At 71.4% G+C, this 56,066-nt stretch carries 51 protein-coding genes and 1 pseudogene (1 of these 52 running past the window's edge); 23 read left to right on the forward strand and 29 right to left on the reverse strand.

What is annotated here, in order from left to right:
• The 9 genes from ABZS61_RS10890 to ABZS61_RS10930 all read right to left on the reverse strand — a co-directional run.
• Positions 1-1,141 (reverse strand): beta-galactosidase (locus ABZS61_RS10890; protein WP_356417850.1); only part of this gene is annotated, 1,141 nt, incomplete at its 3' end.
• The gene (locus ABZS61_RS10895) at positions 1,141-2,034 is read right to left on the reverse strand and encodes a carbohydrate ABC transporter permease (RefSeq protein WP_356417851.1); all 894 of its coding nucleotides are present in this window, start codon (positions 2,032-2,034) and stop codon (positions 1,141-1,143) included. The genes ABZS61_RS10890 and ABZS61_RS10895, both read right to left, overlap by 1 nt.
• Positions 2,031-2,942 (reverse strand): sugar ABC transporter permease, encoded by a 912-nt coding sequence (locus ABZS61_RS10900; RefSeq protein WP_356417852.1) that lies wholly within the window; start codon positions 2,940-2,942, stop codon positions 2,031-2,033. Before ABZS61_RS10900 ends, ABZS61_RS10895 begins: the two co-directional genes overlap by 4 nt.
• Positions 2,943-3,004: 62 nt before the next feature.
• Positions 3,005-4,384, reverse strand: coding sequence for an extracellular solute-binding protein (locus tag ABZS61_RS10905; RefSeq protein WP_356417853.1), 1,380 nt, complete (start codon positions 4,382-4,384; stop codon positions 3,005-3,007).
• Between the two features lie 349 nt (positions 4,385-4,733).
• Positions 4,734-5,726: a LacI family DNA-binding transcriptional regulator gene (locus ABZS61_RS10910; protein ID WP_356417854.1), complete on the reverse strand. Its 993-nt coding sequence runs from the start codon at positions 5,724-5,726 to the stop codon at positions 4,734-4,736.
• A gap of 56 nt (positions 5,727-5,782) precedes the next feature.
• The gene (locus ABZS61_RS10915) at positions 5,783-6,292 is read right to left on the reverse strand and encodes a hypothetical protein (RefSeq protein ID WP_356417855.1); all 510 of its coding nucleotides are present in this window, start codon (positions 6,290-6,292) and stop codon (positions 5,783-5,785) included.
• A 74-nt stretch (positions 6,293-6,366) separates the two neighbouring features.
• The gene (locus ABZS61_RS10920) at positions 6,367-7,017 is read right to left on the reverse strand and encodes a class F sortase (protein WP_356417856.1); all 651 of its coding nucleotides are present in this window, start codon (positions 7,015-7,017) and stop codon (positions 6,367-6,369) included.
• Entirely contained in the window at positions 7,010-7,852 is an 843-nt protein-coding gene (locus ABZS61_RS10925) for a DUF4397 domain-containing protein (RefSeq protein WP_356417857.1), read from the reverse strand. Before ABZS61_RS10925 ends, ABZS61_RS10920 begins: the two co-directional genes overlap by 8 nt.
• Positions 7,853-7,952: 100 nt before the next feature.
• Entirely contained in the window at positions 7,953-8,561 is a 609-nt protein-coding gene (locus ABZS61_RS10930) for a sigma-70 family RNA polymerase sigma factor (RefSeq protein ID WP_356417858.1), read from the reverse strand.
• Between the two features lie 161 nt (positions 8,562-8,722).
• Between ABZS61_RS10930 and ABZS61_RS10935 the strand changes: the two genes are divergently transcribed.
• On the forward strand, positions 8,723-9,718 hold the full coding sequence (locus ABZS61_RS10935) for a MerR family transcriptional regulator (protein WP_356417859.1): 996 nt from the start codon (positions 8,723-8,725) through the stop codon (positions 9,716-9,718).
• Between the two features lie 117 nt (positions 9,719-9,835).
• A pseudogene (locus tag ABZS61_RS10940) lies at positions 9,836-9,919 on the forward strand (FAD-dependent oxidoreductase); the annotation flags it as partial.
• 282 nt (positions 9,920-10,201) lie between these two features.
• Here ABZS61_RS10940 and ABZS61_RS10945 read toward each other — a convergent pair.
• Entirely contained in the window at positions 10,202-10,555 is a 354-nt protein-coding gene (locus ABZS61_RS10945) for a DUF6204 family protein (protein WP_356417860.1), read from the reverse strand.
• A gap of 65 nt (positions 10,556-10,620) precedes the next feature.
• On the opposite strand from ABZS61_RS10945, the gene ABZS61_RS10950 reads away from it, so the two are divergent.
• The gene (locus ABZS61_RS10950; RefSeq protein ID WP_356417861.1) at positions 10,621-11,517 is read left to right on the forward strand and encodes an arginase family protein; all 897 of its coding nucleotides are present in this window, start codon (positions 10,621-10,623) and stop codon (positions 11,515-11,517) included.
• Positions 11,518-11,612: 95 nt separating this feature from the next.
• Positions 11,613-13,583, forward strand: coding sequence for a DUF5107 domain-containing protein (locus tag ABZS61_RS10955; RefSeq protein WP_356417862.1), 1,971 nt, complete (start codon positions 11,613-11,615; stop codon positions 13,581-13,583).
• 136 nt (positions 13,584-13,719) lie between these two features.
• Here ABZS61_RS10955 and ABZS61_RS10960 read toward each other — a convergent pair whose 3' ends face one another.
• From ABZS61_RS10960 to ABZS61_RS10970, 3 genes are all read right to left on the reverse strand, one after another.
• Positions 13,720-14,073, reverse strand: a complete 354-nt coding sequence (locus ABZS61_RS10960; RefSeq protein WP_356417863.1) for a VOC family protein — start codon at positions 14,071-14,073, stop codon at positions 13,720-13,722.
• Positions 14,074-14,135: 62 nt separating this feature from the next.
• Positions 14,136-14,945 (reverse strand): methyltransferase domain-containing protein, encoded by an 810-nt coding sequence (locus ABZS61_RS10965; protein WP_356417864.1) that lies wholly within the window; start codon positions 14,943-14,945, stop codon positions 14,136-14,138.
• Positions 14,946-15,044: 99 nt separating this feature from the next.
• A complete protein-coding gene (locus ABZS61_RS10970) occupies positions 15,045-16,541 on the reverse strand; it encodes a phosphatase PAP2 family protein (RefSeq protein WP_356417865.1) in 1,497 nt (498 codons plus the stop codon).
• 215 nt (positions 16,542-16,756) lie between these two features.
• On the opposite strand from ABZS61_RS10970, the gene ABZS61_RS10975 reads away from it, so the two are divergent.
• The 4 genes from ABZS61_RS10975 to ABZS61_RS10990 all read left to right on the forward strand — a co-directional run bounded on the left by ABZS61_RS10975 (position 16,757) and on the right by ABZS61_RS10990 (position 20,813).
• Positions 16,757-17,530, forward strand: a complete 774-nt coding sequence (locus tag ABZS61_RS10975) for an IclR family transcriptional regulator (RefSeq protein WP_356417866.1) — start codon at positions 16,757-16,759, stop codon at positions 17,528-17,530.
• On the forward strand, positions 17,527-18,375 hold the full coding sequence (locus ABZS61_RS10980; RefSeq protein WP_356417867.1) for an SMP-30/gluconolactonase/LRE family protein: 849 nt from the start codon (positions 17,527-17,529) through the stop codon (positions 18,373-18,375). Before ABZS61_RS10975 ends, ABZS61_RS10980 begins: the two co-directional genes overlap by 4 nt.
• A 163-nt stretch (positions 18,376-18,538) precedes the next feature.
• Positions 18,539-19,777 carry an aminotransferase class I/II-fold pyridoxal phosphate-dependent enzyme gene (locus ABZS61_RS10985; protein ID WP_356417868.1) on the forward strand — a complete coding sequence of 413 codons (1,239 nt, stop codon included), beginning with the start codon at positions 18,539-18,541 and terminating at the stop codon, positions 19,775-19,777.
• Positions 19,778-19,790: 13 nt separating this feature from the next.
• The gene (locus ABZS61_RS10990; RefSeq protein WP_356417869.1) at positions 19,791-20,813 is read left to right on the forward strand and encodes an MBL fold metallo-hydrolase; all 1,023 of its coding nucleotides are present in this window, start codon (positions 19,791-19,793) and stop codon (positions 20,811-20,813) included.
• A gap of 10 nt (positions 20,814-20,823) precedes the next feature.
• Here ABZS61_RS10990 and ABZS61_RS10995 read toward each other — a convergent pair whose 3' ends face one another.
• Positions 20,824-21,444 carry a VTT domain-containing protein gene (locus ABZS61_RS10995; protein ID WP_356417870.1) on the reverse strand — a complete coding sequence of 207 codons (621 nt, stop codon included), beginning with the start codon at positions 21,442-21,444 and terminating at the stop codon, positions 20,824-20,826.
• Entirely contained in the window at positions 21,441-22,217 is a 777-nt protein-coding gene (locus ABZS61_RS11000) for an MBL fold metallo-hydrolase (protein ID WP_356417871.1), read from the reverse strand. Before ABZS61_RS11000 ends, ABZS61_RS10995 begins: the two co-directional genes overlap by 4 nt.
• A 194-nt stretch (positions 22,218-22,411) precedes the next feature.
• Here ABZS61_RS11000 and ABZS61_RS11005 point away from each other — a divergent pair, with 194 nt between their 5' ends.
• Both ABZS61_RS11005 and ABZS61_RS11010 read left to right on the forward strand, forming a co-directional pair.
• A complete protein-coding gene (locus ABZS61_RS11005) occupies positions 22,412-22,828 on the forward strand; it encodes a hypothetical protein (RefSeq protein WP_356417872.1) in 417 nt (138 codons plus the stop codon).
• Positions 22,829-22,950: 122 nt separating this feature from the next.
• Entirely contained in the window at positions 22,951-25,074 is a 2,124-nt protein-coding gene (locus tag ABZS61_RS11010) for a phage holin family protein (RefSeq protein ID WP_356417873.1), read from the forward strand.
• 31 nt (positions 25,075-25,105) lie between these two features.
• Here the strand turns inward: ABZS61_RS11010 and ABZS61_RS11015 are convergent, their stop codons facing one another.
• The 3 genes from ABZS61_RS11015 to ABZS61_RS11025 form a co-directional block, all read right to left on the reverse strand.
• The gene (locus tag ABZS61_RS11015; RefSeq protein ID WP_356417874.1) at positions 25,106-26,158 is read right to left on the reverse strand and encodes a LacI family DNA-binding transcriptional regulator; all 1,053 of its coding nucleotides are present in this window, start codon (positions 26,156-26,158) and stop codon (positions 25,106-25,108) included.
• A 51-nt stretch (positions 26,159-26,209) separates the two neighbouring features.
• Positions 26,210-26,809 carry a DUF305 domain-containing protein gene (locus ABZS61_RS11020; RefSeq protein WP_356417875.1) on the reverse strand — a complete coding sequence of 200 codons (600 nt, stop codon included), beginning with the start codon at positions 26,807-26,809 and terminating at the stop codon, positions 26,210-26,212.
• A gap of 103 nt (positions 26,810-26,912) precedes the next feature.
• A complete protein-coding gene (locus tag ABZS61_RS11025) occupies positions 26,913-27,845 on the reverse strand; it encodes a DUF1996 domain-containing protein (RefSeq protein ID WP_356417876.1) in 933 nt (310 codons plus the stop codon).
• Positions 27,846-28,073: 228 nt separating this feature from the next.
• On the opposite strand from ABZS61_RS11025, the gene ligA reads away from it, so the two are divergent.
• The 4 genes from ligA (at position 28,074) to ABZS61_RS11045 (ending at position 35,122) form a co-directional block, all read left to right on the forward strand.
• Positions 28,074-30,182: an NAD-dependent DNA ligase LigA gene (gene ligA / locus ABZS61_RS11030; RefSeq protein WP_356417877.1), complete on the forward strand. Its 2,109-nt coding sequence runs from the start codon at positions 28,074-28,076 to the stop codon at positions 30,180-30,182.
• A 148-nt stretch (positions 30,183-30,330) separates the two neighbouring features.
• Complete coding sequence (locus tag ABZS61_RS11035) at positions 30,331-31,170, forward strand: rod shape-determining protein (RefSeq protein ID WP_356417878.1); 840 nt, start codon at positions 30,331-30,333, stop codon at positions 31,168-31,170.
• Positions 31,171-31,866: 696 nt separating this feature from the next.
• Positions 31,867-34,173, forward strand: a complete 2,307-nt coding sequence (gene secD / locus ABZS61_RS11040; RefSeq protein ID WP_356417879.1) for a protein translocase subunit SecD — start codon at positions 31,867-31,869, stop codon at positions 34,171-34,173.
• A gap of 205 nt (positions 34,174-34,378) precedes the next feature.
• Positions 34,379-35,122 carry a YoaK family protein gene (locus ABZS61_RS11045; protein ID WP_356417880.1) on the forward strand — a complete coding sequence of 248 codons (744 nt, stop codon included), beginning with the start codon at positions 34,379-34,381 and terminating at the stop codon, positions 35,120-35,122.
• On the opposite strand, the gene ABZS61_RS11050 is transcribed toward ABZS61_RS11045, so the two are convergent.
• Positions 35,112-35,924 (reverse strand): helix-turn-helix transcriptional regulator, encoded by an 813-nt coding sequence (locus tag ABZS61_RS11050; RefSeq protein ID WP_356417881.1) that lies wholly within the window; start codon positions 35,922-35,924, stop codon positions 35,112-35,114. The two genes, ABZS61_RS11045 and ABZS61_RS11050, sit on opposite strands and share 11 nt — an antisense overlap.
• A gap of 59 nt (positions 35,925-35,983) precedes the next feature.
• Between ABZS61_RS11050 and ABZS61_RS11055 the strand changes: the two genes are divergently transcribed.
• Positions 35,984-36,289 carry a 4a-hydroxytetrahydrobiopterin dehydratase gene (locus tag ABZS61_RS11055; RefSeq protein ID WP_356417882.1) on the forward strand — a complete coding sequence of 102 codons (306 nt, stop codon included), beginning with the start codon at positions 35,984-35,986 and terminating at the stop codon, positions 36,287-36,289.
• Here the strand turns inward: ABZS61_RS11055 and ABZS61_RS11060 are convergent.
• Positions 36,222-37,259, reverse strand: coding sequence for a LysR family transcriptional regulator (locus ABZS61_RS11060; protein ID WP_356417883.1), 1,038 nt, complete (start codon positions 37,257-37,259; stop codon positions 36,222-36,224). The two genes, ABZS61_RS11055 and ABZS61_RS11060, sit on opposite strands and share 68 nt — an antisense overlap.
• Positions 37,260-37,349: 90 nt before the next feature.
• On the opposite strand from ABZS61_RS11060, the gene ABZS61_RS11065 reads away from it, so the two are divergent.
• Both ABZS61_RS11065 and ABZS61_RS11070 read left to right on the forward strand, forming a co-directional pair.
• Positions 37,350-38,093, forward strand: coding sequence for a class I SAM-dependent methyltransferase (locus tag ABZS61_RS11065; protein ID WP_356417884.1), 744 nt, complete (start codon positions 37,350-37,352; stop codon positions 38,091-38,093).
• A 212-nt stretch (positions 38,094-38,305) separates the two neighbouring features.
• Positions 38,306-39,232: a class I SAM-dependent methyltransferase gene (locus ABZS61_RS11070; protein ID WP_356417885.1), complete on the forward strand. Its 927-nt coding sequence runs from the start codon at positions 38,306-38,308 to the stop codon at positions 39,230-39,232.
• Between the two features lie 9 nt (positions 39,233-39,241).
• Here ABZS61_RS11070 and ABZS61_RS11075 read toward each other — a convergent pair whose 3' ends face one another.
• The 4 genes from ABZS61_RS11075 to ABZS61_RS11090 all read right to left on the reverse strand — a co-directional run bounded on the left by ABZS61_RS11075 (position 39,242) and on the right by ABZS61_RS11090 (position 43,748).
• Entirely contained in the window at positions 39,242-39,715 is a 474-nt protein-coding gene (locus ABZS61_RS11075) for an RICIN domain-containing protein (RefSeq protein ID WP_356417886.1), read from the reverse strand.
• A gap of 71 nt (positions 39,716-39,786) precedes the next feature.
• Complete coding sequence (locus tag ABZS61_RS11080) at positions 39,787-40,620, reverse strand: aldo/keto reductase (RefSeq protein WP_356417887.1); 834 nt, start codon at positions 40,618-40,620, stop codon at positions 39,787-39,789.
• Between the two features lie 206 nt (positions 40,621-40,826).
• Positions 40,827-42,626: a long-chain fatty acid--CoA ligase gene (locus ABZS61_RS11085; protein WP_356417888.1), complete on the reverse strand. Its 1,800-nt coding sequence runs from the start codon at positions 42,624-42,626 to the stop codon at positions 40,827-40,829.
• A 228-nt stretch (positions 42,627-42,854) separates the two neighbouring features.
• Positions 42,855-43,748, reverse strand: coding sequence for a LysR substrate-binding domain-containing protein (locus ABZS61_RS11090; RefSeq protein WP_356417889.1), 894 nt, complete (start codon positions 43,746-43,748; stop codon positions 42,855-42,857).
• 117 nt (positions 43,749-43,865) lie between these two features.
• Between ABZS61_RS11090 and ABZS61_RS11095 the strand changes: the two genes are divergently transcribed.
• Positions 43,866-44,897: a bile acid:sodium symporter family protein gene (locus ABZS61_RS11095; protein ID WP_356417890.1), complete on the forward strand. Its 1,032-nt coding sequence runs from the start codon at positions 43,866-43,868 to the stop codon at positions 44,895-44,897.
• A 30-nt stretch (positions 44,898-44,927) separates the two neighbouring features.
• Positions 44,928-45,143 carry a DNA-binding protein gene (locus ABZS61_RS11100; protein ID WP_356417891.1) on the forward strand — a complete coding sequence of 72 codons (216 nt, stop codon included), beginning with the start codon at positions 44,928-44,930 and terminating at the stop codon, positions 45,141-45,143.
• 134 nt (positions 45,144-45,277) lie between these two features.
• Here the strand turns inward: ABZS61_RS11100 and fdhD are convergent, their stop codons facing one another.
• The 5 genes from fdhD to ABZS61_RS11125 are packed head-to-tail and all read right to left on the reverse strand — an operon-like array spanning position 45,278 to position 51,951.
• The gene (gene fdhD / locus ABZS61_RS11105) at positions 45,278-46,126 is read right to left on the reverse strand and encodes a formate dehydrogenase accessory sulfurtransferase FdhD (RefSeq protein ID WP_356417892.1); all 849 of its coding nucleotides are present in this window, start codon (positions 46,124-46,126) and stop codon (positions 45,278-45,280) included.
• 5 nt (positions 46,127-46,131) lie between these two features.
• The gene (locus ABZS61_RS11110) at positions 46,132-46,992 is read right to left on the reverse strand and encodes a 2Fe-2S iron-sulfur cluster-binding protein (protein WP_356417893.1); all 861 of its coding nucleotides are present in this window, start codon (positions 46,990-46,992) and stop codon (positions 46,132-46,134) included.
• Positions 46,989-48,962, reverse strand: coding sequence for an NAD(P)H-dependent oxidoreductase subunit E (locus tag ABZS61_RS11115; RefSeq protein WP_356417894.1), 1,974 nt, complete (start codon positions 48,960-48,962; stop codon positions 46,989-46,991). The genes ABZS61_RS11110 and ABZS61_RS11115 overlap by 4 nt, the downstream gene beginning before the upstream one ends.
• Positions 48,953-50,908, reverse strand: a complete 1,956-nt coding sequence (locus ABZS61_RS11120; RefSeq protein WP_356417895.1) for a molybdopterin-dependent oxidoreductase — start codon at positions 50,906-50,908, stop codon at positions 48,953-48,955. The genes ABZS61_RS11115 and ABZS61_RS11120 overlap by 10 nt, the downstream gene beginning before the upstream one ends.
• The gene (locus ABZS61_RS11125) at positions 50,905-51,951 is read right to left on the reverse strand and encodes a 2-dehydropantoate 2-reductase (protein ID WP_356418429.1); all 1,047 of its coding nucleotides are present in this window, start codon (positions 51,949-51,951) and stop codon (positions 50,905-50,907) included. The genes ABZS61_RS11120 and ABZS61_RS11125 overlap by 4 nt, the downstream gene beginning before the upstream one ends.
• Positions 51,952-52,174: 223 nt before the next feature.
• Here ABZS61_RS11125 and ABZS61_RS11130 point away from each other — a divergent pair, with 223 nt between their 5' ends.
• The 4 genes from ABZS61_RS11130 to ABZS61_RS11145 form a co-directional block, all read left to right on the forward strand.
• Positions 52,175-53,125, forward strand: coding sequence for a beta-ketoacyl-ACP synthase III (locus ABZS61_RS11130; protein WP_356417896.1), 951 nt, complete (start codon positions 52,175-52,177; stop codon positions 53,123-53,125).
• A 65-nt stretch (positions 53,126-53,190) separates the two neighbouring features.
• The gene (locus tag ABZS61_RS11135) at positions 53,191-53,868 is read left to right on the forward strand and encodes a GntR family transcriptional regulator (protein WP_356417897.1); all 678 of its coding nucleotides are present in this window, start codon (positions 53,191-53,193) and stop codon (positions 53,866-53,868) included.
• A gap of 274 nt (positions 53,869-54,142) precedes the next feature.
• Positions 54,143-55,324 (forward strand): ROK family transcriptional regulator, encoded by a 1,182-nt coding sequence (locus ABZS61_RS11140; protein ID WP_356417898.1) that lies wholly within the window; start codon positions 54,143-54,145, stop codon positions 55,322-55,324.
• 201 nt (positions 55,325-55,525) lie between these two features.
• On the forward strand, positions 55,526-56,066 hold the 5' portion of the coding sequence (locus ABZS61_RS11145) for a sugar ABC transporter ATP-binding protein (RefSeq protein WP_356417899.1). It continues 986 nt past the right edge of the window; only the first 541 of its 1,527 coding nucleotides appear in the window; the start codon lies at positions 55,526-55,528; its stop codon lies off the right edge, out of view.

Below are 56,066 nucleotides of genomic sequence, written 5' to 3' on the forward strand. Positions count from 1 at the left end.
CGGTTCCGCCGTGCGGAAGCATCGCGGAGTGCCACTTCTCCGCACCGGCCCGGGACTGCCGCCACTGGAAGAACATGATGCCGTCGGCGCCGCGGGCCAGGTGGGTGAGGCTGTTGCGGCGCATCTCCCCGGGCGCCTTGGGTACGTTGACGGGCTGCCAGTTGACCGCGGACGTGGAGTGTTCCATGAGGAGCCAGGGGCGGCCGCGGGCCATGCCGCGGGCGAGGTCGGCGTTGAGCGCCAGGTCGACGTGGTTGCCGGGATCTGCCGCGACGAGGTAGTGGTCGATGGAGACGATGTCGGAGTGCCGGGCGAAGGCGTGCCCGTCGACCTTCTTCTCCAGGGTGCCCAGCAGGTTGGTCGTGATCGGGATGCCGGGGGCCAGGTCGCGCAGCAGCGCACTCTCCGCCCGGTGCCGGGTGAGCAGGGCGTCGGAGGAGAAGCGCCGGTAGTCGAGCTCCTGGCCCGGGTTGCGGAAGGCGGTGGTGTCACGCGGCGGGTCGATCTCTTCCCAGTCGCCGTACCGTTGGCCCCAGAAGTCGGTGCCCCAGACGTCGTTGACCCGTTCCAGGGTGGTGTACCGGTCGCGCAGCCAGTCGCGGAAGGCAGCGGCGCTGGTGTCGCAGTAGCAGAGGGCGTTGTGGTTGCCCCACTCGTTGTGCACGTGCCACATGACAACGGCGGGGTGGGCGGCGTACCGGGTCGCCAGCGCGGCGACGACGGCGTCGGCGGCCCGGGCGTAGTCCGGGCTGCTGGGGCAGAACGCCTGCCGGCTGCCGTGGGTGAGGCGGGTGCCGGACGCGTTCTGCGGGAGCGAGGTGGGGTGCGCCTTGCTGAACCAGGGCGGGGGAGCGGCGGTGGGGGTGGCGAGGTCGACGGCGATGCCGTTGTCGTGCAGCAGGTCGAGGACCGTGTCGAGCAGTGACCAGTCGTAGGAGCCCGCGCGGGGTTCGAGGCGGGACCAGGAGAACACCCCGAGGGTGACGAGGTTGACCCCCGCGTCGCGCATGAGGCGCACGTCCTCGTGCCAGACGTCCCCGGGCCACTGCTCGGGGTTGTAGTCACCCCCGTAGGCGATACCGCCGAGACGCTCGGCGAGTGCGTCCAACGGGTCGGCCGGAACACGGTGCGGATCGGTCACTACTTCACCGCCCCGGCGGCCAGGCCCGCACGCCAGTAGCGCTGGAGCAGGAGGAACGTGATCACGATCGGCACGACCGAGACGAGCGCGCCGACCAGGGTCAGCGTCTGGAGCTCGGGCATCCGGCTGGTCTGCGACTGCCAGGTGAACAGGCCCAGGGTGACCGGGTAGAGCCGCTCGTCCTGGAGCATGATCAGCGGCAGCAGGAAGTTGTTCCAGATGACGACGAACTGGAAGAGGAAGACGGTCACCAGGGCGGGCGACATCATGCGTAGCGCGATGCTGCGGAAGATGCGCCACTCGCCGGCGCCGTCGATGCGGGCAGCCTCGATGACCTCCTCGGGTATGGAGGCGGTGGCGAAGATCCGCGAGAGGTAGACGCCGAACGGGCTGACGACGCTGGGCAGGAACACCGACCAGAAGGTGTTCGTGGCGTCCGCCTCGGCGAAGAGCAGGAACAGGGGCAGCGCGAGTGCGGTGGCGGGCACCAGCACGCCGCCGAGGACCACCGAGAAGACCGCCTCACGGCCCTTGAACCGGTAGACGGCCAGTGCGTATCCGGCCATGGCGGCGAGCAGCGTGCCGACTGCCGCGCCGGCCCCGGCGTACGCGAGGCTGTTGACGAGCCAGCGCGCGTACACCCCGTCCTGCTGCGCGAAGAGCGAGCTGAGGTTCTCGCCCAGGTGCCAGTCGGCGGGGAGCAGACCGGGCGTGCTGACCAGGTCGCTCTGGCTCTTGGTGGCGGAGACGAGCAGCCAGTAGACCGGCAGCAGCATGTAACCGGCGACCAGTGCCATGAACACGAACACCGGCACGGTCGACAGGCCGGGGACGCGGCGCGGGCGCACGGGTGCGGGGGCGTGTGCACCGTCGGTACGGGTGAGGAGGGTCATCCCTGCCTCCTGGCAGTGAAACGGAGAAACAGGAAGGACAGCACGAAGGTGGCCACGGCGAGCAGCACCGACAGCGCGGCGGCCTCGCTGTAGCGGTCGCCCGCCGCGAGCGAGTACGCGGCCAGGTTCGGGGTGTACGTGCTGGTCACGCTGGTGGAGATGGCGCGGAACACCTGCGGTTCGGTGAAGAGCTGGAACGTGCCGATGAGGGAGAAGACTCCCGTCAGTACGAGCGCCGGCCGAATGACCGGCACCTTGATGCGGAGGGCGATCGTCCACGGCCCGGCCCCGTCCACCCGCGCGGCCTCGCCGAGGTCGGCGGGCACGGCCTGCAGCGCCGCGTACATGATCAGCATGTTGTAGCCGGTGTAGGTCCAGGTGACGACGTTGCCGATCGACCACAGGATGGCGTCGGGGCCCAGGAGGTCGACGTCGATGTGCGCCGAACGGAGCAGGTCGACGACGGGGGAGAGGCGCGGGTCGTAGAGGAATGCCCACATCAGGGCGGCCACGACGCCGGGAATGCCGTACGGGACGAAGTAGACGAGGCGGAAGAACCGCTTGAGACGGGCCACCGCCGAGTCGAGCAGCAGGGCGAGGGCGAGGGCGAGCGCGATCATCACGGGGATCTGCACCAGCGCGAAGAGCGCCACGCGCAGAAGGCTGTCCACGAAGAACGGCTCGGACAGGACGTCGCCGTACTGCTCGAACCCGGCGAACACCGTCTCGGTGCGGCCGAAGGTGCCACCCGTGCGCTCGGTCTTGTGCAGGCTCTGCCAGAACGCGTAGCCGACCGGCACGAGCGTGAAGAGCACGAAGGGAATCAGGAAAGGGGCGAGGAACGCGAGTGGTGCGAGGGTGTGGCGGTGGCGGCGGGGCGCCGCCACCGGGGTGCGGGTGGTCGTCACGGGTGACCTTCGGGTTGGGCCGTACCGGCGGAGCGGAGGCGGGAGATGACCGGCCGGAGGGGTCAGTCCGTCACATCCAGCGACTGCTTGCGCAGCGACTCGACGCTCTGGGAGTCGGTGTCCTTCAGTACGTCGGCGAGCGTGCTGCCGCCGCCGGTCGCCTTCGCGGTGCCGTCACTGAGGAAGCGGTAGGTGTCGGTCATCGTCGGACCCCAGGTGAATTCGGTGTCGACGTTCGCCGATGCCTCCGAGAAGACGTCGAAGATCTTCTGCTTGCCGTAGAAGTCGACCGGCTGCTGCAGTGCCGGCAGTTCCAGACCTGCGGTGGCCGCGGGGTAGAGGCCGCCCTCACGGTTGAGGATTTCCAGCGCCTTCGTGTCGGTGTTCAGCCACAGCGCGAACTTCGCCGCCTCGGCAGGGTGCTTGCTGCCCGCGAGGACGGCGGTGGTCGAACCACCCCAGTTGCCTGCCTGCTTCCGGCCCTTCTCCCACTGAGGCATGGGGGCGACGGCCCACGTGCCGGAGGTGGATTTCGCGTTGTCCCGAATGGTGCTGTAGCCCCAGGCGGCACTGATCCAGGTGACGACCTCACCGTCGTTCCACGACTTGTACAGAGCGGGTGAGAAGCCCTGGAGGTCGGTGGCGACGAGCTCGTCGTCGATGAGCTTCTGCCAGTAGTCGGCCACCTGGCGGCTCTCGGGCCGGTCCACGCTGACCTTCCACGTGTCGCCGTCGCGCTCGAACATGGGGGCCTTGTTCTGCCACAGCAGCCCGGTGAACCAGTTCGGGTCGGTCTGCGAGAAGTGGGTGATGTACTGCCCCTTCTTCGCCGCCTTGATCTTCCGGGCGGCGGCCTCGTACTCCTCCCAGGTCGTCGGCGCGGCCAGGCCGAGCTTGTCGAAGACGTCCTTGCGGTAGAAGAGCGCCATCGGACCGGTGTCCTGGGGCACCGCCCAGACGCCGTCCTTGCCGTCGGCTCCGAAGTCCACCTGCGACCAGGTCCAGTCGACGAACTTCGATCCGGCTTCCGTGACGCCGTCGCACTTCGCTATGTCCGTCAGTCCGCCCTTGAGGCGGAAGCTGGCGAGCGAGTCGTACTCGATCTGCCCGAGGTCGGGGGCCTTGTCGGCCTTGAGCGCGTTGGACAGGTTCTGGTACGTGCCCGCGTTGCCGGACGGCGTCGTCTTGAGCTTGACCTGGACATCGGGATTCTCGCTGTTCCAGAGGTCGACGGCCTTCTGCATGCCGGGCACCCAGGACCAGTAGTCGAGCGTGACCTTGCCCGAGGTGGGCTCACACGCGGAGCCGGCCGAGTCCGCCTTGTCGTCCGAGCCGCCGCCGCACGCGGTCAGCGCAGCGAGGGTGAGGGCCACGCCCCCGGCCAAGCAGCGACGGACGAGGGAGCCGCGACGGGTGGCCGGGCCGTGCTTAAGAACTGCCATGAGGGTGCTCTCCTTTGAGCCGGCGCTGTCACGCCTGAGTGAGGCAATGGCGGCTACCTTCACAACAGAGATCAACAGAAGTCAACAGGTACGGTGAATTTGGGTGCCCATCGCGACCGATTCGTAATGCGGCAGAGCGGAGCGAAGTTCGCTCCGAATGCACTTTGACCTGCGAATACGGTGATGGGAGCGATCCCGTGGGGCTCGCCGGAGAAGGTGACGTAATCGATTACGTCACGGCCGGTTCAGGGCGCTGGTCGCGCCGGCCGGTGGGGCGGGGGAGAGGGCTGCTCACCGCCGCCGGGGCCGCGAGCGGAGGGCAGGCCGACGGGTCGGGCGACGAGTCGGCTCAGACGGTCCCGCGCGAGACGAACTCCGCCTTGACGTGCACGGTCTTCCGGGCGACGCGTCCGTCGAGGCGCTCGATGAGAAGCCGCGCCGCGGCCCTGCCCACGTCGACGGCCGGATACCTGACCGTGGTCAGACGCGGACGCACCAGCGATGCGAACGACGCGTCGTCGTGGCCGATCAGCGCCACATCATCGGGGATACCGACGCCGAGTTCCTCCGCCTTGTCCATCGCGCCGATCGCCACCGCATCGTTCGCACAGAAGACCGCGTCCGGGCGGTGCTTCATGCGCATCAGGTGCCCGAAGCCCACCGCGCCGGCCTCCCGGGTGTGCTCACCGCGCACGACCAGGCGGCCGGGGAGCGTGGTGCCGAACTGCACGGCCAAGGACCGCAGCAGCTCCATCCGGGGGTCGCCGCCGGTGGCGTCCCGAGGGCCGGCGATCATGGCGATGCGCCGGCGTCCGGCGCCCGTCACCTCCGTCAGCGCCGCGCGCATGGCGGCCCGCGCGTCCGGCGTCACCAGGTCTGTCTCCCCGAAGGGCAGGTCGGCGCTGACGACCGCCGGGATGTCCGCCTCCGACAGCATCAGGAAGTCCTTCGCCACGAGCCGGAACGGGGTGATCACGACCCCGGCGAACCGCTGCTGTACCGCCTCCCGCAGGAACGCCCGCTCCTCGTCCCGGTCCGCCTTCGTGGCGCACACCATGACGTGCAGGCCGAGCACCCGCAGCTCCTCCTGGAGGGAGGCCGCGAGCTGGGCGTAGAAGGGGTTGGACAGATCGGGTACGACCAGCGCCACGATGCTCGAACGCCCGGTCCTCAGACTCCGCGCCACCGTGTTGACGGTGAAGCCCAGATCGGCGATGGCCGCTTCGACCACCCGCCGGGTCTCGTCCGCGACAGCTCGCTTGCCGGAGAGGACGTAGGACACGGTCGCCGTCGACACTCCGGCCGCACGGGCGACATCGGCCATGGTGACCCGAACTGCCAACGCACACGCTCCCTCTGTACGGCTCATCACCCTACTTCACGCTGCGACACCGCAGGTCACGTGCGCAGTCTCGGATGCCGGCGGGGTGTGCCGAACCGGACCGGTCCGGTGCCTGACCCTGACGGGGCAGGCACCGGATGCCAAGGGACGACTCCGCGCGCGGAGGTCAGGCCGATGTTCGCGGTGCGCCGGCCGATCCAGCCGATGACAACGGCTCCCGCGAGAAGGCCCAGCACGAGGTGTGCCGTTCGGATACGTGCCCCCACCGAGCGGCCGCTGCGGTGTTCCCCCGTGGGGAGCCGGTGACCCCCCACGGTCGGTACCGAGGCGCTCTCCCCGGTCCTGGACACCTCCTGCGTGATGCGTCGCCAGACCCGGTCCGGCGGCGCGGTCGTCAGATCCGACGCCTCGACGCCGCGTGCGGCGGTCACGACACGGGCTATCCGGTTCAACTCCTCCTGGCAGCTGACGCAGGTGACGATGTGCCGCAGGGCGGTGACGTCGTCGCTCGAGACGTCGTTGCCCAGTGCCAGTTCCACCAGGTGAGCGGGCTCGACGTGGGTCACCGTGCCCTCCAGTCCTTGTGTTCCGTCTCCAGTTCCCGCATCTGTACCGGAGCGGTCCGCGACACGGCGCGCTCTCACTGCCGGAGCGGCTCCGCTGTGACGACCAGGTTGGCCAGGTATCCGCCCTTCTCGGGGACGAACGGAGGTGCGCAGGTGATGAGCGTGAGAACCGGGGGTCCGGTCCGGCGGAAAGCGGACGGCGGAAGGTCGTCCTTCGGGACTGACGTACGTGCGACGACGCGATAGACCGCCGGCTCGGCGCCGTCCCGTCGTACGTCGACCGTGTCTCCGGGCCGTACGTCGTCGAGCGCGGCGAACTCACCGAGGGCACCGGTTTCGCTGTCCACATGTCCGGCGAGTACGGCCGATCCCCGGGAACTTCCGGGTGCGGGGCCGAAGCGGTACCACCCGGAAACGGTCGGGTCCGCAGGGACGGTCATGGCGCCCTGTTCCGTGACGCCCACCGGCCGTACCCGGGCGTCGAGACCTACGTCGCGTATCAGAATGCGCTGGGGCGGAGGTTCCTGGCGTGCGGTGCGTGGAGGCGGATCCGACCGTGATGCGTCGGCGACGGTGGGTCCTGCAGATGCGGCACCCGGTGCGGCGATTCCGAAGTCGGCCGGTGGCGAAGCCTGTTGCGACGGGACACCACCCAAGGTGAGGACCGCCGCCGAAGCAGCGGTCGCCACCGTGAAGCCGGTGAGCCGTCGAATGGTGTCATTCACGCCGTCCCGTGGCCCGGCGGGTCACCAGAACGCCCGTCAGCGTCACGACCCCGGCCACCGCGACCCATGCCATCCACTGGTCGGACGAGTTGGGGGTGACGGCGGCGGCGCCACTGCCCCCGGCGTGTACGGCGTTCGGTGCGGATTCCACGCCGCTGAGTGTCTGGGTCGCCAGCGCCAGGTTCTTGTCCTCGGCACTGCCCCAGGCGTAGACGATGTTGCTCGTACCCTCCTTGAGCTTCAGATCGGCGGGGCCGATGGCTACGGTGTCCGTACCGGCCAGCACGACATCGGCCGAGAGGGTGCCGGCGTCGACCGCGGTGGTGTCTTCCTCGGGATTCGTCAGATCCTTGAAGACGGGCTGGCCATCGGCCCGTACGTCAACAGCCGGCGCGGCAGCGACATGACGCACGGTCAGACGCGCCTCGCCCGACTTTGCTTCGGAGACGTTGTTGACGAAGGTCGTCAGTTGGGGCTTCCCCTCGGCGGAGAGGTGGGCGGCGATCGTGGCGTTGGCTCCCGCAGGTACCTTGACTTCCTTCTCGATGGCCGGTGTGCCGTCGGGGCCCTTGCCGGCTTCGAAGACCTGGATGTCGTACGTGCCGGCGTCGAGAGCCTGTGGGTCGGTCACGGTGCCTGGCTTGAAGTCGCCGAGGAGCTCGTCACCGTTTGCATAGACGTCGACGGTCAGCCCGGGAACTCCGTGGAAGACGGACACCATGGCCGGGTCGTCGGCGTCCGCGTCCGGGCTCGCCATGGCGGGCGCGGCGACGCCGAGGGCCAGTGCGCAGGCGCCGGCCGCGGCGGCGAGGGTGAGGGGGGTCCGGGAGGTCATGAGGATCATCCCTTCATAAGAGGTTCCGCCGTTCGCGGAGTCTCAACTCTGTTTCGTGTGTGGGTGCCACCTCGGATGCGCGTGACAGGGTCCTGTGTGGCTACGAGGCGGCTTCGTCGGTGAGCCCCTGTTCGAGCCCTTCGCGCAGTCGGTGCAGGCCGCGCCGGCTGTGGCTCTTCACGGTGCCGAGAGGCATTCCGGTGCGCTCGGCGATCTGGGCCTGGGACAGGTCGTCGTAGAAGGCCATGCACAGCACCTCCCGCTGAGGGCGCGGCAGCCGGGTGAGGGCGTCGACCACGAGTACCCGGTCCAGGACGTCGTCCGGCGTTCGCCCGTCGTGCGGGCGGGTGCCGGCGTCCCGTGCCACCGAGTCGATCAGTGTGAGGCGCCTCGTCCTGGCGGCCAGAGCGTCGACGATCTTCCGGCGTGTGATGCCGACCAGCCAGGCTCCGAGTGGTCCCCTGGCCGGACGGTAGCCGTCCCGTCCGCGCCAGGCGCCGATGAACACCTGCTGGGTCACGTCGTCGGCCTCGTCGGTGTCGCCGAGCGAGCGGGTGGCCATGGTGTGGACGAGTGAGCCCCAGCGTCGGTAGACGGCGGCGAAAACGACCTCGTCAGCGTCACTGAGGCCGCGGGCCAGATCCTCGTCACACAGGGTTTCCGCCGCGGGCGGGGAGCACACATCGGTGGATCGCGTGTTCGTGCTCATGACCCTGGTCCTCCTGGTGTGCGTTCCGGGCGGGCTGCGGAAGGCTGCCTGCTGAGCCGGATCGCCGGTCACGCAGCTGTCGCATCCGACCGTTTCGACCAGTTTCATGAATAAAAGCGACGCATTCAACATGCGTCGTTCATGCGTCGTAAAGTGGTGGTATGGGCAATAAACGGGACGACGGCGAAGAGGCCGACGCGCGACGTGGTGGCGGGCTGACCACAGGGGAGGTGGCGCGGCGTCTCGGCGTGGCGCCCACCACGATCCGTTCGTGGGACCACCGCTACGGTCTCGGCCCCGCCGCGCGCACCGGTGGCCGGCACCGCCGCTGGACCGCCGTGGACGTGGCGCGGCTGGAGCGCATGTGCGCCCTGACGGCGACCGGTTTGCCACCGGCGGAAGCCGCACGGCTGGCGCTCGACGAGGGAAGCACGGACGTGCCCCCGCTCCAGGCGGGTACCGCCCCCTCCCCCCGGCCGGTCCGAGGGCGCAGCCGGGCAGGCGCCGGCCTCCGGCTGGGTGACGCGCGCCAGGAGTGCAAGGGTGTCGCCCGTGCGGCCCTGCGCCTCGACGCCACCACTCTCGACGAGCTGCTGAGGGCCGCGATCGAAGAACACGGCTTGGTCTCCGCCTGGACGGAGGTGATCACGCCCACGCTTCAGGCGGTCGGCCGTAAGTGGGAGAGCTCCGGGGAGAGATACGTCGAGGTCGAGCATTTCCTGTCCTGGCACGTCTCCAGCGCACTGCGGCGCTACGCCCCGCCCGTCGTCGCCGACCGGCCCGGTGCCACCACCGTGCTGGCCTGTGTTCCTGCGGAGAACCACACATTGCCGTTGGAGGTGCTGGCCGCCGCGCTGGCCGAACGTGGCCTCGCGGTGCGCATGTTCGGTGGGGCGCTGCCTGTCGAGTCACTCGTATCCGCGGTGGGCAGGACCGGGCCGGCTGCGGTGGGACTGTGGGCGCAGTCCCGCGCCACGGCGAGCGGGCCGCTGGCGCAGTACGTGGCGGCGATGGAGTGGGGTGTGCGCGGCGCGCGCAGGCAGCCGGTCGTCCTGACGCTCGGGCCCGGCTGGGCCGGACAGACCGTGCCGGGGCTGCCGCATCCGCCGGGGCTTGCGGAGGCGGTCACCACGGTGGAATCGGTCGTGCTCAGGTGATGCTGTGTGGCCTGCCGGGTGCCTGATCGCAGTGGCGTCCGGCTTCGCCGGACGGAGCACGCTCGGGTGGACCGGCAACGTCCGGTCGTGTCTCCTCGCGCACGACGAACTGCGGAAAGCTACTTGGAGGCGTCCGACGGCGTGGGTGGCAGGATGCGTGCGGATCGGCGGGGCGGGTTCCTGCTGGACCGTGGATTCCGACCCCCGTCGGATTCCGGCCGCCCTATCCGCCGGCGGCCGGTTCACCCAAGAGAAGGCTGAGAAGTCGAGCCGCGGCGAAAGGCGTGCCGGGTGAGCCGACGTTTCGACGCTCCTACGAGACCTCCGATGTGGTCATGGCCGGCAACGGCGCTCCGTTCCCCTCCTCGCGGACCGGCTGACGGCGACCGGATCTCCCACCGTGATCGTGGTGGAGTTGCCGCGGCGACCGACGGCCCGACGTCGACACCACGTGCCCGCCACGTGTGCGACTCCCGCCCGCCGTCACGCCGGCCCCGGACCCCGCCGCCCCTTGTAGTTGATCTTCATCGTGTCCATGTCGGTCGCGGTGGAACGCAGCACCCCGTGACCGTGGCCCCGCTCCGCGAGCTGCATCTGCGCACGGTCCTCGGCGATCGCCACCGCCATCTCCTCGCCGTCCGCGGCATCCGAGACGACCGCGTAGCGGAAGCTGAAGTGCTTCAGGGCGGAGTCATAGGTGAGGGTGCCCTCCTCGGTGAACTGCATCCCCGTCAGACCGTGTTCCTCCGCCTCGGACAGCAACCGCTCCCGGTCCGTGTCCGTCAGCCCCTCCCAGGTGCCCCGTACGATCACCCGGTACGTGTGCTGCGTGTCCATCGTCCAGCCTGCCCTCTGCTCGAAAACCGTTGAGGACGAAGGCTACGGCGGTGAGGATGGAGCGCATGCGGAATATCGTGGTCCTCGACGCGCCCTCCAACCTGGGTCTCCGGCCCCCGGCGCCGGGCACCGTGCCCGGCTGCTACAAACTGGCCGGCGCGTTGCGTGAGCAGCGGATCGTGCAGCGGCTCGGGGCGTTCGAAGGCGGTGTCGTCGTACCGCCGCGCTACGACCTCGGCGACTGGCAGGAGGGCGACGGGGTCTTCAACGCGGCGGCCATCGCCCGCTACACCCGCACCCTCGCCGACCGTATCGAGGGCCATGTGAGAGCCGGTGAGTTCCCGCTCGTCCTCGGGGGCGACTGCTCCATCCAGCTCGGCGCGACCCTCGCATTGCGCCGCATCGGGCGGTACGGACTCGCCGCCGTCGACGGCTCCGCGGACTTCCGCCACCCGGGCAACAGCACCCGGATCGGCGCCGCGGCCGGGGAGGAGCTGGCGCTCGCCACCGGGCGCGGGCAGGCCGACCTCAGCGACCTGGAAGGGCTCGGTCCCTATCTCAGGGACGAGGACGTCCGGCTCTTCGGAATGCGCGACCACGACGAGGACCGGGCCGAGATGAACGCCCTGAAGATCTCCAACGCCACCGTCGGGGAGCTCCGGGAACGGGGCGTCGCCGAACTGGCGAACGGCGTGCTGCAGACCCTGGAGATCCCCCTCCTGGACGGCTTCTGGGTGCACCTCGACGCCGATGTGCTCGATCCGGGCGTGATGCCCGCCGTCGACAGTCCCGACGACGGCGGGCTGTTCCCCGACGAACTCCGGACGCTGCTCCGGGTCCTGGTGCGCTCGCCGCGTTGCGCCGGGCTCAACATCACCGTCTACGACCCGGATCTGGACCCCGACGCCACCGCGGGCGCCCTGCTCACCGACCTCGTCGTCGCCGCCTTTACCGAAGACTGACACCTCGACCCCCTGGCCGGGGCGCCGTCCAGCGTGTTCCATGGTCATCGGGGGGCGCCCGGACCTGTGGCTGCCCGCGAGGGAGCGAGGTTGTCTTGGCCACGACCGTACGACGTGCCGTACTGACCCTGCCCGCAGCACCGGCCGGGCCGGAGAACCCGCTGCCCGCGCTGCGGCCACTCGACGAGGTGCACGCCGTCGGGAGCCGCGAACGGGACGGTCTGCCCCGGGACATGGCGCGGCAGCTCGGGCACGAGCCGCTGCGCACCGTCCTCCCGGTCCGGATTCTCGACGGGTACGGCCGTGACCGCACGCACACCGCCCTGGACGCGATCGTCATCGAGAACGACCGGCTGCGCGCCACCGTCCTGCCAGGACTGGGGGGCCGCATCCACTCCCTCCACCACAAGCCGACCGGCCGCGAGCTCGTGTACCGCAACCCGGTCCTGCAGCCCGCGGACTTCGCGCTCAACGGCGCCTGGTTCTCCGGCGGCATCGAGTGGAACATCGGCGCGACCGGCCACACCACCCTGTCCTGCGCCCCCGTCCACGCCGCCCTCGTCACCGCCCCCGACGGCGGAGACATGCTCCGGCTCTGGGAGTGGGAACGCCTGCGCGACCTGCCCTACCAGGTGGACCTGTGGCTGCCCGAGGACTCCGACTTCCTGTACGTCGGCGTGCGTATACGCAACCCGCACGAGCATCCGGCGCCCGTCTACTGGTGGTCCAACACCGCCGTCCCCGAGGACGAGCACACCCGCGTCCTGGCCCCCGCCGACGAAGCCTGGCACTTCGGCTACGAGCACACCCTGACCCGGGTCCCCGTCCCGGAGACCGACGGCACCGACCGCACGTACCCCCTGCGCAGCGAATACCCCGCCGACTACTTCTACGAGGTCCCCGACGGTGCCCGGCGCTGGATCGCCTCTCTCGGCAGGGACGGCCACGGGCTCGTCCAGACCTCCACCGACGTCCTGCGCGGCCGGAAGCTCTTCCTCTGGGGCAGCGGCACCGGGGGACGCCGCTGGCAGCGGTGGCTGACCGAGCCCGGCACCGGCGGGTACGCCGAGATCCAGGCCGGGCTCGCCCGTACCCAGTTGGAGCACGTCCCCCTCGAAGCCGGCGCCGAGTTCAGCTGGCTGGAGGCATACGGTCCGCTGTCCGCGGATCCCGCCGCCGTACACGGCGACGACTGGGCGGCGGCCCGGGCCGAGACCGAGCTGCAACTCGCCCGTGCCCTGCCGCGCGCCGACGTGGACGGAGCGTACGAGGCGTGGCGCCGCTGCGCCGACACCGAACCGGGCGAGGTGCTCGCCACCGGCTCCGGCTGGGGCGCCCTGGAGGTCCGGCGCGCCGGCCACACACTTCCCGGTACGCCCTTCGACCGGTCGACTCTCGGTGAACAACAGGCACCTTGGCTGGAGTTGCTGGAGCAGGGCACCTTCCCGCAAGCACCCCGGGTGGCTCCGCCGGGACCGTCCCTCGTCTCCCCGCACTGGCGCGACATGCTGGAGACGGCCCCCGCCGAACCCCTCACCGAATACCACCTGGGCATCGCCCAGTGGCACGCCGACGACCGGGCCCAGGCGGTCCGCAGCTGGGAGCGCGGGCTCGCACTCGCGCCGTCCCGCTGGCCCCTGCTGCGCTGTCTCGCCGTGGCGGCCCGGGAGAGCGGCCAGAGCGAACGGGCCGCCGACCACTACACCGAAGCCTTCGACGACCTGCGTGCGGAGCGCCGCGACGACGGCGAGATCTGGACGGCGGCGACGTCCGCCCTCGGCCGGGAGGCGATCGAGGCACTGCTCACGGCCGGACGCCCAGCCGCCGCCCGTGCGGTGCTCGAAGGCCTGGGCCCGGAGATCCGGGTACGGGGCCGCTTCCGGCTGCTGGAGGCCCGGATCCTGCTGGCGGAAGGGGACACCGCGGCTGTGCGCGCGGTCTTCGACGCCGGCTTCGAGGTCGCCGACCTACGGGAAGGGGCCGAGGTCCTGGAGGAGATCTGGTGCTCCGTCACCGACGACCCGCTCCCGGACATCTACAACTTCAGGATGCGCCCGCTGCGTTGAGACTCGGGTCGGTGACGGTCGCCGGGGATCGATGAGGGTCGCCGGGGATCGCCGGGGGCTGCTGAGGACCGCACCGGATCGCGGCGGCCGCGCATGATCCGGCCGATGGCGCCACCGCGTCCTCGGCCGATCAGCGTCAGGCGGACACGTTCCGGTCCACGTACTCGAAGACCGAGCCGTCCGGGTGCAGGGCGATCAGATTGCGGCCGGCCGGGGTGGGGACCGGGCCCGCGACGATCCGCGCCCCCACCCGGGTCAGGGCCGCATGGGCTTCCTCGACGTCCTTGACGGCGATGGTCGCCGTCACCTTGCGCAGAATCTCCAGCTCCGACTCGGGGCCGCTCATCAGCAAGAAGCAGCCGATCGCGGCGACCGAGACCCCGCCACGCTCGAAGCGCAGCGCCGGAGTACTGGTGAGGCCCTCGTAGAAGGCCACCGAGGCCTCCAGGTCGTCGACGCAGATTCGCAGCGTGGTTCCCAGGATTTCCATGCCCACGAGGGTAGTCGGCGTCCGGACGGCATGTGATCGAATCCGCCCGGGAACGCCGGTGGTCAGGGCCGGCAGAGCACCTCGCCGTGCGGCACCATGAACCACCCGTCGGGCTCCTCGCCCCACGCGCGCCAGGCCTCCGCGACGGCCGTCAGCTGCCCGGCGTCGGCATGTCCGCCGTCCACTGCCAGTCTCGCGTACACCGATGCCGTCGTACGGTCCGCCCACAGGCCGCTCCACCAGGCGCGGTTCTCCGGGGTGGCGAAGCACCAGGCCGCCGCCGTGGGGGTGATGTCGGCGAACCCGGCCTGCCGGGCCCAGGACAGCAGCCTGCGTCCGGCGTCGGGCTCGCCCCCGTTGGCGCGGGCCACCCGTCCGTACAGCTCCTGCCACTGCTCCAGGCCCGGCACTTCCGGGTACCAGGTCATCGCCGCGTAGTCGCTGTCGCGCGCCGCGACCACGCCGCCGGGCCGGCACACCCGCCGCATCTCGCGCAGTGCCTGCACCGGGTCGCCGACGTGCTGGAGCACCTGGTGGGCGTGGACCACGTCGAAGGAGTCGTCGGGGAAGTCCAGTGCGTGCACATCGGCCGTGGCGAACTCGAGGTTGTCCAGGCCGCGTTCGGCGGCTGCCGCGGCTGCCCGGTCCAGGATGTCGCGGCTCGTGTCGACAGCGGTCACCCGGCCCGGGGCGACCAGCGCCGCCAGGTCGGCGGTGATGGTGCCCGGCCCGCAGCCGACGTCCAGGACCGCCTGGCCCGGGCGGAGTTCACCGATGAGGTAGGCCGCAGAGTTGGCCGCGGTCCGCCATCGGTGCGAGCGCAGCACCGACTCGTGGTGACCGTGGGTGTACACGGCGGTCTCCTTGGGCATGGCCGTACGTCCTCTCTCGGGACTGCGCGAGCGATAGGGCAACGGTACGCCGCGATGTCGCATCCTGAGATACGCGTCTTGCCATCCGGACACCTCACGTCAGGTCGGCATCGGGCAGTAGACCGTCAACGCCTCCGGCATCTTGTCGATCAGCAACTCCTTCCCGGAGTGGGCCACTTCCCCGTCGTACGCGTACGGAGTGCCCGGCGCGAGACCGGAGATGCGCACCCTGTGGCGCCGTTCCGCCGCATGGACGGGTGACCGGGTCAGCGGCCCGGCGACGGCCGCCGCGAGCAGTCGAAGGCCCGGCGTGCGGCCGCCGTGCACCACCCGGACGTCCAGCAGTCCGTCCGCCAGGTTGTGCCGTCGGCCGGGCGCGGGGCCCACCCGCCGGAACAGTCCGTTCCCCACGAAGAGCAACCACAAGGGCCGCCGCTGTCCTTGTACTTCCGCTGTCAGCGGGCGTCCGCCGCGCAGCGCCTCCAGGGCCGCCAGCACTCCGGCGGGCCAGCCGCCGATCCGGGGTGCCCAGCGCTCCCGGGTCCGTACGAGTTCCGGGTACACCCCGAGGCTGAAGGCGTTGAGGAAGTAGCCGTGTGCACCGCCGGGCCCCTGGGGACCGGGCCGGAAACGGCCGAGGTCCACCCGCACCGCGTCACCCGCGGCGAGTGCGGCCACCGTGTCCTGCACCGTTTCGATGCCGAGGTCGTAGGCGAAGTGGTTGAGGGTCCCGCCGGGGAAGACGGCGAGCGGCAGGCTGTGCGTCGCCGCGACGGCCGCCGCCAGGTTCACCGTGCCGTCGCCTCCGCAGACGCCCAGCGCCTTGCCCCGTCGTGCTGCCTTCTCCAGCGTCCCGGACAGGTCGGCGGGCGCGCACTCCACCACCTCGGCGAGCGGCAGCGCCTCACGGACCAGGTCGGCCGTAGCGGTTGCCGAACCGGAATCCCGGTTGACGATCACGACCAGATCCTGCCCGGTCGGCATCGCCGGAGCGCTGGCCGGCGGTCTCCCGGGCGCGGGCAGCTGTCCACGGGTCGGTACGACGCCCCGCAGTGCGAACGCCGCTCCTACGCCGAGCGCCGCACCTGCCACCACATCGCTCGGATAGTGGACCCCGGTGTAGACGCGGGAAGCGGCCACGGCCACCGCGACCGGTGCGACCACGGCACCCCAGCCCTTCGACTCCAGGGCGACACCCGTCGCGAAGGCCGCGGCGGACGCCGCGTGCCCGGAGGGGAAGGACGTGGTGAACGGCTGTCGCTTGAGCTGTCGTATCACCGGAACCAGATCGAGTATCGGCCGTTCCCTGCGTACCGCGCCCTTGCCCACCGTGTTGATCGCGGCCGAGGCCACGGCCAGTGAGGCGATGCCGCGCAGTGCGGCCCTGCGCGAGCGTGCGCTGCTGCCCAGCGCAGCCATGCCCGCCGCCGCCCCGAACCACAGCAGCCCGTGATTGGCGCTGCGGCTCAGCCGGGGCAGCAGGGGCTCGGCGCCCGGCCAGTGCCGTGCGGCCACGCTCTGGAAAGCGGCGAGGTCGCGTTGGTGGAACCAGGTCTGCCAGCGGGTGGGTGAGGAGAGGTTGCGCGGTGTCGACATGGGACAGCGAATACCCTGCCGAAGGGCCGTGAACCAGGAGGCGCGCACACGAGCCGTGTCGGAACCCGGCTGAATCGAGAACAATCGGATGAATTGCCCCGGTGTCCGGCGTCTTCGGCGCGTCACGGACATTGCCCGGACAAGTTCCCTGCCGTTAGCCTGCGTTCGTAATTCCGGCCAATGCCCGGAGTGTCGAACGAGATGGGTGGGCGATCATGGGGCGACTCGTCCCTGCGGTGACCAGGGCGCTGGACGTACTCGAGCTCTTCCTCCAGGGCGAGGGAACCCTCTCGGCCCCCGAGGTCACCCGCAAGCTGCAACTGCCGAGGACCACCGTCCACGAACTGCTGACCACGCTGGCCGCGCGCTCCTACCTCGTCACGGTCCCCGAGCAGCCCGGCCGCTACCGGCTCGGCGTACGGACGTACCAGCTCGGCAGCCGGTACGCGGAACAGCTCGACCTGGCGGCCGAGGGGCAGCAGGTGGCCCGGGAGGTCGCCGAGACCTGCGGCGAGACGGTCCATGTGGCGATCCTCGAGGACACCGAGGTCATCTACATCGCCAAGGTGGACTCCACGCACGCCGTCCGCATGGTCTCGGCCGCCGGGCGCAAGCTTCCCGCACACTGCACCTCCGTGGGCAAGCTGCTCCTCGCCGCCCTGCCCGAGGGGGAGCTCGACGCCCGCCTCGACGGACGCGAACTCGTCGCGATGACGGACAACAGCCTCACCGACGCGACGGAGCTGCGCGCCGCGCTCGCCGTCGTGCGCAAGCGGGGGATCGCGGTCGAGCACAGGGAGTCGAACCCGGACGTGAGCTGTGTGGCGGCGCCGGTCCGGGACCGTTCGGGACGCGTCGTCGCCGCGCTCTCCATCTCCGTGCCGATGATCCGCTGGAGCGAGGAGCGCGAGGAGGAGCTCGCGAAGCTCGCCGCGGGCGGCGCGGACGCGCTGTCCGGACGGCTCGGACACCACCGGGCGCAGGGGTGAGTCCCACCACGGAGGTGGCCGTACGGGAACAGGCCGAGCTCGGCGAGGGCCCCACCTGGGACCCGGCGGCCGGTCGGCTGATCTGGGTCGACATCCTCTCCTCCCGGATCCACACGTACGACCCGTCGAGCGGTCGCCGTACGGTCATGGCCACCGAGCAGCACGTCGGAGCGGCGAAGCCGCGGGCCGGCGGTGGGCTCGTGGTCAACCTCCGCGACGGTGTCGGTCTGTACGACCCCGACGGGGCCTTCTCGTGGCTGGTCCGCGACCCGGTTCCGGGGCGCCGGGGCAATGACGCGGCCGTGGCACCGGACGGCGCGCTGTGGGCGGGCACCATGCGCTACGACGAGCGGGAGGCGGGCGGCAGCCTGTCCCGGATCGGGCCGGACGGCAGGGTGACGGGCGTGCCGGACGCGGTGACGGTCAGCAACGGCACCGGCTGGAGCCCCGACGGGCGGCTCATGTACTACATCGACACCCCGACCCGGCGGATCGACGTGTTCGACGTGGAGGGCGAGTGCATCCGCAACCGCCGTCCGTTCGCCGTCGTCGAGCCGGGCGCCGGCTGGCCCGACGGACTGACGGTGGACGCCGAGGGCTGCGTGTGGACGGCCCTCTGGGACGGTGCGGCGGTGCGGCGCTACACGCCGGACGGCCGGCTGGACCTGGTCGTGGAGCTGCCGGTCCCGAGGCCGACAGCATGTGCGTTCGGGGGGCCGGACCTCGCCGACCTGTACATCTCCTCCGCCCGGACCGGTCTCGTGGCGCCGCATCCGCTGGCGGGGTCCCTGCTGGTGCTGGCAGACGCGGGCCGAGGGGTGGCGGGGGCTCCGTTCGCGGGGTGACCGGCCCCTTTCCGTCCTCGCCCGGCGGCGGGCCCGGCGGTGCCCCGGTCCGCCGGGCGCCTCCCGGCGGACCGGGCGCCACATCTGGGTCCGGTGCGGGGGCGGAGCGACCGAAACCTCCGTATAAAGGGCCCAGGGTGATGCAGGCGGAGGAGGCCCCGGGATGCACTGGAGCGAGCGGGAGCAGCCCCACGCCGTCCGCCAGGACCACGGCCCCGTGCGGTACGGGCCGCCCGCCCCCGAACCCGGGCTTCCCGCACTCCCGGAGCTGGCCGACGTCCTGGCCGCCTCGGCCGCCAGGACCAGCCCCGAGCCCCCGGGTGGCGGAACGATCCTGCGGGAGGCTGCCTCCGCCTACTGGGAGCGCCGGGGCCTGCACGGCAGCCCCGAGGACATCGCGGCGGCCCCGGGCGCCCAGCCGCTGCTCCTCGCGCTCATCGCCGCGCACGGCGGCGATGTGCTCATGCCACGTCCCTGCCCCGCCACCTGGATGCCGCAGGCCAGGCTGCTCGGCCGGCCCGCCTATCACGTGCCCACCCCGGCCGAGTGCGGTGGCATACCTGACCCGTTCGCCCTCCTGGAGACCGTACGCAGGGTGCGCGCCGAGGGCGGCAGGCCCCGGCTGCTGCTGATCTCCGTGGTCGACGACCCGACCGCCACCGTCGCCCCTCCGGAGCTGGTCCGGGAGGTCTGCGAGGCCGCCGTCGGCGAGGGTCTGCACATCGTCAGCGACGAGACCTGGCGCGACACCGTGTACCGGCCACTGGACACGGTCCTGCTCAGCCCCGCCGAGATGTGCCCCGACGACGTGACCGTCCTCGTGGACCTCGCCGGTGCGCTGACCCCGTCCGCGTGGCCGGTCGCCGTCGCGCGGTTCCCGGCCACCCGGCGCGCGGCCGTCCTCCGCGCACGCGCCCTCGACATCCTCACCGCCCTCGGTGCCCTCGTGGCGGAACCCGTCGCACGGGCGGCCGCCCACGCGCTGCGGGAGCCGGAGGCGGTCACGGACAGGATCCGCCAGGCCGCCGGCCTCCAGGCGCAGGTCGCCCCCGCCGCGCACCGAGCCGTGCTCACCGCAGGCGCGCTGGCCAGGCCTCCGCAGGCGGGCCGGCACCTCTACGCCGACCTCGGGCCGCTCCGCACCCGGCTGTCCGCCAGGGGCGTCACGGACTCCATGGAGCTGGAGGAGTACCTGACGCGGCGGCTCGGCACCCCGACTCCGGGCGGGCACCGGTTCGGGGACGAACTGGGCGCCCTGAGGGTCCGGCTGGGCACGGGGCCGCTGCTCGGCTCAACCCCGCAGGAGCAGATGGAGTCCCTCACTGCGGTGGAGCCCCTGAAATTGCCCCATGTCGCCCAAGCGTTGAGCATTTTCGCAGCAGCCCTCGATGAACTCCGATGACAGGAGCCTCTCGATGACGGAACAGACCGAGCGCCCGTTCGCGGGTCCCGGCCCCGCGGCCACCGGCCGCGTCGTCGCGGCGCGCCCCCTCGGAGAGGTCCGGTCCTGGCCCGGCAGCTTCGCGGACCGCCTCACCGCCCCGCTGCCGGGTGTCAGGGGCATGACTCGGCTGGCCCGCGAGCGCGCCCTGCGGCCCAACACCGAAGGGCTGCGGGGGATCCACCGGCTGCCCTACGCGCCCGGCCCGCTGCCCGCCGCGGGGACGGACACGATGGCCGTCACCTGGGCAGGACACGCCAGCTGGATCGTCAGGGTCGGCGGGCTCACCGTCCTCACCGACCCCGTCTGGTCGCGCCGGATCCTCGGCACCCCGGCGAGGATCACCCCGGTCGGCGTCCGCTGGGAGGAGCTTCCGCCGGTCGACGCCGTCGTCATCAGCCACAACCACTACGACCACCTGGACGCCCCGACGCTGCGCAGGCTGCCGCGGGCCACTCCGCTGTTCGTCCCCGCCGGGCTCGGCTCCTGGTTCCGGCGCCGCCGGTTCACCTGCGTCACCGAGCTCGACTGGTGGGAATCGGCGGAACTGGGCGGCGTACGGTTCGACTTCGTACCCTCCCACCACTGGTCCAAGCGCACCCTCGTGGACACCTGCCGCTCCCTGTGGGGCGGCTGGGTCCTCGGCGACCGGCAGGGGCGGCGCATCTACTTCGCGGGGGACAGCGGCTACGGGCACTGGTTCAAGGAGATCGGCCGCCGCTACCCCGGACTCGACCTGGCGATGCTCCCCATCGGCGCGTACGAACCGCGCTGGTGGCTCTCGGACGTGCACACGGACCCCGAGGAGGCCGTGCAGGCGTACGAGGACCTCGGCGCCCGCGCGATGGCACCGATGCACTGGGCGACGTTCCTGCTCTCCGCCGAACCCGTGCTCGAACCGCTGATCCGGCTCCGTACCGCCTGGCACCAGGCCGGATACCCCCGTGAGGACCTCTGGGACCTGCCGGTCGGCGGCTCACGTGTCCTCGGCGGCTGAGCGCTCCCGGTCAGTGGCCCAGCCGGGCCCGCAGCCTGCGCCACCCCGCCGGTGCCCCGCTGACCAGCAGCGTCAGGGCGACCGCGGCGACCACGCCCTGCCACGGCTCGGCGAAGAGGGAACCGCCCAGGATCCCGATCAGCTGATACGTCGCGGCCCAGGCCAGACACGCCGGCACATCACCGCGGGCGAACTGCCGCAGCGGCATCCCGCCGAGCAGACAGGCGAGCATCACCGGTATCCGTCCGGCCGGCACCAGCCGGGACAGCACCAGCACCGTCCCGCCGTGCTCGTCCAGCTTCTGCTGCGCCTGCGCGAGCCGCTCCGGAGCGGCCCGGCTGGTGATCGCCTCCAGCCACCTCGAGCCGTTCTTGGACCGCACCCCGCGCTGCCCCAGCCAGTACAGGCATATGTCCCCGAGGAACGCCGCGGCCGACGCCACCACGAAGACCACCAGCAGGGCGAACGGTGACGTCTGGTGGAACGCCACCACGGCGGCCGAGCTCACCAGCGCCCCCGTCGGCACCACCGGCACCAGCGACCCCAACGCCACCAGCGCGAACAACGACGGATAGCCGAAGGCCTGCTGCGTCGACTCCGTCGGCAGCTGCCGCACGACTTCCTGGATCATCTACGGGCCTCCGGCCGCACGTGCTCGCCGTGCCCCAGCCGGTGCACCGCCACCCCCGGCGCCACGAGCGCGGCCTGCCGGACGAACTCGTCGCCCGGTGCGTGGAACTCGTGCGGCCGGACCCCGTCCATCCCGATCGGCCAGTACGTCCCGTAGTGCACCGGCACCGCGGAGCGCGGCGCCAGCATGGCCAGCGCCTGCGCGGCGCGCGCGGCGTCCAGATGGTGAGGGCCGAGATACGGGCCCCAGCCGCCGACGGGCAGCAGCGCCACGTCCACCGGCCCCACGGCATCGGCCATGTCGTCGAACAGCCCGGTGTCCCCGGCGAAGTAGGTGCGGGCCTCGCCCTCGACCACGAAGCCCAGGGCAGGCACACGGTGCGGGCCGACCGGCAGCCGCCGGCCGTCGTGCAGGGCGGGCACGGCCCTGACCAGCACCGCGCCGACACGGACCTCGTCACCCGCGGCGACCTCGGTGATCCGCAGCCCGCGCATCCGGCGCAGCACCCGCAGCCCCGGTACCGCCCCGGTCGCCCCCTTGGGCACGATCAGCAGGCTGCCCGGGGAGAGACGGGCCAGGGAGGGGAGATGCAGATGGTCGGAGTGCAGATGGGAGATCAGGACCGCGTCGGCGGCAGCGGCCTCGGGCGGCGGCACCTCGCCCCGGCGCCGGCGCAGATGCGCGAAGCGCCGTACGAACAGAGGATCGGTCAGCACCCGGACCCCGGAGTCCTCGATCGTGCAGGTGGCATGACCCCACCAGGTGACCTCCACCGTCCAGCCTCCTCGCTCCATCGGCCCGCGCACCCCTACCGGCCATGCGCTGTCCCGTACGAGCGTAGGCGCTCCGCGCCGTCCTCACGCCGGTGCGCGCCTTTCCGCTCCTGCCCGCCCGGGTGCACACGGCTACGCAGGGCTACGGCCGGGGTAGGGTCGGGCTCAGCATCCGAGCGCGGGGGGATCCGTTCATGGGGGACGTCGTCGACGGCGTACGGGTGGCGGCCATCGCCAGTCTCACACCGCTGGAAGAGCTCGACGGCGATCCGTTCATCGTCGACACCCGCAGCCAGCACGCCATGTGCGCACGCTGGGCCGCCGACCAGGGGTACGTCGTCACCCGGCAGCTGCGCGTCTACGGGCTGCGCCCCGATCACCACGCCCTGTGGGCCGACGTCGAGGGCGGGCAGGTCGAGCTGTTCGTCGCCCCCAACGACCGGGTGCTCGCACGGGCCGTCGTCTCGGTGCCGGACTTCGCCGCCGAGTGCGCGCGGCGCGGCGTACGGCTGGAACTCGCCGGCCTCGCCGAGCCCGAGTACACCGCACGCACGAAGGCGAGCGTCCACCGCAGACTCTCCATGCCGACCGCGGGATACGACGGCTGCTGACCACCGGCCCGGGCACGGACCGGCTGTGAAAGGCTGGATCCGGACCCATGACGGCACCGGGTCCGGACATGAGGTGGAGCGGCGTGGGTGACGGGCGATGGCGTACGACGGGGAGAGCCCTCATGCGCGTGGTCGCGGTGTGGGCGGTGTCCACCCTCACCCTGCTGGTGCTCGCCGGGATCCTGCCCGACTTCCAGCTCCAGTCCGACGACGGTGACAGCGTCACGAGGACCGCGTTCACCGCGGCCTGGGGGGCAGGCGCCTTCGGTCTGCTCTCCGCACTGGTGTGGCCGGTCCTCGTCCGGGCGCTGCTCATCGTGCCCGCCCTGGTGCTGGGCGCGCTGGTCTTCTTCCTCAACGGCTCGCTGCTGCTGATCGCTCTCAGTCTCATCCCGGACGGGCGCGGAACGGCCAACCCGGAGACCGCCGTGGTCGTCGCGGCCGTCATGTCCGCCGTCGCCTCGGCCACTTCCACCGCACTCGCGGTCCGCGACGACGACGCCTACCGGCGAAGGCTCTCCCGCCTGGCCGACCGGCGCCGTCGGCGCCGCGGCACGGCGGGCACCGCGGACGGCGGCCGCGGCGGCCCGCCGGGCATCGTGTTCGTACAGCTCGACGGTGTCGGTCACGATGTGCTCGAGCAGGCCGCCGCCGCCGGCCTGATGCCGACCGTGGCCCGCCTCCTCGCCGACGAGGCGGGCCACCGGCTCACCCCGTGGAGCACGGACTGGTCCAGCCAGACCGGCGCCAGCCAGCTCGGCATCCTGCACGGCAGCAACTTCGACGTGCCCGCGTTCCGCTGGTACGAGAAGGAGACCGGCACCGTGATGGTCTCCAGCAGGCCGGCGAGCGCACTCGAGCTGCAGCGCAGGGCCATCACCCGTACCCGTGACGGCGGCCTGCTCACCGTCGACGGGGCGAGCCGGGGAAACCTCTTCAGCGGCGGTGCCGACCAGCTCGCCCTCGTCCTGTCGATGGCAGCCAGGCGCGGCAAGGGGCGCCGGTCGCGCGCCGGATACTTCGCCTACTTCTCCGACCCGGCCAACGCCGTCCGGACGGCGCTGTCGTTCGTCGCCGAAGTGGGCCGGGAGATCGGCCAGTCCACCCGGGCCCGGATCAGGAAGGAGTCCCCCCGGGTCAAGCGCGGCGGGCTGTACCCCTTCATCCGGGCGTTCGCGACGGTGGTCGAACGCGATGTTGTGGTCGCCGCGGTCATCGGCGACATGTTCGCGGGACGCACCGCCGTCTACGCCGACCTCGTCGCGTACGACGAGGTCGCCCACCACTCGGGGCCGCACAGCAGGGACGCGGAGAAGGTCCTGACACGGCTCGACCGCTCCCTGGGGCTCATCGCGAAGGTCGCGGAACACACCCCGCGCACCTACCGGATCGTGCTCCTCTCCGACCACGGCCAGAGCCCCGGGGAGACTTTCGCCGGGAGGTACGGACTCACGCTCAAGGACCTGGTTCGGGCGGGCTGCGGGCTGCCCGTCCCCCGCAGGGCGCAGCGCACGCGCAGCGCGTCCGAAGCGCGTGACGCCGTGCGCATCGCGCTGCACCGGCCCGTCGGGGAGAAGGAGGCGGAGCATCCCGCGACGCCGTCCGACCCGATCGTCCTCGCCTCCGGCAACCTCGGGCTGCTGTCCTTCCCGGACATCGAGGGGCGCGCCTCGCGCGAACAGCTCGAACGCCGCCACCCCGCGCTGCTCGCCACGCTCGCCGGCCATCCGGGCATCGGCTTCCTGCTCGTGCGGAGCGAGGAGCACGGCTCGGTGGTGCTGGGACCCGGCGGGGCCGAGGTTCCCGTCCCCGAGCTGACGGACGGCGAGGGGCCGATCGCCGTCTTCGGGACGGGCGCGGCCGAGGCGGTGCGGCGCACCGACACCTTTCCGCACGTCGCCGACGTCATGGTCAATTCGATGTACGACCCCGGGACCGGGCGCGTACACGCCTTCGAGGAGCAGATCGGTTCGCACGGCGGACTCGGGGGTGAGCAGTCCCGGCCGTTCCTGCTCTGGCCGCGCACGCTGGCGGACCCGAGGGACGTCGTGGCGGCGGAGGGAGGGGCGGCGTCGTGCGGTCCGGTGGGCGCGGAGAGCGTGCACCGGATACTGGCGCGCTGGCTGCGGGAGCTCTCCGGGCCCCAGGTGCCGTTGCTGACCGAGGGCTTCACCGGGGCGCAACGGGCCGACGAGCCCTTCCCGGACGTGGACACGGACGCCGAGGTGCCGGGCGCGCGGGGCTGACCGCCACCGGCGCCGCGAGGAGGTCGCCGCGTCAGGTGGACTTGCGCTCCACGAGCGTCGGATGGAAGACGACCGAGGGAGTCGGGCCGCCCGGCCCGCCGATCTGCTTCAGGAGGAGCCGGGCCATCTCCGCGGCCATCTCCTCCACCGGCTGCCGCACCGTGGTCAGCGGCGGATCGCAGGCCAGCGCCGCGCTGCTGTCGTCGAAACCCACCACCGACACGTCCGACGGCACGTCCTTGCCCGCACGCAGCAGCACGGGCAGGGCGCCGAGCGCCATCAGGTCCGAAGCGATGAACACCGCGTCCAGGTCCGGCCGGTCACGCAGCAGCTGCCGCATCGCCGACGCGCCTCCCGCATGGGTGAAATCACCTTCGGCACGCGCCACGTCGTGGATGCCGTGCAGGGCGAGTGCGTCCAGGAACCCGGTCAGCCGCGCCTGCCCCGCGGGCATGTCCTGCGGCCCCGCGACCGTGCCGATGCGCAGCCGCCCCAAGGACGCCAGGTGGTCGGCGGCCAGCTGTGCCCCGGCACGCTGGTCGGCCTCGACATACGTGAGCGGGGACGGCCGCCTGGGCCGGCCCGCGAGCACGGCGGGCAACTGCGTGTCATGGAGCAGACCGGGCAGCGGGTCCTCCGCGTGCGAGGAGATCAGCACCACGCCGTCGACATGGCCCTGGCGCAGGTACGACAGGAGCTGGTTGCGCGAGGCCTCGTCGTCGGCCAGCATCAGCACCATCTGGATGCCCGCGGGCCGGAGCACCTCCAGCAGACCGCTCACCACACGGCCGAAGTACGGGTCGGAGAACATCCGGCCTATGAACGGTTCGGACACCGGGCGCCGTTCCCGCTCGGACACGACGAGGGCGATCGAGTCCGTCCTGCGGGTCACGAGCGAACGCGCCGCACGGTTGGGGACGTACCCCGTGGTGGCCACCGCCTCCTCCACGACCCGCCGCAGCGCCGGGTCCACCGTGGTCGCGCCGTTGATCACCCGGGACACCGTGGCCCGGGAGACGCCCGCCACCGCGGCCACGTCCTCCAGGGTGGCGGGGCGTGCGGGCGGGGTCACATGGGCAGTCATGCAGCCTTTATACCGGGTGGTCCGGCGGCTCCGTGCACCGGTTCGGGCACGTCAGCCGCCGTTTCCCGCCAGTGCGTCCAGGTCCGCCAACTGGCGTTCGCGCGCCGTGACGAGGGCTCCCGCCCGCTCCCTGGCGTCCGCCCTGGTGCCCGCCGTCGTCTCGGAGCGCGACACCTGCGCGGACTGGCGGAGATGGTCGCGGATCTGCGCCACGAGCAACCGGTCGAACGTGCCGCCCTCTGCCGCTGCCGCAGTGACGAGATCGTCGGCCGTCACCATGCCCGGCATGTTGTGGCCCGCGTGCACATCGGTGGCGGGCAGTCCCATCCGGTCCCGCAGCCCGCGCAGCGATGCCAGTTCGGCGTCCTGCGCGGTACGCAGCCGGGTCGCCCAGGACCGGACCCGTGGGTCGGCCGCCTTCTTCGCGGCCATGGCCAGCAGCGCGACGGCCTGTTCGTCCATCGGGATCATCAGCTGGACCCAGGCGGAGTCCGTCGGGTCGCCGGACAGCGACGGTGCCGTGCCGGAAGAGGGCGATGCCGCCGGACGGGACGGGGGTTCCGGGCCGGCGGAAGCGGAACACGAGGTGAGCGAGGTGGCGAGGAGCAGGGGAAGCAGGAGCGACGCTGCTGCAGGACGAGGCGCCTTCACAGGGGTGTCCTTGGGGGTGGAACCGGCCGGTCCCCGTCCGGAGGCAGTGCGGCCCCGGACGGGAACCCACCGGTGGAGTGGGTGAATCGCGACGGCCGGACCGTCAGGGAGTGCCGTCAGCCCCGCACTTCACGATTGCGTTGATGCAGTCGCGTACGCGCTGGGCCATTTCCGCCTCGGGCCACACGTTGAAGAAGTCGCCGTGCATCGTGTAGCCGCGTCCCGACGCCAGTCTGAGGCGAGCGGGGTCGCCGTTGACCGGATAGCGCAGCACCTGGCGCAGCTTGGGCACCGGGACGGGGTGAGTGGCCGGGCAGGCGCCGCCCACCGGGTAGGCCATGTGGCTCTTGTGGTCGGCCGAGTCCAGGTCCCTGCCGTTCCAGCACTGCGGGAAGTCGAGGTACGACTCCAGCATCGCGCCGGCGGGGCAGTTGACGAAGTCGTGGGACGGGTTGACCTCCCCGTGGTGCAGACACGACCAGCGCGCGATCGTGTTGTCGTCGGGACCGGTCGCCTTCGCGTTGCCTGCGACGATCCGCAGACCACGGGGGAAGGGCTTGATCGTGCGGATGATGTCGTCCCGGACTCCCTCTCCCAGGTAGTAGAAGGTGGTGCCGGTCGGTTCCACCTCCCTGGTGCCGTCGTACATGGTGGGAACCCAGTACGAGGAGATGTCGGTCGAGGGGGCGCAGCTGGTGCCGCCCTTCTCCAGGGACGCGAGATCGGAGTGGGCGTTCGTGGTGTCGTTGCCGAAGAAGCTGTGCATATGGGAGGCACCCGGCAGGTTGGGCAGCACGATCGGGTCGTCCGGAGCACGGTGGGTGTACGGGCACTCCGCGAGGAACTCCGCGACCCGGACCACATCGGCCGGGGCCTTGGCGGCACGGGCTGTCAGGTCATCGGCCGCGTTGCCCACGTTGGCCTGGACGAGGGACAGGGCGAGGGCGGCGACTGCCAGCCCTGCGATTCTGTGGCGCCACGGGGGCAGGGTTCTGCGCCCGCGGTGTTCGGTCGTGCGTCGGTTTCCGAAGAGCACGGCACTCCTGTTCTGAGGAAGTGGGGTTCCTTGACCAGTTTTCTGATCACTGTAGAGAGCGCTCTCTCGCAGAACGTAAGAGGGTGACGTAAGCATGTCAAGCGGATGCGCAGGGCTGTCAACTGCCTGGTTATTGAACCGACTTGTGAGCGCGAAAGCCTGGAGAGCGCTCTCTCGGGATAGAGGTCCGACAGGGGGTACGGGGCGTTGTCAGTGCTGGGCGGCAGGATGGTGACCATGACGACGAACTCAGCTGTTGTGCTCGCCGATGCAGCCGCCTACGGTGCCGCGGTGGAAGAGGCCACACAGGCTTCCGCCGCTTACTACGCCACGGGCGAGAGCACGCTCGACGACGACGCGTACGACCGCCTGGCGCGGGGGATCGCGGCCTACGAGCTGGAGCACCCGCAGGAGACGTCGGAGGCCTCGCCGACCGGGAAGGTCGCGGGCGGCGCCGCCGTGGGCGACGTACCGCACACGGTCCCGATGCTCTCCCTGGACAACGTGTTCTCCGCCGAGCAGTTCGTCACCTGGACCGCGTCCCTGGAGCGGCGGATCGGCAGGCCCGTCGCGGCCTGGAGCGTGGAGCCCAAGCTCGATGGCCTCGCGGTCGCCGCGCGCTACCACCAGGGCCGTCTCGACCGGCTGATCACCCGGGGCGACGGGACCGCGGGCGAGGACGTTTCGCATGCGATCGGCACGGTGCTCGGCCTTCCCGAGCAGCTCACCTCTCCCGCCACCATCGAGGTGCGCGGCGAGATCCTCATGACCAACGAGCAGTTCGAACAGGCCAATACGGTACGCACGGAGCACGGCGGCGCCCCCTTCGCCAACCCGCGCAACGGCGCGGCGGGCACCCTCCGCGCCAAGGACCGGCCCTATCGCGTCGAGATGACCTTCTTCGCGTACGGAGCGCTCGCACTTCCCGACTCCGGCGAGCTGACCGGCACCCTGGCCGAGCTCCCGCACAGCGAGGTCCTGGAGCTCGTCGCCGGCCTCGGCGTGCACACGGCGGCGGACACGGCTGTGGCGCCGCGCACCGTCGGTACGGCCGAGGAGGTCCAGGCCGGGGTCGAGGACATCGCCGCACTGCGCGCCTCCCTGCCGTTCGGGATCGACGGCATCGTGATCAAGGCGGACCTGGCGGCAGACCAGCGCGAGGCGGGTTCCGGGACGCGGGCGCCGCGCTGGGCCATCGCGTACAAGCTCCCCGCCGTCGAGAAGGTCACCCGGCTCCTGGGCGTCGAGTGGAACGTCGGCAGGACCGGCATCATCGCCCCGCGCGCCGTGCTCGAGCCCGTGGAGATCGACGGATCGACCGTCGGGTACGCCACCCTGCACAACCCGGCTGACATCACCCGCCGCGATCTGCGCCTGGGCGACCAGGTGATGGTCTACAAGGCGGGTGACATCATCCCCCGGATCGAGGCCCCCGTCGCGCATCTGCGGACGGGTGAGGAGAAGCCGATCGAGTTCCCGGAGGCGTGCCCGCAGTGCGGCTCGGAGATCGACACCAGCGAGCAGCGCTGGCGCTGCACCAGGGGGCGCAACTGCCGTCTGGTCGCCTCCATCTCGTACGCCGCCGGACGCGACCAGCTCGACATCGAGGGCCTCGGTGCCACCCGGGTCGTCCAGCTCGTCGACGCCGGTCTCGTCACCGACTTCGCCGATCTGTTCACACTCGGCCGGGAGCAGCTGCTCTCCCTGGAGCGGATGGGGGAGACCTCCACCGACAATCTGCTCGCCGCCATCGACACGGCCCGGACGCGCCCGCTGTCCCGTGTCTTCTGCGCCCTGGGAGTGCGGGGCACGGGGCGCTCCATGTCCCGCCGGATCGCCCGCCACTTCGCGACGATGGACCGGATCGTCGCCGCCGACGCGGACACCCTGCAGCAGGTCGACGGCATCGGCAAGGAGAAGGCCACGGGGGTGGTCGGGGAGCTGGTGGAGCTGGCCCCGCTGATCGGCAAGCTGGTGGCCGCAGGGGTCAACATGACGGAGCCCGGTGCGACCCCGCCGCCGGAGCCCGGTGAGGCGCAGACGGACGCCGGGACGGGAGACGGGGCGGCGGCAGGACTACCTCTCGACGGCATGACCGTCGTGGTCACCGGCGCCATGACCGGGCCCCTGGAGAAGCTCTCGCGCAACCAGATGAACGAGCTGATCGAACGGGCCGGCGGGAAGTCCTCGTCCAGTGTCTCCAAGCGCACGAGTCTGCTGGTCGCGGGGGAGAAGGCCGGATCGAAGCGCACCAAGGCCGAGGACCTGGGCGTCAGGATCACCGCGCCGGACGAGTTCGCGGAGCTGATCGCGTCGTTCCTGAGCCCGGAGGTATGAGATGCGACGTCGAGGGCGCGGCCCTTGGAATCGGTGAGGGAGTAGCGTTCCCGACCCCGTTATTGCATAGTGAGGGTTCGGTCATGCCTCGCTATCTGCGGGTCGTGGGTGGTGAACGGCTGCGATGGCAGGCCGGGGGTGAGGGGCGATGCGTTCTGTGCGCGACGGACGGCGGCACAGCCGGCCCGTCCACCGGTGGCCCGGCGGCCGTGCCGCTGCGGCGGACCACCACGGGGCGACCCGAGGGCTGGCCATCGACCTGGGAAGTTCCGGGGCCCGTGCCTGGGTGCCCGGCCGTGGCCTCGTCGTCGGCCCCGCGCCCCAGGAGGGCCCCGGCCGTCCGGTCCGGCGCGGACGCATCGTCGACGCGGAGTCCTGCGGCAGAATCCTCGGACACCTCGCCGATGCGGCGCTGGGCGCCGACCGCAGCGGCACCGTGATCGTCCTCAGCCATCCGGTCCTCGCCGGAGCCGAGCAACGGTCCCTGGCCAGAGACCTCCTCACCGCCCTCGGCCCCTCCGGAGTCCTGGTCCTCAGCAGCGCGAGAGCCGCCGCCGCATGCGCCGGTCCGCGGAGCGGCGGTCCGCTGCTCGTCGTCGACATGGGCGCCGAGATCACCGAAGTCACCCTGCTCGTCGACGGGACGGTCGCCGACGCCAGGCAGGCCGAGACCGGGCTCGTCGACCTGGAGCCCGAGGCGCCTCCCGCGGAACTCGTCCGGACCGTGCTCGACCTGGTCGGTTCGATGTGGAGACAGGACAAGCACGGAGCGGTGAGCGGCGCGCTGCGCCGAGACCCCGTGCTCGCCGGGGGCGGCGCGCTGCGCAGAGACGTCACCGAGGGAATCGCGGGGTGCCTCGGCGTCCCCGTGCGCCTGGCCGATGACCCCTCGACCACGGTCGTGCGGGGCGCGGGCCTGATCCTGGACTCCGTCCTGCGCCACAGCGGTACGGGTGCACCGGCCGTCCTGCCGGGCCGACCGAGGTGAGCCCCCACCCGGGGGCGCCCCGGGGGAACGTGCCCCCGCGGGGACGGCCGGACGCCCCCGCGCACCGGGTACGGCATGCTCTGGCCGCGCTCCTTCTCGCTGTCCTCACGCTCGTCGCAGGAGCGCCTGTCGCAGCCGGATCGGCGCTGCCGCTCGGGGCGCTCGCAGGCCGGTCCCCTGTCACCGCGAACGCGCCGGGAGTGCACCCGCCCCCTCCTCATTCCGACCGGACCGCGCGCCAGGGGTCGGCACACGACACCCGCCGCTCCCGTGCGGCCGCAGCGACGTCGCCCCTTTCGGGCAGCCTCACGTCCGGCGAGTCCGGCGCGTTCGTCACAGCAGGCAGGGCCGGCACGTTCGTCGAGGCCGCCGCCCAGGAGTCGTGGACCGAGGCCCTGCCCCGGCCCGGGCCATGGGCCGGGGCCGACCGCCCGCACCCCCCGCACCACTTCCCTCCGCCGGACCACGGAGCATTGCCGCCGTGCGCGACGGCCCTGCTCGACCCCCATGACGCACTGCGACCGGCTGCCGGGACCCACCTCTTCGTACCCGGCCGGGTCCGCACCGCGCTGCCCGGAGTGCGGGGACCTCCAGGGGTGACGGCCGGTCAGCCGGCCGTTCACCGGTCCTGTTCGACAGACCTGTCGTCGCGTCCTCTCTGAACGAGGGGCGGACGACGCCCCTCGGAGGATTCCCATGACTCGCGCCACCACGGTGCGAGCAGTTCTGGCTGCCGCCGTACTGCTCGTCTCCGTGCTCATCACGCTGACCATGTCACCCAGACTCGGACTCGACCTTCAGGGCGGCACCCGGATCGTGCTGCAGACCAAGGACTCGGACACCACGAAGGCGGACCGGGAGAGCACCGAACGCACCCTGGAGGTGCTCCGCGGTCGCATCGACTCCCTCGGTGTCGCCGAACCGTCCCTGACACGTTCCGGCGAGAACCGGATCATCGTCGAACTTCCGGACGTCCAGGACCCGCGCCAGGCAGCCGAAGTCATCGGCAGAACCGCCCAGCTGAGCTTCCACGCCGTTCAGGGCCCCGGAACCGAGCAGAAGGACGACGCCCCACGGACGGGGCTGACGCTCCCGGACGAACAGGGCGCCCTCCTCGCCCTCGGCCCGGTGCAGCTCGACGGCGCCGGAGTGAAGGACGCCACCGCGGCCTTCGACGCCCAGCAGGGCTCGGGCTGGTCCGTCTCGCTCGACTTCCACAAGGACGCGGGCAGGAAATGGACCGGGCTGACCGGGGAGGCGGCCTGCAACCCGCCCCAGGACGAACGGCGCAGGGTCGCGATCGTCCTCGACGGGAAGGTCATCTCATCGCCCCAGGTCGATCCGTCGATCGGCTGCAAGGCCGGACTGCCCTCCGGATCCACCCAGATCACGGGCTCCTTCAGCGCCGACGAGGCACGTGATCTCGCCCTCCTCATCAAGGGCGGCGCGCTTCCCGTCCCCGTGGAGATCGCCGAGCAGCGGACCGTCGGTCCGACGCTCGGGGCCGCCGCCATCGACGCCAGCGCCCAGGCGGCGCTCATCGGCGCAGCGGCCACCGCGCTCTTCATCACCTTCGTGTACCGGCTCTTCGGTGCTCTCGCCGCCGTCGCACTCGCGGCCTACGGTGTGATCTCCTACGCCGCTCTCGTCGCACTCGGCGTCACCCTGACGATGCCGGGGCTCGCCGGATTCGTCCTCGCCATCGGGATGGCGGTCGATGCGAACGTCCTTGTCTTCGAGCGGGCCCGAGAGGAGTGCGCGGCCCGTCCGAGCCGCTCGCTGCGGCCTGCCCTGACCGCGGGGTTCCGCAACGCCTTCAGCGCCGTCGCGGACTCCAACGTCACCACCCTCATCGCGGCGGGCCTGCTCTTCCTCCTCGGTTCGGGACCGGTCAAGGGCTTCGGCCTCACGCTCGCTATCGGTGTCCTCGCCTCGATGTTCTCGGCGCTCGTCATCGCCCGCGCGCTCACCGAGACGGCGGCGGGTTCCCGGTTCGTCAGCGACTACCGGAGCGTCAACGGCATCGCACGGCCGGGCCGCGTACGTACCTGGCTGAACGAGCGCGATCCCCAGCTGTTCCGGTCGCCGCGCCGCTGGCTGCTGGTCTCCACCGCGCTGGTCGCCGCAGCCGTCCTCGGCATCGTCGTCCGCGGTGTCGATCTCGGCGTCGAGTTCACCGGAGGCCGGCTCGTCGAGTACTCCACCAGCCGCCCCGTCGATGTGGAGGCCGCCCGCACCGCCATCGCCGCCGCCGGGTTCGGTGATGCCGAAGTCACCACAGCCGGGGACAGCGATCTCTCCGTACGGGCCGGAACGCTGGACAACGAAGGGGAACACACGCTGCGGACGGCGCTGGCCGCCGAGGGCGGCGAGACCACAAAGGTGCGCGACGAGCTGATCGGTCCCAGCCTCGGCGACGAACTCCGGCGCAACGCGCTGATCGCTCTGGCCGTCGCCGTGTTCGTCCAGCTCGCCTACCTCGCGGCCCGGTTCCGCTGGACCTTCGCCGTGGCCTCGGTCGGGGCGCTGGTGCACGACGTCATCATTCTGGTCGGCGCCTTCGCCTGGCTCGGCCGCCCCGTCGACGGGATCTTCCTGGCTGCCCTGCTCACCGTGATCGGCTACTCCGTCAACGACTCGGTCGTGGTCTTCGACCGCGTACGGGAGCTGTGGGCCAGGAACCGGCGCACACCGGTCGGCGACATCGCCAACCGGGCCGTCCTGCAGACCGTCCCGCGAACCGTCAACACCGGCATGGGCGCCTTGTTCATCCTGGTCGCCCTGGCCGTGCTGGGCGGAGACTCGCTCGCGGACTTCGCCCTCGCCCTCCTGATCGGCATCTGCGTCGGCACGTACTCCTCGGTCCTCACCGCCGTACCAGGGGCGCTCATGCTGGAGAGGAGCAGCAAGGCCCCGCCACCGGCCCGGAAACGTGGCCCGGGACGCAAGCAGGGCGCCGGACGGGCGCGCCGGGATCCGCGCGACAACGGCGCACGCGTGTAGCGCGTGCGGTGAAGGGGGCTGCCGCCCTCCGGACGACGGTGAAGCAGAGCCGTCCGCCCTCCGGACGACGGTGAAGCAGGGCCGTCCGCCCTCCGGACAACGCCTGCCGGACGGATGGATCCGGGCCCGCCCGGCGCGTGCGGACGGAACGGCCCCCGGGCTGCGGCACACTCCGATCACATCCAGTGATCGGAGTGTGCCGCCCATGCCCGTCGTCCTGCGTGAGGCCTGGGCCACCCTCGTACCCGACATGACCGCCCGGCACGGACCCCTGCCGCCTCTGATGCTGGCCCTGACCGTGATCACCGGCCTGGTCGACGCGTTCAGCTATCTGCTGCTGGGCAGGGTGTTCGTCGCCAACATGACCGGCAACGTGGTCTTCTGCGGCTTCGGTGCCGCCGGTGCGCCGGGATTCTCGCTGCTCGCCTCGGCCGTGGCCCTGGGCGCGTTCGCCGCGGGTGCGCTGGCCGGGGGAATCGTCGTGCACCGGGCCCGTGCTCACCGGGGCCGGCAGCTCCAGCACGCGCTCCTCGTCGAGACCGTCTTCGTGGCGGCCGCCTTGGTGGTCACCCTGACCTCGGGCGAGCCGTACACCGGAGCCGCCCGCTTCACCCTCATCGCGCTGCTCGGCCTCGGACTCGGTGTCCAGAACGCCGCCTCCCGCGCGCTCGCCGTCCCCGACCTCACCACCACCGTGCTGACCCTCACGATCACCGGGGTCGTCGCCGACAGCCGGCTCGCCAAAGGGCCGGGGCGCCGCGCCGGGCCCCGGATCCTCTCGGTCGTCGCCATGCTGGCCGGCGGCCTTGCGGGGGCCGTGGCCGTGCTGAACGGGCATCCGACGCTGCCGTTGCTGGTCACCGTGCTGTTCCTGGTCCTCGCGAGCACGGCCGCGATCCGTTTCGCCCGCAGTGACGCTCCCTGGACCCGTCCGCTCGTCACGGCGTGAGCGTGTGCAGATACGCGGCGGTCTCCCGGTCGGCGGGCAGGAACGTCTCGATGGCCAGCTCGGCCACGGTGACGTCCATCGGTGTGTTGAACGTGGCGATCGACGAGATGAACGACAGTTCCCGCTCGCCGTGTGTGATCCGCAGCGGCAGCGCGAGCGACGCCACGCCCATGACGGGCACCGTCCCTGCCGGGCACGCGGGCTGCTGTCCCGGGAGGGGATAGGCCGCGACCTCGTCGTACAGGGCGCGCAGCTCCACCGAACGGACCAGGGCGATCTGACGCTCCATCTGGGCCAGCAGATCGGCTCGCCACTCCGGCAGATTCAGGATGCGCGGGGCCAGGCCGTCCGGGTGCAGGGTGAGCCGCATGGCATTGACGGGCGGGGTGAGCAACCGCTCCGACACGCCTTCGAGCAGCAGCCGCATCCCCCGGTTCGCCGCCACCACCGTGTACGTCGCGTCGAGGACGAGCGCCGGATACGGTTCGTAGCCGGCGAGCAGCCGGTCGATGGCCTCGCGCAGCACTCCCATCGACGGGTCGTCGAGTGCGGTCTGAGCGAAGCGGGGCGCGTAACCGCCCACCACCAGCAGCGCGTTGCGCTCCCTGACGGGGATGTCGAGGTGCTCGGCCAGCCGCAGGATCATCTCCTCGCTGGGGCGTGAGCGGCCCGTCTCGATGAACGAGATGTGCCGGGCCGAGGAGTCCGCGCGCAGGGCCAGCTCCAGCTGGCTGATCCGTCGCTGTTCCCGCCAGCCGCGCAGCAGTGGCCCTACCCCCGTGTCAAGCGCGACAGTTGTCATATCCAGACCGTAACGTCACGGGCACTGCTGATCGTACCGATCCGGGTAGGAGCCGCCGCATGCCTGCTGAACCGCTGTCCCCGCACGATATCGAGGCCGGTCTGCGCGACCTGCCCGGCTGGGAACTGGAGGGGGACCGGATCACCCGTACCTACCGGCTGCCGTCCCACTTCGCCGCTGCCGGGCTGACCGTTCATGTCGCCCGGATCCAGGACGAGCTCAACCATCACTCGGACCTGACACTGGGCTACAACACCGTGCGGCTGTCCGTGAACTCGCACGACGCGGGCGGCGCGGTCACACAGAAGGACCTGACGCTGGCAGGCCGGGTCGAGGCGGTGGCTCCGGGCCACGGAGCGACGTAGCAGCCTCCCACGGCGTCGGGCCGAACCTGGGGTGGGCGGCCAGCCAGCGCGTGTAGCCGGCGCTCCGCTGCACCGCTTCCGCGTACGCCGAGCGGGTGTGCCCGCTCACCGCCCCGGCCGCCCCTTCCGCCGCGGGGGAGCGGGGATTCCGGCCCAGCAGATGGCGCCAGCTCAGTGGCGAACCCGCGAGGGGCCGGGTCACCAGTCCCTGCGTCGGCGGGAACGTGGCCCGGCACAGCCCGATGGCCCGCCCCACCTGCACCAGGTGGACGACGGACGTCGTGTCCGTCTCGTACACCGACACCGGAGTGAAGCCGGCCCGGGCGCAGGCGGTGGCGAAACAGTCCGCGAAGCAGCCGTCCCCCGGCACGTCGGCCCAGGATTCGCCTGCCAGCGCGGAGAGTTCGAGCTCCGTCCCGCCGGCCAGCGGATGATTCTCCGGCAGCATCACGAACACCGGGTCGATGCCGATGACCTGCCAGACGAGCCGGTCGGCCATGGGCGGCGGGCTCTCCCCGCAGACACCGATCAACGCGAAGTCGAGCCGTCCGTCGATCAGCAGCGACGCGATCTCGGCCACCGACCACGAGGTGTACGTCGTCACCGGCGCCGTCGGATGCGCGGCGGCCAGCCGGTCGACGAGGCCGCCCAGCAGCGGACCGTGCGTCCCGCCGAGCCGGAAGCGCTCCACGGTGGCCCAGGCGTTGGCGAAGCGCACCGCCTCCTCCTGGAGCTCGCTCACGGCAGGCAGCACCACCCGGGCTCGTGTCAGCACCAACTCGCCGAGCAGGGTGGGCCGGGCACCCGTGTGATCCCGGTCGAAGAGCGGGCCGCCGAGCGCCTTCTCGATCCGCCGCAGCTGCGCACTGAGCGCGGGCTGCGCGAGCCCCAGAACGGCAGCCGCCTTGGTGAGACTGCCTGTGTCGGCGATGGCCCGCACGGTGCGCAGATGACGTAACTCCAGCTCCATGAGCGCACGTTATGTCCGGCGCCACCCACCGGCAATACATCCGGCACCCATGGTGCGCCGCGGTCAGGACCGGCCTTCTAGACTTGCCCCGTGCTGGACTACAACGCCGAAGCCGCCGTCTACGACGCCACCCGGGGCGGGGTCCCCCGCGCCGACGCCGCAGCCCGCGCCGTACTCGGGCTGGTGCCCCCGTCCGCCCGCACGCTGGTGGACATCGGCTGCGGTACGGGACTGGTCGCGGAGAGGATCGCACTCGGCCGACCCGCACTGCGGGTGTTCGGCACCGATACGTCGTACGGCATGGTGCGGCTGGCCAGGCAGCGGATCGGAGCGGTCGCCCTCGCCGACGCGCGGAGGCTGCCGCTGGCCGGTGCGACGGCCGACGCCGTCTGCGCGGTCTGGCTGCTGCACCTGCTGCGTGGCGCCGGTGAGGTGCGGGCGGTGGTGGCCGAGGCAGCGCGGATACTTCGGCCCGGCGGAGTGTTCGTCACGACGGTCGACAAGGACGCGGGGCACCACGTGGGCAGCGACATCGACGCGCTGCTCGCCCCGTACAGCGCCCCGCAGCCGTCCGACTCCGCGGACCTGGTCACCGCGTACGCCGACGCCCACGGTCTGGAACGGGTGGGCGGGGCAGAGTTCGCCGGCCACGGGCAGGGCCGCACCCCCAGGCGTGCGGCACGCTCGCTGCTGCGGGGCGACTACGCCGCACACCTGTCGCTGCCGGGGACGGCGGCGGAACGGCTCTCGGCGGAACTCACCGCGCTGCCCGACCCCGACCGGCAGCGTCCGGACCCGGCCTACCGGCTGCTCGCCTTCAGCAGACGGGGCTGAGCCGGCCGGCCCCCGCCCGCGCCGCCCCCGGCAGGCCTGGTTCGCCTCGGCGCGCTCAAGGTCGGCTGCAGCGGTTCCTTCGCGTTCCATGCCGGCTTCGAGCGCGTGCGGGCTGCCTCGGCCGGCCCTTCAGTAGTACCGCAACGGGAAACAGGCTTGCTGAAACGGCAAGGAAACTGGCCCTGGTGTCCCTTCAGGGAGAAGGTGAGCCCATGAGCAAGCACACCGCGCACGGCCACGGTCACTCCCATGCCCATGCCCATGCCCACGCCCACCGCACCGAAGACCTCGACTGGGACACCGTGGGACCGAGCCTCGAGGAGGAAGCCGAACTCAGCAGGCCGCAGTACGAGGCAGCCGCCCGCTGGATCGCGGAACTCCCCGAGGCTCAGGACGTGCGCAGAGTCCTCGACATCGGCAGCGGCCCCGGCGTGATCAGCTGTCTGCTCGCCGAGGTGTTCCCCGAGGCAGAGATCGTCGCCGTCGACGGCACTCCCGCCCTCCTGGAGCGCACCCGGGCCCGCGCGGAGCGGCACGGCTTCGGTGAGCGGGTGCGTACCGTGCACGCCGAGCTCCCGCAGGACCTGGGGAAGCTGGACGTGGCCGATCTGATCTGGGCGGGCAACTCCCTGCACCACATCGGCGACCAGCGCGGCCTCCTCGCGGGCCTCGCAGGGCTGCTCCGTCCCGGGGGCACCGTAGCCCTGCTCGAAGGAGGACTGGCCGCCCGTCAGCTTCCGCGTGACATCGGCATCGGCAGGCCGGGACTGGAGGCCAGGCTCGACGCGCTCCACGCCGACCGGTTCGAGGACATGCGGGCGGGACTGCCGGACACCACACGGGAGGTCGAGGACTGGAGCGCGCTCCTTGCCGCCGTCGGCCTGGCACCGCTGGGCACCCGCAGCTTCCTGCTCGATCTGCCCGCCCCGCTCACCGGCGCCGCGCGCGACCGTACCGTCACCGAATTCGCCCGCAGGCGCGAGGCGTTCGCCGACCGGCTCACGTCCGAGGACGCCGCGACGCTCGACCGGCTGCTGGAACCCGGTGACCCCGAGGGGCTGCGGCTGCGCCCGGACCTCTTCCTGCTCTCCGCGCGCACCGTGCACCTGGCCCGGCGGGAGCCCCGCACGGCTGACTGACGTCCCGGCTCAGGACTCCGGTACCGGTTCCAGCCGCCACCACTGGCCGGGGGAGTCGGTGTCCTCCCACTGCTGGACGTTGGCCCCGTCGTCGGTGGCCCCGTCGGCGACCTCCAGGACGCGGCCGCTGACGAAACTGACCAGCGTCACGGTGCCGGGAGCCTCCAGATGCTGTTCGATGAGCCATTCCTGCGCACCGAAGTTGTTCGCCTTCCACTGCTGGACGTTCGCGCCGTTCTCCGTGGAGGCGCCCGCGACGTCCAGCCGCTTGCCGCTGTGCGCGTTGACCAGGTGGTACAGGGCGGCGCCCTCGTGCACGGGGTCGAGCCGCCAGTGCTGGGCCGCGGTTCCGTTCTCCTTGCCCTGCTGGACGTTCGCGCCGCTGCCCGTGGCCCCGCCGTACACCTCGAGCAGCAGTCCGCTGCCCACGTTCCGCAGGCGGTACACGCCCGCCTCGACGACGGGCGCGGTCTCCCCGCTCATGGTCCGTTCCCTTTCGGTGTGCTCGGGTACGGCGCCCCGCCGCGGGGGCGGGGCGCCGTCCATCTGTCTTCTCAGGCGCCCACGGCGAATTCGGCCGGGTCGGGGCCGATGCGCTTGCCCTCGTCCAGTGCGGCGAACGCGGCGAGGTCGTCCGCGTCCAGCTCGAAGCCGAACACGTCGAGGTTCTCCACGATTCGCGACGGCGTCACGGACTTCGGGATCGCCACGTGACCGGTCTGCAGATGCCAGCGGAGCACCGCCTGGGCGGGGGTCCGGCCGTGCTTCCGGGCGATCGCGACGACCGTCGGGACGTCCAGGCCCTTGCCCTGCCCCAGCGGGGACCAGGCTTCCGTGACGATGCCGTGCCGCGCGTGGAAGGCGCGGGCCTCGGCCTGCTGGAGCTGGGGGTGCAGCTCGATCTGGTTGACCGCCGGGACGATGGAGGTCTCGTCGATCAGGCGCTCCAGATGCGCGGGGAGGAAGTTCGACACGCCGATGGCCCTGGCGCGGCCGTCGGCATGGATCTTCTCGAGGGCCTTGTACGTGTCGACGTAGGCGTCCTTGGCCGGCAGCGGCCAGTGGATCAGGTACAGGTCGACGTGATCCAGACCCAGCTTGTCCAGCGAGGCGTCGAAGGCCCGCAGCGTCGAGTCGTAGCCCTGGTCGCCGTTCCACAGCTTGGTGGTGACGAACAGCTCGTCACGCGCCACACCGGAGGCGGCGATGGCCTTGCCGGTGCCCTCCTCGTTGCCGTAGATCGCGGCGGTGTCGATGCTCCGGTACCCGGACTCGATGGCCGTGGCGACGGCCGTCGTGGCCTCGTCGTCCGGCACCTGCCAGACTCCGTAGCCGAGCTGCGGCATCTCGAGACCGTTGTTGAGGGTGATGGAGGGGACCTGGCTCACGAGCGGTCGATCCTTACGTTGTCGGTTGGTACTCCCGTTGAGAAACGATCAACGAAGCCTATGCATTCCCGTCGGCGGAGAAGCAGCGAACGGGAGAACCGGCGAACGGGAGAACCGGGCACGCAGGAACGGCAGCGCCACGCGGCGCGGCGACCGGCGGCGCCACCCGCAGTCGTTCCGGAGGCGGCGAGCGTCGAGCCCGATGCTCAGTGGTAGAGAGCGTCGACCTCGGACGCGTACGCCGTCTCGATCGCCTTGCGCTTCAGCTTGAGCGACGGTGTCAGCAGGCCGTGCTCCTCCGTGAACGGGTGCGCCAGGATACGGAACGTGCGGATGGACTCCGCCTGCGACACCGCCGTGTTCGCGGCCACGACGGCGCGCCGGACCTCCATCTCCAGATCCGGGTCCCGCACCAGGTCCGCCGCGGGCATCGGCGCACGGCCCTGCATGGTGAGCCAGTGGTCCACCGACTCCTGGTCCACGGTCACCAGCGCGGCGATGTAGGGCCGGTCGTTGCCGACGGCGATGCACTGCGCCACCAGTGGATGCGAGCGCACCCGCTCCTCCAGGCCGGCCGGGGCGACGCTCTTGCCGCCCGAGGTCACCAGGATCTCCTTCTTGCGCCCGGTGATCGTCAGATAGCCCTCCTCGTCGAGTGAGCCGAGGTCCCCCGTCGCCAGCCACCCGTCGTGCAGCACGGCGTCGGTCGACTTGGGGTCGCCCAGGTATCCGCCGAAGACATTCGCGCCGTGGACCCAGATCTCGCCGTCCTGGGCGATGTGCACGGTGGACCCGGGGATCGGCTGCCCGACGGTGCCGTACCGGGTGCGCTCGGGCGGATTGGCCGTCGCCGCGGCGGTCGACTCGGTGAGTCCGTAGCCCTCGTAGACGGTGACGCCCGCGCCCGCGAAGAACAGTCCGAGCTGACGGTCCATGCCGGAGCCGCCCGACATCGCGTGCCGCACCCGGCCGCCCATCGCGTCGCGGACCTTCTTGTAGACGACCTTGTCGAAGAACTGGTGCTGCATCCGGAGCCCGGCGGAGGGGCCGGGGCCCGTCCCGAAGGCCCGCTCCTCCATCGCCTCCGCGTACTTCACGGCGATCTCCACGGATTTGTCGAAGGGCCCGATCCGGCCCTCCGCCTCCGCCTTGCGGCGCGCGCCGTTGAAGACCTTCTCGAAAATGTACGGCACCGCCAGGATGAAGGTGGGCCGGAACGACACCAGGTCCGGCATCAAAGCCTTCGCCGACAGCTCCGGCTGATGGCCCAGCTTCACCCGGCCGCGCAGCGCCGCGATCTCCACCATGCGGCCGAAGACATGGGCGAGCGGCAGGAAGAGCAGCGTCGCCGCCTCGTCGCCGGGCTTGGAGTGGAACACCGGATGCCAGCGGCTGACCATGGTGTCGGCCTCGAACATGAAGTTGGCGTGTGTGATCACACAGCCCTTGGGGCGTCCCGTCGTTCCGGAGGTGTAGATCACGGTGGCCACGGAGTCGGGCGTCACCGCGCGCCGGTGTCTGTGCACCGTCTCGTCGTCGATCTGGACCCCCGCGTCCACGAGCTCGGTCACCGCGTCGGCGTCCAGCTGCCAGAGCCGCTTCAGGTTCGGCAGCCGGTCGATCACCGAACCGATCGTCATCGCGTGGTCCTCGTGCTCGACCATGACGGCCGCGACCTCGGCGTCGTGGAGCATCCACAGGACCTGCTCGGCCGACGACGTCGGGTAGATCGGCACGGACTGGGCGCCCACCGTCCAGAGCGCGAAGTCGAAGAGCGTCCACTCGTAGCGCGTACGGGACATCAGGGCGACGCGGTCACCGAAGCGCACGCCGTGTGCGATCAGGCCCTTGGCCAGCGCAAGTACCTCGTCGCGGAAGACAGCGGCGGAGACGTCGTGCCATTGGCCGGCCGCGTCCTTGCGACCGAGGGCGATCCGGTGGGGATCGTCCTCGGCATGGTCGAAGACGGTATCGGCAAGACCGCCGACTTGAGGGGCGGCTGCCATGGGTGGGACAGTGAACTCGCGCAATGACCTGCTCCTTGTGGCGCTCCGCACGGCGCCGCGACGCTACCCCACCGAGCGTGGAAGCGGGAGGGTCCGAAGTCTCCGGATAACGTGGCATCTGCACAGGTCAGCCACTGAAATCGGGCCAGATGGGCCAGGCTCGGGCGCACTTCTGACCGCCGGGTAAGTAGCTCGCACGGGAATCTCCACGGAATCTGTACGCGGTGATTACGCGCGCTCCGGGTGGGCGGGCAGGTCCGTCACCCGGTGAAGGCGGTCGCCGCCGGCGAGGATCGCCGCCGCCAGGGCGTCGGCCGCCTCCTGAGCGGCGTCCCTGCGCCTCCCGTGCAGCAGGACGAAGTCCACGTCGCCGAGCTCCGGGAGCCCCGCTCTGGCCGGCACCGGAGCCAGCCCCGGCGGAATCAGCCCACGCGTGTGCGCCATCACCCCCAGGCCCGCCCGGGCGGCGGCGATCAGGCCGCTCAGGCTCGCGCTCGTGCAGGCGAACCGCCAGGACCTGCCGTGCTCCTCCAAAACCTCCAGCGCGCGCGCCCTGGTGATGCCGGGAGGCGGGAAGGCGATCAACGGGAGCGGCCGGTCCGGGTCGATCCTCAGCTGTGGCGCGCCGATCCAGGCCAGCGCGTCCTTCCAGACCACCTCGCCGTGCGTGTCCCCGGTGCGCCGCTTGGCGAGTACGAGGTCGAGCCGGCCCGCCTCGAGCTGCTGGTGCAGCGTCCCGGACAGCTCCACGGTCAGTTCCAGCTCCACCTCGGGGTGCTCGCGCCGGAAGGACTCCAGGATCTCCGGAAGCCGCGTCAGGACGAAGTCCTCGGAGGCCCCGAAGCGCAGCCGTCCGCGCAGCCGAGTGCCGGTGAAGAACGCCGCAGCCCGCTCATGGGCCTGCAGGATCGTCCGGGCGAAGCCCAGCATCGCCTCGCCGTCCTCGGTGAGATCGACCCGGTGGGTGTCCCGGGTGAACAGCTGCCGGCCGGCCTCGGCCTCCAGTCGTCGTACGTGCTGGCTGACCGTGGACTGCCTGATGCCGAGTCTGCGCGCCGCCTGGGTGAAGCTCAGGGTCTGCGCGACGGCCAGGAACGTGCGGAGCTGGACGGGGTCGTACATGAGTACAGGCTATCGCGAACCGTGATGACAGTCAGAGCGGTATGCCGGATTCCCGATCACGGTGATCAAGAGCAGGATGGGGAGGGCACGACTACGCCGAGAGAGCACGTGGAGCACATGAGCAGCCGCACCAGCCGCCGTATCCCGACGCTGCCGTCCTGGCTGCCGGTGGACCCGTACATCCTGGCGCTGATCGGCACGGTGGCCCTCGCGGCCCTGCTGCCCGCTTCGGGAGCGGCCGCCGACGTGGCCTCGGGGGCGTCGACCGGGGCGGTCGCCCTTCTCTTCTTCCTCTACGGAGCACGTCTCTCGACCGCCGAGGCGCTCGACGGACTGAAGCACTGGCGGCTCCACCTCACGGTCCTGGCCTGCACTTTCGTCGCGTTCCCGCTGCTGGGACTCGCGAGCCACGGCCTCGTGCCCCACGTGCTGACCCCACAGCTGCAGGACGGCTTCCTGTTCCTGTGCCTGGTCCCTTCGACCATCCAGTCGTCGATCGCCTTCACGTCGATGGCCCGCGGCAACGTGCCGGCCGCGATCTGCGCGGGCTCGTTCTCCAGCCTCGCCGGCATCCTGCTCACCCCGCTGCTCGCCGCACTGCTGCTCGGAGGCGGCACGGGGGGCTTCTCGGCGGACTCCCTGGTGAAGATCGTCCTCCAGCTCCTGGTGCCCTTCCTGGCCGGACAGCTGCTGCGCCGCTGGGTCGGCGGTTTCGTCGCCCGCCACAAGAAGGTGCTGGGCTACGTCGACCGCGGATCGATCCTGCTCGTCGTCTACACGGCGTTCAGCGAGGGCATGGTCGGCGGAATCTGGCACCAGGTCACCCCGGCCAGGCTCGGTGCGCTCATGGCCGCGGAAGCGGTCCTGCTGGCGCTGATGCTCTCGCTGACCTGGTACGGGGCGAAGCGGCTCGGTTTCGGTCGGGCGGACCGGATCGCGATCCAGTTCGCCGGGTCGAAGAAGAGCCTGGCCGCCGGGCTGCCGATGGCGAGCGTGCTGTTCGGCGCGCACGCGAGCCTTGCCGTGCTGCCGCTGATGCTCTTCCACCAGATGCAGCTGATGGTCTGCGCGGTGATCGCCAAACGTCGCTCGCGCGACCCGCTTCCGGAGTCCGGTGAGATGTCACAGGTGCCCGTTACGGTGGGCTGAGAAGCTGCCCCGCGCCGGAAGGACGACACCGTGACGAGCGACGACACGACACCGCCGGACGACTTCCCGCACGGCGTCGGCAATCCGGCCCGCCGCGCCCTGCACGCGGCGGGCTACACCGCGCTGGACCAGCTCCCGGCCGTCAGTGAGGCGGAGCTGAAGCGGCTGCACGGTATGGGACCGAAAGCCGTGGGAGTGCTGCGGGCGGCGCTGGAGGCGAAGGGTCTCTCGTTCGCCGCGGAGTGAGCGCGGAGTAGAGCCCGAGGGCACCGAGCCGGTGGGGAACCCGGGCACGGACGGCCGTGGCACGGAGGGCCCGGCCGGCGCAGGGGGCGCTCCCCGCCGGCCGGACCCCTGACCCGTGCAGCGGGCGGGGAACCTCAGCCCTGGTTCACCGCGGCCTCCAGGGCGATGCGGTGCTCACCCGCGTACACGTTCATGGACGGACCCCGGAGGAAGCCCACGAGGGTCAGTCCGCTCTCGGCCGCCAGATCCACGGCCAGCGAGGACGGCGCCGACACCGCCGCGAGCATCGGGATCCCCGCCATCACGGCTTTCTGCACCAGTTCGAACGAGGCGCGCCCCGACACGAGCAGGATCGTCTGCGAAAGGGGCAGCCGATGGTCCGTCAGAGCCCGACCGACCAGCTTGTCGACCGCGTTGTGGCGGCCGACGTCCTCCCGGATGTCGAGCAGCTCGCCCTCCGGTGAGAACAGGGCCGCAGCGTGCAGACCCCCGGTCCGGTCGAAGACCCGCTGCGCCTCGCGCAACCGGTCGGGGAGGGCGGAGAGCAGCGCGGGTTCCACCCGGACCGGGGGAGTGTCGGCGATGGGATGACGGGTCGTGGTGCGGACGGCGTCCAGGCTCGCCTTGCCGCAGAGCCCGCAGGACGACGTCGTGTAGACGTTGCGCTCCAGCGTGATGTCGGGGACCACGACACCCGGCGCGAGCTTCACGTCGACCACGTTGTACGTGTTCACGCCGTCCGCCGTCGCGCCGGCGCAGTACACGATCGACTGCACCTCGGAGCCCTCACCGAGCACGCCCTCGCTCACCAGGAAGCCGGCCGCGAGCGCGAAGTCGTCGCCCGGGGTGCGCATCGTGATGGCGAGCGGTTTGCCGTTCAGCCGGATCTCCAAGGGCTCCTCGGCGACGAGGGTGTCGGGGCGCGTGGTGACTGCCCCGCCCCGGATGCGGATGGTGCGGCGACGCTCGGTAACCCGTCCCATGGCCGTTAAACCCGATTCTGTACGTGTTGGTAGCCGAAGCGGCCTTTGATGCAGAGGTTGCCGTGGGTCACCGGGTTGTCGTGCGGTGAGGTGACCTTGACGATTTCATTGTCCTGCACATGGAGCGTGACGTTGCAGCCGACGCCGCAGTACGCGCACACGGTCGTGGTCTGCGTCTGCGCGGGCTCGTCCCACGTGCCCGCCGCCCGCATGTCGAACTCGGAGCTGAAGGAGAGCGCCCCGGTGGGGCACACCTCGATGCAGTTGCCGCAGAAGACGCAGGCCGAATCGGTGAGTGGAGCGTCGTGCTCGGTGGAGATGCGGGCGTCGAAGCCGCGCCCGGCGACGGCGATCGCGAAGGTGTTCTGCCACTGCTCCCCGCAGGCGTCGACGCACTTGTAGCAGAGGATGCACTTGTCGTAGTCGCGGACGTAGAGGTCGTTGTCGATCTTCGGCTGTTCGTTGACCCGGGCGGCGTCCGTGCCGAAGCGGCCGGGTTCCGCGTCGTACTCCTTGATCCATTCGGCGGCCCGCGGGGTCGTCGACAGATCGGTCGAGGAGGCCAGCAGTTCCAGGACCACCTTCCGGCTGTGCCGGGCCCGCTCGGTGTCCGTGCGGACCGTCATGCCCGGCTCGGCGAGCCGGGAGCAGGCCGGGGCGAGCGTCCGGGCGCCCTCCACCTCGACGACGCACACCCGGCAGGCGTTCTTCGGGGTGAGCGTGTCGCCCTGGCACAGGGTCGGTACGTCCTTGCCCGCCGACCGGCAGGCGTCCAGGATCGTGGAACCCTCGGGGACCCGGGTCTCCGAGCCGTCGAGCGTGAACGAGACGAGACGGCGCGGCGGCTGAAGCGGCACAGCGGTCACTTGTAGACCCCCAGACGGTCGATGGCGGACTCCACGGCGTTCCACGCGGTCTGGCCCAGACCGCAGATCGAGGCATCCCGCATGGTCTGCCCCACCTCTCTCATGAGCGCGACGTCGGCGGCGGCCCCGGCTCCCGTACGGTCCACGATCCGGTGCAGGGCCTCCTCCTGGCGGACCGTGCCCACCCGGCAGGGCACGCACTGGCCGCAGGACTCGTCGCGGAAGAACTCCGCGATACGCAGAAGGATGCGGGGGAGCTCCACCGAGTCGTCCAGGACCAGGACCACGCCCGAACCGAGCGTCGTCCCGGCCGCGCGTGTGCCTTCGAAGGTGAGCGGGATGTCCACCTCGTCGGGGCGTACGAAGCCGCCTGCGGCGCCGCCGAGGAGGACCGCCCGCATGTCCTCCGGGGGCCCCGCGAGGGCGAGCAGCTCGCGCAGGTTCGCGCCGAAGGGCAGTTCGTAGATGCCGGGGCGGGCCACCTGTCCCGACACGCAGAACAGCTTGGTTCCGGTGGACGTCCCGGTGCCCGTCGCGGCGTAGGCGGCGGCACCGTGCTCCAGGATCGGCAGCACGTTCACCAGCGTCTCGACGTTGTTGACCGCGGTCGGCTTGCCGAAGAGACCCTTCTCCACCGGGAACGGGGGCTTGGAGCGCGGCTCACCGCGCTGCCCCTCGATCGAGTTGAAGATCGCGGTCTCCTCGCCGCAGATGTAGGCACCGGCGCCCCGCCGGATCTCGATGTCGAAGGCGTACCCCTGTCCGAGGACGTCGGGGCCGAGCAGCCCGCGGGTGCGGGCACTCGTCAGGGCGTGGCTCAGACGCTCGTACGCGCGGGGGTACTCGCCGCGGAGGTAGATGTAGCCGTGTGCTGCGCCGATCGCGTACCCGGCGATCGTCATCGACTCGATCAGTGCGTACGGATCACCCTCCATCAGCACCCGGTCCTTGAAGGTGCCCGGCTCACTCTCGTCGGCGTTGCAGACCAGGTAGTGCGGGCCGTCGGCCTGCTGGGCGGTGGCCTGCCACTTGCGGCCCGTGGGGAACGCGGCGCCGCCCCGGCCGACCAGGCCGGCGTCGAGCACCTCACGGATCACGCCCGCTGGGCCGAGCGCGAAGGCACGTCGCAGGGCGGTGTAGCCGCCGGTGGAGCGGTAGTCGTCCAGGGAGGCCGGGTCGACCGAGCCGATGCGCCTGAGCAGGACGAGACCGGGGTCGCCGGCCTGGGGAACCGCTGTTCCGGCCGGTGGTTCGACGGGGGCGGCCTCGGGGGCGCGGGTGGCTGTGACGACGGCGGCTGCGGTGGCGGGCGCGAGCACGGCGGAACACCGGAAGGCGCCTGCGACGGGTTCGTCCGCCGCCGGAGGTGCGCCTGCGACGGGTTCGTCCGCCGCCGGAGGTGCGCCTGCGACGGGTTCGTCCGCCGCCGGAGGTGCGCCCGCGACGGACTCTTCCCCTGCCGGAGGTGCGCCCGCCTGCAGCAGGAGTGCCGCGGGGGCCCGTTCGCACAGGCCCAGGCAGGGGCTCTCCTGCCAGACCGCGCCCTCGGCCGGGGTACCGGCGGGACCGAGACGCTCCGTCAGATCCGCGCACAGGGCCCCCGAGCCGCGGGCCGCGCAGGCCAGGTCCGTACAGACGTGGAGGACCTTCGCCGGGCGGGGCACCACCGAGAACATCGCGTAGAACGTCGCGACGCCGTACGCCTCCGCCGGGGCCACCGTCAGCCGTCGGCAGATGTAGTTCAGCGCGCCCTCGCTGATCCAGCCCACCCGGTCGTTCACCGCGTGCAGGGCCGGCAGCAGCTGGTCGCGGCGGTCCCTGGCCGCTGCCGCTCCGCCCCTCGCCCAGCGCAGGTCCGCGTCGGTCCGCTCCGCCGCCCCCTCCCAACCGGAGGGCGGCAGCCCCAACAGGGAGTCCACCGCTGCCCGTTCGCGGTCGGATGGGGCGGCGTCGGTGTACCTCAGGTCCATGCGGTCACCAGCTTCTCTATCCGTACGGCGGAGGCCTTGAACTCGGCGGTGCCGGCGATCGGGCAGTTCGCCTCGATGGTCAGCTGGTTGGTGTCCACCTCGTCCGGGAAGTGCATCGTCATGAAGGCCAGACCGGGCCGCAGCCCGGTATCGACCCACACGGGGGCGGTGACGCTGCCTCGCCGGGACGAGACGCGCACCTCCTCGCCCACCGCTACGCCGTAGGCCTCGGCGTCCTCCGGGCAGAGTTCGATGTACTCGCCCCGGCGCAGCGGCGAGGCGTAACTCCCGCTCTGAACACCGGTGTTGTACGAATCCAGCCGCCGCCCGGTAGTCAGGCGCAGTGGATAGGACTCGTCGGTGAGGTCGACCGGCGGGTCGTGCTGCACCAGGCCGAACGGGGCGGCCGCGCCACGCCGGACCGGGTCGGTCTCCCAGAGCCGGGCGTGCAGGAAGCTCGACGGGAGCCTGTCCGTGTCGGGGCAGGGCCACTGCAGCCCCTGATGCTCGGCGAGGCGCTCGTACGTCATCCCGAAGTGGTCGGGGGAGAGCGAGCGCAGCTCGTCCCAGACGGCCTGGGAGTCCTCGAACTTCCAGTCATGGCCGAGGTGTCCGGCCATGGCACAGATGATGTCGACGTCCTCGCGCGCCTCGCCGGGCGGTACGAGGGCCGCCCGTACCCGCTGCACCCGCCGCTCGCTGTTGGTCGTCGTCCCGTCGGTCTCGGCCCAGCCGGCCGTGGCGGGCAGGACGACGTCGGCCATCTCGGCGGTCTTCGTCAGGAAGATGTCCTGCACCACCAGATGGTCGAGGGAGGCGAGCCGGCGGACGGCCTGGTCGCTGTCGGCCTCGGACTGGGCGGGGTTCTCCCCGATGCAGTACACGGCTCGCAGTTCGCCGGTCTCCATCGCCTCGAACATCTCGGTCAGTGTCTTGCCGTACCGGGGCTGGATGACGGCGTCCCAGGACCTTTCGAACTTCTGCCGGGACCGCGGGTCGAGGATGTCCTGGAAGCCGGGCAGCTTGTTGGGGATGGCGCCCATGTCGCCACCGCCCTGCACGTTGTTCTGTCCACGCAGGGGCTGGACCCCGGAGCCGTACCGTCCGACGTGGCCGGTGAGCAGGGAGAGATTGATCAGGGCGCGGACGTTGTCGGTGCCGTTGTGGTGCTCCGTGATGCCCAGGGTCCAGCACAGCTGGGCCCGTTCGGCCGTGGCGTAGGCGTGGGCGAGGTCCCTGATCGCCTGGGCGGGGACCCCGGTCACCTTCTCGGCGGCGGTCAGGGTCCACGGCTCGACGAGCGCCACGTAGTCCGCGTAGCCCGTGGTCGCCCGGTCCACGAAGGCGTGGTTGACGAGTCCGGCGTGGATGATCTCGCGGCCGATGGCGTGGGCGAGCGGGATGTCTGTCCCGACGTTGAGCCCGAGCCAGCTCTCCGCCCACTCGGCGGTCGAGGTGCGGCGCGGGTCGACCGCGTGCATCCGGGCCCCGTTGCGGATGCCCTTCAGGACGTGCTGGAAGAAGATCGGGTGGGCGAAGCGGGCGTTGGAGCCCCACATCACGATGAGGTCGGTGTGCTCCACCTCCTCGTAACTGGAGGTCCCGCCGCCCGATCCGAAGGCGGCCGACAGCCCGGCGACGCTGGGGGCGTGGCAGGTGCGGTTGCAGCTGTCGACGTTGTTGGTGCCCATCACGACGCGGGTGAACTTCTGCGCCACGTAGTTCATCTCGTTGGTGGCGCGGGCGCAGGACAGCATGGCGAAGGCATCGGGGCCGTACGCGTCGCGGGTCTGCCGGAATCCGGCAGCCGCCCGTGCCAGCGCCTCGTCCCAGCTCGCGCGCCGCAGTGCTCCGTCGGTGCCGCGGACCAGGGGGTGGGTGAGGCGCTCGTAGGTCGTCGGCTGCCGGCCCTTGCGGTTCCGGGGGCCTGTGCGGTCGCTGTTCATGGCGCGCTCCCTGCTGGGGCCGAGGAGGAGGTGGTGGCGAGGAGATCGGCGAGCGCGTGCACGGCGCGCAGCGTCGGTACGGGCGTGCCGGCCAGCGAGGCCAGCTCGACGACGGCCGCGAGCAGCACGTCGAGTTCGAGGGGCTTGCCCTTCTCCAGGTCCTGGAGGGTGGATGTCTTGTGGTCGCCGACGCGCTCGGCGCCCGCGATGCGCCGCTCCACGGAGATCTCGGGCCGGCAGCCGACGGCCGCCGCCACGGCGAGGGTCTCGCGCATCATCGACTCCACGAGTGCGCGGGTGTCGGGATGGCGGCAGATCTGGCCCATGGTCGCCCGGGACAGCGCGCTGATCGGGTTGAAGGAGATGTTGCCGAGCAGTTTGATCCAGATGTCGTTGCGCAGATCCGGTTCGACGGGGCACTTGAGTCCGCCCGCGACCATGGCCTCACTGAAGTCCAGGCACCGCCTGGACACCGACCGGTCCGGCTCCCCGATGGAGAACCGGGTGCCTTCGAGGTGGCGTACGACTCCGGGCGCCTCGATCTCCGTGGCCGCGTAGACGACACATCCGATGGCGCGCTCGGGCGGCAGCGTGGCGCTCACCGAGCCGGCCGGGTCGACACTGTCCAGCCGGCGGCCGGTGTAGGGCCCGGCCAGGCCGTGGAAGTACCACCAGGGGATGCCGTTCTGCGCGGCGATCACGGCGGTGCGTGCGTGCATCAGCGGATGGACCAACGGGCCCGACACCGCGTACGAGTTGGCCTTGAGGCCGAGGAACACATAGTCGACGGGCCCGACGTCCGACGGGTCGTCGGTGGCGGCGGGCCGTGCGGTGAAGTCACCGCGCGGGCTGATCACGCGCACGCCGTCACGGCGCATGGCCGCCAGATGCGGGCCCCGGGCGATGAGATGGACCTCGGCGCCTGCGCGGTGGAGCGCGGCCCCGACATAGGCGCCGATGGCGCCGGCACCGACAACTGCGACTTTCACGGGGCTCTCCGTTCGGTGAGAGGACCGAGCGAGGGTGTCAAGTCGACAGAATATTGTCTACAGTATGCCGTTGAGAGGGGTCAATACTTCTGACAGCAGGTGACTTCTCCGCCGGGGTTACGGTGGGTGCACGGCGGTGGGTGCATAAGTTCCCCGGGAGCTGTTCGAGACGCTCCAAGCTCCGGCCCATATATCTGTGGGGTTACGTGCCCTTGTACCGATCGGTAGCAACCAAGACTGGATAGTTCCTGCCATACGTAGCGAGGGGAACCCGTACATGACCGGCTCACGTGTCGTGGCGCTCGGCCACTATCAGCCCGCCAAGGTGCTCACCAACCACGACCTGGCCGCCATGGTGGACACCAGCGACGAGTGGATCACCAGCCGCGTCGGCATCAGGACCCGGCACGTGGGTGGCCCCGACGAGCCCGTGGACGAGCTGGCCGCGCACGCCGCTGCCAAGGCGCTGGCCGGTGCCGGCCTGCAGCCCGCCGACATCGATCTGGTCCTCGTCGCCACCTCCACGGCGATCGACCGCTCGCCGAGCATGTCGGCCAGGGTCGCGGCCCGGCTGGGCATGGGTTCGCCCGCGGTGATGGACATCAACGTGGTCTGCTCGGGCTTCACGCACGCACTGGCGACCGCCGACCACGCCATCCGTGCCGGGGCCGCCACCCGCGCCCTCGTCATCGGCGCGGACAAGATGGGCGACATCGTCGACTGGACCGACCGTTCCACCTGCGTCCTGATGGGCGACGGTGCGGGCGCCGCCGTCGTCGTCGCCGACCCGGAAGCCGGTGACCGGCCCGGAATCGGCCCGGTCCTGTGGGGTTCGGTACCCGAGATGGGCAACGCGGTACGGATCGAGGGGACGCCCTCGCGGTTCGCGCAGGAGGGCCAGTCCGTCTACCGCTGGGCCACCACGCAGCTGCCGCCCATCGCCCGCAAGGTCTGCGAGAAGGCCGGCATCACCCCCGAGGACCTGGCCGCCGTCGTGTTGCACCAGGCCAATCTGAGGATCATCGAACCCGTCGCCAGGAAGATCGGCGCGGTCAACGCGGTCATCGCCCGGGATGTCGTGGATTCCGGCAATACGTCCGCGGCGTCGATCCCGATGGCCCTGTCCAAGCTGGTCGAGCGCGGGGAGGTCGAGAGCGGTGCTCCGGCCCTGCTCTTCGGCTTCGGAGGAAACCTTTCTTATGCGGGTCAAGTGATCCGCTGCCCCTGAACCGCATTGTGCTCGGTAGACTGTAGACGATAGGCAATTGCCGGGCGCCCGGAGGGGGAACCGCGATGTTGTCCGCAGGACTGCCGCAAGGAACGGTGCCGAAGCTGGATCGGCCGGGGCCGCTGCGCGAGCGTGTCTACGAGGCGCTGCTCGAACTGATCACCACGCGGGCACTCGGCCCCGGTCAGCACCTCATCGAGAGCGAACTGGCCGGGCACCTCGGGGTGTCGCGACAGCCGGTGCGCGAGGCGCTCCAACGACTGAACACCGAGGGCTGGGTGGACCTGCGGCCCGCGCAGGGCGCCTTCGTCCACGAACCCACCGAGGAGGAGGCGGACCAGCTGCTCTCGGTCCGTACGCTCCTGGAAGCCGAGGCGGCCCGGCTTGCCGCGGCCAACTCCGGGAGCGCCGGCATCGAGGCCCTCGAAGCGCTCTGCGTCAAGGGGGAACGGGCCGTCGCGGACGACGACGTGGACCTCGCCGTGGCCACGAACGCCGCCTTCCACGCCAAGGTGATGGAGCTGGCCGGCAACGTCGTCCTCGCCGAGCTGGCCGCGCAGGTCGACCGCCGGGTCCGCTGGTACTACACACCGGTGGCCCGCCAGCGTGGCACCCGGTCCTGGATCGAGCACCGCTCGCTGATCGCGGCCATCTCCTCGCGGGACGGGCAGCGGGCGACCGAGATCATGCGGGCGCACACGGAGCACACGCGCAAGACGTACCACGAGCGCGAGAAGAACTGACCGTCGCGCGCGGTAAGGAGGCCGGGGCCGACCGCCCCGGCCTTTTTGCTGCTCCAGGGCCCGGCCCCGACGCCGGGCCGCCCACCCGCCGGAGCCGCAGCGGCGGTGCCGGAACCCTCCGCCGGGTGGCGCCCCGGGAGACCTTTGTCCTCGGTGTGGAGAAAGTTGGAGCGGATTCACGCTCAACTTCTTCCCACTCGGGGAAAGCGCTGCTACGTTCCACTCGAAAGCCCGACGGACTGGCCGATGTGGCGGGGAGGGACGCGTGAGACGGATGACGGCACGACCCGCGAACGCCCATCAGGCGCGACTGCTCCGGCTGTTGCGCGACGGCGGTCCCAACTCCCGCGCACAGCTGGGCGACCAGGTCGACCTCTCGCGCTCCAAGCTCGCCGTCGAGGTCGACCGGCTGCTGGAGACCGGACTGGTCGTCGCCGACGGACTCGCCGCCTCACGCGGCGGACGCCGCTCGCACAACATCCGGCTCGCTCCCGCACTTCGATTCCTCGGCGTCGACATCGGCGCCACCTCCATCGACGTGGCCGTCACCAACGCCGAGCTGGAGGTGCTCGGCCACCTCAACCACCCCATGGACGTACGCGAGGGACCCGTCGCCGTCTTCGAGCAGGTGCTGGAGATGGCCTCCAAGCTGCGGGCCTCCGGGCTCGCCGAAGGATTCGACGGCGCCGGCATCGGCGTACCCGGTCCGGTCCGCTTCCCCGAAGGCGTCCCGGTCGCACCGCCGATCATGCCGGGCTGGGACGGCTTCCCGGTCCGCGAGGCACTCAGCCAGGAACTGGGCTGCCCCGTCATGGTCGACAACGACGTGAACCTGATGGCCATGGGGGAGCAGCACGCGGGCGTCGCACGCTCCGTCGGCGACTTCCTCTGCGTCAAGATCGGTACGGGCATCGGCTGCGGCATCGTCGTCGGCGGAGAGGTCTACCGCGGTACGACGGGAAGCGCCGGCGACATCGGGCACATCCAGGTGGAACCCGACGGACGCGCCTGCGCCTGCGGCAACCGGGGCTGCCTGGAAGCCCATTTCAGCGGTGCGGCGCTCGCACGCGACGCGGAGGACGCGGCGCGCGCGGGGCAGTCCGCCGAACTGGCGGCCAGGCTGGAAACGGCCGGAAGGCTCACGGCCATCGATGTGGCCGCTGCCGCGGCAGCCGGTGATCCCACCGCGCTGGACCTGATCCGCGAAGGCGGAAACCGGGTCGGCCAGGTCATCGCCGGACTCGTCAGTTTCTTCAACCCGGGCCTCGTCGTGATCGGCGGCGGGGTGACCGGGCTCGGCCACAACCTCCTGGCCAGCGTCCGGACCCAGGTCTACCGGCAGTCCCTGCCGCTGGCCACGGGCAACCTCCCCATCGTCCTCGGTGAGCTGGGGCCTACCGCCGGAGTGATCGGCGCGGCCAGGCTCATCAGCGACCACCTGTTCTCGCCGGCCTGATGTCCGGGCCGGCGCGCCGCTCACCGAGTGTTCCGCAGCCACCTCCGTAACAGCCCGTTCCGAGCTCTGCCCGCAGCACCCGCCCAGCAGTTTGGTCAGCAGTACGGCACCGCCTGCACTGCGACCTGCCCGCTCACCGGCCTTCCCCGAGCTCTCGGCTTCGCCCGAGCAGGGGAGACCCCGTTCGCCGAGGGGATCGTCATGGCACCCGAACCACCCCTGCTCACGATGTCCGGCATCACCAAGTCCTTCCCCGGCGTGCGCGCCCTCGACGGCGTGGACCTCGAGGTCCAGGCCGGCGAAGTCCACTGCCTCCTCGGCCAGAACGGTGCCGGCAAGTCCACCCTCATCAAGGTGCTGGCCGGGGCCCACCAGCCCGACGGCGGCGGCATCACCTGGCGCGGCGAGCCCGTCTCCCTCTCCTCGCCCATCGCCGCCATGCGCCTCGGAATCGCGACCATCTACCAGGAACTCGACCTGGTCGAGGGGCTGTCGGTCGCCGAGAACATCTTCCTCGGCCACGAACCGACCTCCGCCGGCTTCGTCGTCCGCACCCGTGAGGGCCGTGCAGCCGCCGCCGAACTGCTCGCGCGCCTCGGCCACCCGGAGATCGACCCGGCACGCGAGGTCGGCGATCTCTCCGCCGCCCACCAGCAGATCGTCTCCATGGCGCGGGCGCTCTCCCACGACGTACGGCTCATCGTGATGGACGAGCCCTCCGCCGCCCTCGACCCCGACGAGG

It is taken from the genome of Streptomyces sp. NPDC005566 (assembly GCF_040605575.1).
Taxonomy (GTDB): domain Bacteria; phylum Actinomycetota; class Actinomycetes; order Streptomycetales; family Streptomycetaceae; genus Streptomyces.

What these genes read in the sequence shown, in the direction of transcription:
- ABZS61_RS10895 (WP_356417851.1), bottom strand. Translation starts at nt 2,034, where the DNA reads ATGACCCTCCTCACCCGTACCGACGGTGCACACGCCCCCGCACCCGTG.
- ABZS61_RS10905 (WP_356417853.1), bottom strand. Translation starts at nt 4,384, where the DNA reads ATGGCAGTTCTTAAGCACGGCCCGGCCACCCGTCGCGGCTCCCTCGTC.
- ABZS61_RS10925 (WP_356417857.1), bottom strand. Translation starts at nt 7,852, where the DNA reads ATGACCTCCCGGACCCCCCTCACCCTCGCCGCCGCGGCCGGCGCCTGC.
- ABZS61_RS10930 (WP_356417858.1), bottom strand. Translation starts at nt 8,561, where the DNA reads ATGAGCACGAACACGCGATCCACCGATGTGTGCTCCCCGCCCGCGGCG.
- ABZS61_RS10935 (WP_356417859.1), top strand. Translation starts at nt 8,723, where the DNA reads ATGGGCAATAAACGGGACGACGGCGAAGAGGCCGACGCGCGACGTGGT.
- ABZS61_RS10945 (WP_356417860.1), bottom strand. Translation starts at nt 10,555, where the DNA reads ATGGACACGCAGCACACGTACCGGGTGATCGTACGGGGCACCTGGGAG.
- ABZS61_RS10950 (WP_356417861.1), top strand. Translation starts at nt 10,621, where the DNA reads ATGCGGAATATCGTGGTCCTCGACGCGCCCTCCAACCTGGGTCTCCGG.
- ABZS61_RS10960 (WP_356417863.1), bottom strand. Translation starts at nt 14,073, where the DNA reads ATGGAAATCCTGGGAACCACGCTGCGAATCTGCGTCGACGACCTGGAG.
- ABZS61_RS10965 (WP_356417864.1), bottom strand. Translation starts at nt 14,945, where the DNA reads ATGCCCAAGGAGACCGCCGTGTACACCCACGGTCACCACGAGTCGGTG.
- ABZS61_RS10970 (WP_356417865.1), bottom strand. Translation starts at nt 16,541, where the DNA reads ATGTCGACACCGCGCAACCTCTCCTCACCCACCCGCTGGCAGACCTGG.
- ABZS61_RS10975 (WP_356417866.1), top strand. Translation starts at nt 16,757, where the DNA reads ATGGGGCGACTCGTCCCTGCGGTGACCAGGGCGCTGGACGTACTCGAG.
- ABZS61_RS10985 (WP_356417868.1), top strand. Translation starts at nt 18,539, where the DNA reads ATGCACTGGAGCGAGCGGGAGCAGCCCCACGCCGTCCGCCAGGACCAC.
- ABZS61_RS10990 (WP_356417869.1), top strand. Translation starts at nt 19,791, where the DNA reads ATGACGGAACAGACCGAGCGCCCGTTCGCGGGTCCCGGCCCCGCGGCC.
- ABZS61_RS10995 (WP_356417870.1), bottom strand. Translation starts at nt 21,444, where the DNA reads ATGATCCAGGAAGTCGTGCGGCAGCTGCCGACGGAGTCGACGCAGCAG.
- ABZS61_RS11005 (WP_356417872.1), top strand. Translation starts at nt 22,412, where the DNA reads ATGGGGGACGTCGTCGACGGCGTACGGGTGGCGGCCATCGCCAGTCTC.
- ABZS61_RS11010 (WP_356417873.1), top strand. Translation starts at nt 22,951, where the DNA reads ATGCGCGTGGTCGCGGTGTGGGCGGTGTCCACCCTCACCCTGCTGGTG.
- ABZS61_RS11015 (WP_356417874.1), bottom strand. Translation starts at nt 26,158, where the DNA reads ATGACTGCCCATGTGACCCCGCCCGCACGCCCCGCCACCCTGGAGGAC.
- ligA (WP_356417877.1), top strand. Translation starts at nt 28,074, where the DNA reads ATGGTGACCATGACGACGAACTCAGCTGTTGTGCTCGCCGATGCAGCC.
- ABZS61_RS11035 (WP_356417878.1), top strand. Translation starts at nt 30,331, where the DNA reads ATGCGTTCTGTGCGCGACGGACGGCGGCACAGCCGGCCCGTCCACCGG.
- secD (WP_356417879.1), top strand. Translation starts at nt 31,867, where the DNA reads ATGACTCGCGCCACCACGGTGCGAGCAGTTCTGGCTGCCGCCGTACTG.
- ABZS61_RS11045 (WP_356417880.1), top strand. Translation starts at nt 34,379, where the DNA reads ATGCCCGTCGTCCTGCGTGAGGCCTGGGCCACCCTCGTACCCGACATG.
- ABZS61_RS11050 (WP_356417881.1), bottom strand. Translation starts at nt 35,924, where the DNA reads ATGACAACTGTCGCGCTTGACACGGGGGTAGGGCCACTGCTGCGCGGC.
- ABZS61_RS11055 (WP_356417882.1), top strand. Translation starts at nt 35,984, where the DNA reads ATGCCTGCTGAACCGCTGTCCCCGCACGATATCGAGGCCGGTCTGCGC.
- ABZS61_RS11060 (WP_356417883.1), bottom strand. Translation starts at nt 37,259, where the DNA reads ATGGAGCTGGAGTTACGTCATCTGCGCACCGTGCGGGCCATCGCCGAC.
- ABZS61_RS11070 (WP_356417885.1), top strand. Translation starts at nt 38,306, where the DNA reads ATGAGCAAGCACACCGCGCACGGCCACGGTCACTCCCATGCCCATGCC.
- ABZS61_RS11075 (WP_356417886.1), bottom strand. Translation starts at nt 39,715, where the DNA reads ATGAGCGGGGAGACCGCGCCCGTCGTCGAGGCGGGCGTGTACCGCCTG.
- ABZS61_RS11085 (WP_356417888.1), bottom strand. Translation starts at nt 42,626, where the DNA reads ATGGCAGCCGCCCCTCAAGTCGGCGGTCTTGCCGATACCGTCTTCGAC.
- ABZS61_RS11090 (WP_356417889.1), bottom strand. Translation starts at nt 43,748, where the DNA reads ATGTACGACCCCGTCCAGCTCCGCACGTTCCTGGCCGTCGCGCAGACC.
- ABZS61_RS11095 (WP_356417890.1), top strand. Translation starts at nt 43,866, where the DNA reads ATGAGCAGCCGCACCAGCCGCCGTATCCCGACGCTGCCGTCCTGGCTG.
- fdhD (WP_356417892.1), bottom strand. Translation starts at nt 46,126, where the DNA reads ATGGGACGGGTTACCGAGCGTCGCCGCACCATCCGCATCCGGGGCGGG.
- ABZS61_RS11115 (WP_356417894.1), bottom strand. Translation starts at nt 48,962, where the DNA reads ATGGACCTGAGGTACACCGACGCCGCCCCATCCGACCGCGAACGGGCA.
- ABZS61_RS11120 (WP_356417895.1), bottom strand. Translation starts at nt 50,908, where the DNA reads ATGAACAGCGACCGCACAGGCCCCCGGAACCGCAAGGGCCGGCAGCCG.
- ABZS61_RS11130 (WP_356417896.1), top strand. Translation starts at nt 52,175, where the DNA reads ATGACCGGCTCACGTGTCGTGGCGCTCGGCCACTATCAGCCCGCCAAG.
- ABZS61_RS11135 (WP_356417897.1), top strand. Translation starts at nt 53,191, where the DNA reads ATGTTGTCCGCAGGACTGCCGCAAGGAACGGTGCCGAAGCTGGATCGG.
- ABZS61_RS11140 (WP_356417898.1), top strand. Translation starts at nt 54,143, where the DNA reads ATGACGGCACGACCCGCGAACGCCCATCAGGCGCGACTGCTCCGGCTG.